The sequence below is a fragment of the Undibacterium sp. Di26W genome (assembly GCF_049340265.1).
In the GTDB taxonomy this organism is placed as follows: Bacteria; Pseudomonadota; Gammaproteobacteria; order Burkholderiales; family Burkholderiaceae_D; genus Undibacterium.
On the sequence record NZ_JBMPOR010000035.1, the window covers coordinates 1 to 45,919 of the forward strand.

General features: G+C 51.8%; 45 protein-coding genes and 1 pseudogene. 25 read left to right on the forward strand and 21 right to left on the reverse strand.

Features of this window, described 5'->3' with window-relative positions; all coding sequences use genetic code 11:
• Together ACO0LM_RS26915 and ACO0LM_RS26920 are read left to right on the forward strand one after the other, a co-directional pair.
• Positions 1 to 103: pseudogene (locus ACO0LM_RS26915) on the forward strand (biopolymer transporter ExbD); the annotation flags it as partial.
• A 239-nt stretch (positions 104 to 342) separates the two neighbouring features.
• Positions 343 to 771 carry an ExbD/TolR family protein gene (locus ACO0LM_RS26920; RefSeq protein ID WP_423041743.1) on the forward strand — a complete coding sequence of 143 codons (429 nt, stop codon included), beginning with the start codon at positions 343 to 345 and terminating at the stop codon, positions 769 to 771.
• 193 nt (positions 772 to 964) lie between these two features.
• Here the strand turns inward: ACO0LM_RS26920 and ACO0LM_RS26925 are convergent, their stop codons facing one another.
• The 3 genes from ACO0LM_RS26925 to ACO0LM_RS26935 all read right to left on the reverse strand — a co-directional run bounded on the left by ACO0LM_RS26925 (position 965) and on the right by ACO0LM_RS26935 (position 3,740).
• Positions 965 to 1,798, reverse strand: coding sequence for a branched-chain amino acid aminotransferase (locus ACO0LM_RS26925; RefSeq protein WP_423041745.1), 834 nt, complete (start codon positions 1,796 to 1,798; stop codon positions 965 to 967).
• A 62-nt stretch (positions 1,799 to 1,860) separates the two neighbouring features.
• Positions 1,861 to 2,760, reverse strand: a complete 900-nt coding sequence (locus tag ACO0LM_RS26930; RefSeq protein WP_423041747.1) for a DUF6348 family protein — start codon at positions 2,758 to 2,760, stop codon at positions 1,861 to 1,863.
• An 86-nt stretch (positions 2,761 to 2,846) separates the two neighbouring features.
• Positions 2,847 to 3,740: a LysR substrate-binding domain-containing protein gene (locus tag ACO0LM_RS26935; protein ID WP_423041749.1), complete on the reverse strand. Its 894-nt coding sequence runs from the start codon at positions 3,738 to 3,740 to the stop codon at positions 2,847 to 2,849.
• 132 nt (positions 3,741 to 3,872) lie between these two features.
• On the opposite strand from ACO0LM_RS26935, the gene ACO0LM_RS26940 reads away from it, so the two are divergent.
• Together ACO0LM_RS26940 and ACO0LM_RS26945 are read left to right on the forward strand one after the other, a co-directional pair.
• On the forward strand, positions 3,873 to 4,637 hold the full coding sequence (locus ACO0LM_RS26940) for a sulfite exporter TauE/SafE family protein (RefSeq protein ID WP_423041751.1): 765 nt from the start codon (positions 3,873 to 3,875) through the stop codon (positions 4,635 to 4,637).
• The gene (locus ACO0LM_RS26945; RefSeq protein WP_423041753.1) at positions 4,634 to 4,924 is read left to right on the forward strand and encodes a GNAT family N-acetyltransferase; all 291 of its coding nucleotides are present in this window, start codon (positions 4,634 to 4,636) and stop codon (positions 4,922 to 4,924) included. Before ACO0LM_RS26940 ends, ACO0LM_RS26945 begins: the two co-directional genes overlap by 4 nt.
• 260 nt (positions 4,925 to 5,184) lie before the next feature.
• Here ACO0LM_RS26945 and ACO0LM_RS26950 read toward each other — a convergent pair whose 3' ends face one another.
• The 5 genes from ACO0LM_RS26950 to ACO0LM_RS26970 form a co-directional block, all read right to left on the reverse strand.
• Entirely contained in the window at positions 5,185 to 6,252 is a 1,068-nt protein-coding gene (locus tag ACO0LM_RS26950; RefSeq protein ID WP_423041755.1) for an alpha/beta hydrolase family protein, read from the reverse strand.
• A gap of 120 nt (positions 6,253 to 6,372) precedes the next feature.
• Positions 6,373 to 7,497, reverse strand: a complete 1,125-nt coding sequence (locus ACO0LM_RS26955; protein WP_423041757.1) for a helix-turn-helix domain-containing protein — start codon at positions 7,495 to 7,497, stop codon at positions 6,373 to 6,375.
• 178 nt (positions 7,498 to 7,675) lie between these two features.
• Positions 7,676 to 9,553, reverse strand: a complete 1,878-nt coding sequence (locus ACO0LM_RS26960; protein WP_423041759.1) for a glucokinase — start codon at positions 9,551 to 9,553, stop codon at positions 7,676 to 7,678.
• 216 nt (positions 9,554 to 9,769) lie between these two features.
• Positions 9,770 to 9,952 (reverse strand): hypothetical protein, encoded by a 183-nt coding sequence (locus ACO0LM_RS26965; RefSeq protein ID WP_423041761.1) that lies wholly within the window; start codon positions 9,950 to 9,952, stop codon positions 9,770 to 9,772.
• Positions 9,953 to 10,048: 96 nt separating this feature from the next.
• Entirely contained in the window at positions 10,049 to 10,441 is a 393-nt protein-coding gene (locus ACO0LM_RS26970) for a hypothetical protein (RefSeq protein ID WP_423041763.1), read from the reverse strand.
• Between the two features lie 244 nt (positions 10,442 to 10,685).
• Here ACO0LM_RS26970 and ACO0LM_RS26975 point away from each other — a divergent pair, with 244 nt between their 5' ends.
• From ACO0LM_RS26975 to ACO0LM_RS27000, 6 genes are all read left to right on the forward strand, one after another.
• Positions 10,686 to 12,005: an amidohydrolase family protein gene (locus ACO0LM_RS26975; RefSeq protein WP_423041765.1), complete on the forward strand. Its 1,320-nt coding sequence runs from the start codon at positions 10,686 to 10,688 to the stop codon at positions 12,003 to 12,005.
• Positions 12,006 to 12,074: 69 nt separating this feature from the next.
• Complete coding sequence (locus ACO0LM_RS26980) at positions 12,075 to 12,449, forward strand: hypothetical protein (RefSeq protein ID WP_422987756.1); 375 nt, start codon at positions 12,075 to 12,077, stop codon at positions 12,447 to 12,449.
• A 156-nt stretch (positions 12,450 to 12,605) separates the two neighbouring features.
• Complete coding sequence (locus tag ACO0LM_RS26985; protein WP_423041767.1) at positions 12,606 to 13,517, forward strand: SDR family oxidoreductase; 912 nt, start codon at positions 12,606 to 12,608, stop codon at positions 13,515 to 13,517.
• Between the two features lie 203 nt (positions 13,518 to 13,720).
• A complete protein-coding gene (locus ACO0LM_RS26990; RefSeq protein ID WP_423041769.1) occupies positions 13,721 to 14,665 on the forward strand; it encodes a hydrogen peroxide-inducible genes activator in 945 nt (314 codons plus the stop codon).
• A gap of 27 nt (positions 14,666 to 14,692) precedes the next feature.
• Positions 14,693 to 15,241, forward strand: a complete 549-nt coding sequence (gene rimJ, locus ACO0LM_RS26995) for a ribosomal protein S5-alanine N-acetyltransferase (RefSeq protein WP_423041771.1) — start codon at positions 14,693 to 14,695, stop codon at positions 15,239 to 15,241.
• Positions 15,242 to 15,399: 158 nt separating this feature from the next.
• On the forward strand, positions 15,400 to 17,727 hold the full coding sequence (locus ACO0LM_RS27000; RefSeq protein WP_423041773.1) for a patatin-like phospholipase family protein: 2,328 nt from the start codon (positions 15,400 to 15,402) through the stop codon (positions 17,725 to 17,727).
• Here ACO0LM_RS27000 and ACO0LM_RS27005 read toward each other — a convergent pair.
• Positions 17,700 to 18,488 carry a helix-turn-helix domain-containing protein gene (locus ACO0LM_RS27005; protein WP_422987752.1) on the reverse strand — a complete coding sequence of 263 codons (789 nt, stop codon included), beginning with the start codon at positions 18,486 to 18,488 and terminating at the stop codon, positions 17,700 to 17,702. The two genes, ACO0LM_RS27000 and ACO0LM_RS27005, sit on opposite strands and share 28 nt — an antisense overlap.
• Positions 18,489 to 18,775: 287 nt before the next feature.
• Between ACO0LM_RS27005 and ACO0LM_RS27010 the strand changes: the two genes are divergently transcribed.
• Entirely contained in the window at positions 18,776 to 19,063 is a 288-nt protein-coding gene (locus ACO0LM_RS27010; RefSeq protein WP_423041775.1) for a hypothetical protein, read from the forward strand.
• Between the two features lie 49 nt (positions 19,064 to 19,112).
• Here the strand turns inward: ACO0LM_RS27010 and ACO0LM_RS27015 are convergent, their stop codons facing one another.
• From ACO0LM_RS27015 to ugpB, 4 genes are all read right to left on the reverse strand, one after another.
• On the reverse strand, positions 19,113 to 20,189 hold the full coding sequence (locus ACO0LM_RS27015) for a sn-glycerol-3-phosphate import ATP-binding protein UgpC (RefSeq protein WP_423041777.1): 1,077 nt from the start codon (positions 20,187 to 20,189) through the stop codon (positions 19,113 to 19,115).
• A 65-nt stretch (positions 20,190 to 20,254) separates the two neighbouring features.
• Positions 20,255 to 21,106, reverse strand: a complete 852-nt coding sequence (gene ugpE / locus ACO0LM_RS27020) for a sn-glycerol-3-phosphate ABC transporter permease UgpE (protein ID WP_423041779.1) — start codon at positions 21,104 to 21,106, stop codon at positions 20,255 to 20,257.
• Between the two features lie 2 nt (positions 21,107 to 21,108).
• Positions 21,109 to 21,990 (reverse strand): sn-glycerol-3-phosphate ABC transporter permease UgpA, encoded by an 882-nt coding sequence (gene ugpA / locus ACO0LM_RS27025; RefSeq protein ID WP_423041781.1) that lies wholly within the window; start codon positions 21,988 to 21,990, stop codon positions 21,109 to 21,111.
• 159 nt (positions 21,991 to 22,149) lie between these two features.
• Positions 22,150 to 23,463 (reverse strand): sn-glycerol-3-phosphate ABC transporter substrate-binding protein UgpB, encoded by a 1,314-nt coding sequence (gene ugpB / locus ACO0LM_RS27030; protein ID WP_422987747.1) that lies wholly within the window; start codon positions 23,461 to 23,463, stop codon positions 22,150 to 22,152.
• A gap of 124 nt (positions 23,464 to 23,587) precedes the next feature.
• Here ugpB and ubiA point away from each other — a divergent pair, with 124 nt between their 5' ends.
• The 14 genes from ubiA (at position 23,588) to ACO0LM_RS27100 (ending at position 37,663) form a co-directional block, all read left to right on the forward strand.
• A complete protein-coding gene (gene ubiA / locus ACO0LM_RS27035) occupies positions 23,588 to 24,454 on the forward strand; it encodes a 4-hydroxybenzoate octaprenyltransferase (RefSeq protein ID WP_423041783.1) in 867 nt (288 codons plus the stop codon).
• A 141-nt stretch (positions 24,455 to 24,595) separates the two neighbouring features.
• The gene (locus ACO0LM_RS27040; RefSeq protein WP_423041785.1) at positions 24,596 to 24,907 is read left to right on the forward strand and encodes a DUF883 family protein; all 312 of its coding nucleotides are present in this window, start codon (positions 24,596 to 24,598) and stop codon (positions 24,905 to 24,907) included.
• Positions 24,908 to 24,911: 4 nt separating this feature from the next.
• Positions 24,912 to 25,295: a phage holin family protein gene (locus ACO0LM_RS27045; protein ID WP_423041787.1), complete on the forward strand. Its 384-nt coding sequence runs from the start codon at positions 24,912 to 24,914 to the stop codon at positions 25,293 to 25,295.
• A gap of 10 nt (positions 25,296 to 25,305) precedes the next feature.
• The gene (locus ACO0LM_RS27050) at positions 25,306 to 25,635 is read left to right on the forward strand and encodes a YqjK family protein (RefSeq protein ID WP_423041789.1); all 330 of its coding nucleotides are present in this window, start codon (positions 25,306 to 25,308) and stop codon (positions 25,633 to 25,635) included.
• A 196-nt stretch (positions 25,636 to 25,831) separates the two neighbouring features.
• On the forward strand, positions 25,832 to 26,602 hold the full coding sequence (gene rfbF, locus ACO0LM_RS27055) for a glucose-1-phosphate cytidylyltransferase (protein ID WP_423041791.1): 771 nt from the start codon (positions 25,832 to 25,834) through the stop codon (positions 26,600 to 26,602).
• A 120-nt stretch (positions 26,603 to 26,722) separates the two neighbouring features.
• Positions 26,723 to 28,048, forward strand: a complete 1,326-nt coding sequence (gene rfbH / locus ACO0LM_RS27060; protein WP_423041793.1) for a lipopolysaccharide biosynthesis protein RfbH — start codon at positions 26,723 to 26,725, stop codon at positions 28,046 to 28,048.
• A 15-nt stretch (positions 28,049 to 28,063) separates the two neighbouring features.
• On the forward strand, positions 28,064 to 29,623 hold the full coding sequence (locus tag ACO0LM_RS27065) for a UxaA family hydrolase (protein ID WP_423041795.1): 1,560 nt from the start codon (positions 28,064 to 28,066) through the stop codon (positions 29,621 to 29,623).
• Between the two features lie 86 nt (positions 29,624 to 29,709).
• On the forward strand, positions 29,710 to 31,545 hold the full coding sequence (locus ACO0LM_RS27070; RefSeq protein WP_423041797.1) for a thiamine pyrophosphate-binding protein: 1,836 nt from the start codon (positions 29,710 to 29,712) through the stop codon (positions 31,543 to 31,545).
• 8 nt (positions 31,546 to 31,553) lie between these two features.
• On the forward strand, positions 31,554 to 32,663 hold the full coding sequence (locus tag ACO0LM_RS27075) for a hypothetical protein (RefSeq protein WP_423041799.1): 1,110 nt from the start codon (positions 31,554 to 31,556) through the stop codon (positions 32,661 to 32,663).
• Between the two features lie 2 nt (positions 32,664 to 32,665).
• Positions 32,666 to 33,478, forward strand: coding sequence for an inositol monophosphatase family protein (locus ACO0LM_RS27080; RefSeq protein ID WP_423041801.1), 813 nt, complete (start codon positions 32,666 to 32,668; stop codon positions 33,476 to 33,478).
• Positions 33,471 to 34,274, forward strand: coding sequence for a sugar phosphate nucleotidyltransferase (locus tag ACO0LM_RS27085; protein WP_423041803.1), 804 nt, complete (start codon positions 33,471 to 33,473; stop codon positions 34,272 to 34,274). The genes ACO0LM_RS27080 and ACO0LM_RS27085 overlap by 8 nt, the downstream gene beginning before the upstream one ends.
• Before the next feature lie 23 nt (positions 34,275 to 34,297).
• Positions 34,298 to 35,287: an NAD-dependent epimerase/dehydratase family protein gene (locus tag ACO0LM_RS27090; protein WP_423041805.1), complete on the forward strand. Its 990-nt coding sequence runs from the start codon at positions 34,298 to 34,300 to the stop codon at positions 35,285 to 35,287.
• A 212-nt stretch (positions 35,288 to 35,499) separates the two neighbouring features.
• Complete coding sequence (locus ACO0LM_RS27095) at positions 35,500 to 36,657, forward strand: hypothetical protein (protein WP_423041807.1); 1,158 nt, start codon at positions 35,500 to 35,502, stop codon at positions 36,655 to 36,657.
• On the forward strand, positions 36,650 to 37,663 hold the full coding sequence (locus ACO0LM_RS27100) for a glycosyltransferase family 2 protein (protein ID WP_423041809.1): 1,014 nt from the start codon (positions 36,650 to 36,652) through the stop codon (positions 37,661 to 37,663). Before ACO0LM_RS27095 ends, ACO0LM_RS27100 begins: the two co-directional genes overlap by 8 nt.
• Before the next feature lie 33 nt (positions 37,664 to 37,696).
• On the opposite strand, the gene ACO0LM_RS27105 is transcribed toward ACO0LM_RS27100, so the two are convergent.
• The 8 genes from ACO0LM_RS27105 to recA all read right to left on the reverse strand — a co-directional run bounded on the left by ACO0LM_RS27105 (position 37,697) and on the right by recA (position 44,921).
• Entirely contained in the window at positions 37,697 to 38,665 is a 969-nt protein-coding gene (locus tag ACO0LM_RS27105) for a glycosyltransferase family 2 protein (RefSeq protein ID WP_423041811.1), read from the reverse strand.
• Positions 38,666 to 38,729: 64 nt separating this feature from the next.
• The gene (locus tag ACO0LM_RS27110) at positions 38,730 to 39,344 is read right to left on the reverse strand and encodes an FHA domain-containing protein (protein ID WP_423041813.1); all 615 of its coding nucleotides are present in this window, start codon (positions 39,342 to 39,344) and stop codon (positions 38,730 to 38,732) included.
• 29 nt (positions 39,345 to 39,373) lie between these two features.
• Complete coding sequence (locus ACO0LM_RS27115) at positions 39,374 to 40,180, reverse strand: Stp1/IreP family PP2C-type Ser/Thr phosphatase (protein ID WP_423041815.1); 807 nt, start codon at positions 40,178 to 40,180, stop codon at positions 39,374 to 39,376.
• 199 nt (positions 40,181 to 40,379) lie between these two features.
• A complete protein-coding gene (gene sucD / locus ACO0LM_RS27120; protein ID WP_423041817.1) occupies positions 40,380 to 41,261 on the reverse strand; it encodes a succinate--CoA ligase subunit alpha in 882 nt (293 codons plus the stop codon).
• 18 nt (positions 41,262 to 41,279) lie between these two features.
• Positions 41,280 to 42,464, reverse strand: a complete 1,185-nt coding sequence (sucC, locus tag ACO0LM_RS27125; RefSeq protein WP_422987772.1) for an ADP-forming succinate--CoA ligase subunit beta — start codon at positions 42,462 to 42,464, stop codon at positions 41,280 to 41,282.
• Between the two features lie 31 nt (positions 42,465 to 42,495).
• On the reverse strand, positions 42,496 to 43,080 hold the full coding sequence (locus ACO0LM_RS27130; RefSeq protein WP_423041821.1) for a DUF2889 domain-containing protein: 585 nt from the start codon (positions 43,078 to 43,080) through the stop codon (positions 42,496 to 42,498).
• A gap of 242 nt (positions 43,081 to 43,322) precedes the next feature.
• Positions 43,323 to 43,781: a recombination regulator RecX gene (gene recX / locus ACO0LM_RS27135; RefSeq protein WP_423041819.1), complete on the reverse strand. Its 459-nt coding sequence runs from the start codon at positions 43,779 to 43,781 to the stop codon at positions 43,323 to 43,325.
• 99 nt (positions 43,782 to 43,880) lie between these two features.
• Positions 43,881 to 44,921: a recombinase RecA gene (gene recA, locus ACO0LM_RS27140; RefSeq protein ID WP_422987731.1), complete on the reverse strand. Its 1,041-nt coding sequence runs from the start codon at positions 44,919 to 44,921 to the stop codon at positions 43,881 to 43,883.
• Between the last annotated feature and the right edge of the window lie 998 nt (positions 44,922 to 45,919).

Below are 45,919 nucleotides of genomic sequence, written 5' to 3' on the forward strand. Positions count from 1 at the left end.
TCAAAACACCCGCTATGAATTTATTGGCAAGAGTATCTTGACAGCACAGCGGGCAGGTATCGCCAAGGTAGGCTTCGTGATCGAACCGCCTTCACGGGACTAAGCGCAATTTGATAAAGACCTGAGATATCTCAACACAGAGTCACAGAGAGAGGCAAAGAGAAATTCTGAAGAAGACTGGGAAGATAAAAGCGAATACTGTTAAGTAACTTGGCTCTTGTCTCTTGTTTTTCTTCTGCGACTCTGTGTCTCTGTGGTAAAGATGTTAGGTCTTGATTTTGATTTTTTATTCAGATTCCGAATCATTCGTGATGTGAATAAGTGATTCGTAAAGGAAGCATTATGGGTATGCAATTAGGTTCCGGCGGTGCTTCAGCTGATCCGGAAGTAATGATAGAAATGAACATGACGCCATTGATTGACGTCATGCTGGTATTGATCATTATGTTGATTATTACCATTCCTATTCAGAACCACGCGATCAATCTGAACATGCCAACAGGCCCATCACCACCACCACCTGTCGAACCAATAGTCGTTAATATTGATGTCGACTTTGACGGTACGGTGTTGTGGGATGGTGTGGCAGTCAATCCGGGTGAGCTGGATGCCAAACTGCAGGCAGCCGCATCTGCCGCAGTGCAGCCAGAAGTACATTTGCGTCCAGTAGCTGTGGTACCGTACAAATCGGTGGCCGCAGTGATGGCGGCAGCGCAGCGTAAGGGTGTGACCAAGATCGGTATGGTCGGGAATGAGCAGTTCCTGAAGTAAACAAGTTGGTGCATCAATGCAAAAATGCAGGGAAACCTGCCTTTTTGCATTGATGCATTTTTTTTATTCAAGTCACTACATCACTGCCGCTGGCTGCCTTCTTCATGCAACACCAAGGCCGGGGGCGGCATCATCAGCGCAGTGGTGCGTGCATTGAGCATCAAGCTAAGCAACAAGCATCAAGCCAGATTTACTACTTTTCCATGAAGGCAAAATACAGGTCGCGCGCACGGGTGGCTATATCACCTACTGGCAACTGGCGGCCTTCATAACGGGTACAGGGTGTGACTTTTGCAAAATTACCGGTATTGAAAATCTCTTTAGCTTGCAACAGTTCTTCTGGTTTTACTGTGCGTTCTGACACTTGCTTGCCATCCTCTTTCAACAGGCCGATGACACGGGCGCGGGTAATCCCGGACAAGAAACTGCCATTGGCTACGGGTGTGACGATTTCATTGTCTGCGGTCACAAAAAAGATATTCGCCGTCGCAAATTCCGCCACATTGCCATGCACATCACAAACCACGGCATTGTCATAAGCACGGTCTTTGGCTTCGCGCAAAGCCTTGGTGGAATTTGGATATAAGCAAGATGCCTTGGCATCTGTCGGTGCCATGGAAGGATCGGGGCGACGCAGGCTGGACAGGCAGGCAGAGAAGCCTGAAAAAGCCGGCATGGCCGCGTCAAACAGCGTCAGCGCAAAGCCCGAGGTCGTTGGCTCGGGGATCAGCAAACCATCAGTACCAAACACCAGCGGACGGATATACAGTTCTGCATCCGCCGGAAACAGGGCAATGCCCTCACGGCACAGGGCTTCCAGTTCATCCACATTGTAAGGGCATTGCAAACCCAGTCTTTGTGCCGATTGTATGACCCTTTGCAGATGCAGACGCAAATCCGGCGTCAGGCCACGGATGGAACGTGCACCATCAAATACCGAAGAACCCAGCCAGACAGCATGATCCATTGCGCCAAACAAAGGTGTATTACCTTCGCTCCATTGACCCTTGAAATAAGTGCGGTACATAGTATTCCTCAACGATAGAAATGGATGACATTTGATTCTACAGCATGCCTGCCTATGCGCACTTATGCCTGACTGGCGGAGGCATTGGTGCTATCAACAGCATCAATAGTGGCGCCGGCATTCACGCTGCGGCCACTGCTTCTGATCACGACATATTGCTTGCGAAACTCAAGACCGCGTTGCGGCCATTTTTCTGCATAGTGCTGCAGATGTTCTGTTGCTGCTAAAAAATCCTCGCCGTTCACCCGGCAGTCAGCGGCCAGCTTGCCTTCATTATCGCGTGAAGCAAACAGGCGTACGCCTAAAAATTGATCGCTCTGTAACAGATCATGAAAAGCCGGCATGCTTTCCGTGAACAGGCAACAAGGGCAAAACGGATGCTCTTCCTTGCGCTTGGGTGCAGGCAAGCTAGCAAGATGCGCCACCGGCCCCAGTATGACTTGCCGGTACACGGCCTTGCCTGCTGCCACATCTGTCTCACTGGCCACATTCATTTCAATGACGGTACAGTCTTTGGGAAATTCACGCGTGGCGTCCAGCAAAGCCAGCAAATCCATTCTGGCCCAGGTACGAAAACCTTCGCTCATGGCCAGCACTTCGCTCGCTCCCATTGCATGCTGATATTCACTGAGGCCTTGCGGAAAATAAACCGCATGGCTGACATGAATACGGGTACAGGTCCTGAACTTGTCTTCGGCCAATGCCACTGCTTCCACCCGTTCGGCAGCCAGCACCAGGCCATCAGCCAGGTCATCAGCCAGGCCATCTGCCAGACGAAGGTAATTGCCTTGCCAGGTGGCCTTGATATCTTCTGCAGCCAATATCTCAAACAGCATCTGCATCAGCAGCGGGTCTGCTTCAATCGATGGTGCAACAATGGTCTGTTGCGAAACAGCCTGGGCAGGATGCAACTTGCCTTTGACAGCATTGAAAGCTTTGGTGAATGAATGAGTAAGGGACATGGGCAGGAAGGAAAAACAAAGATGAGGACAATCAGCCTGCATTGTAACAAGAACATAACGCGCACGAGCAAATCATAATGGGGCTGTCATGCCTTGATCATGGAAATCAGTTCCCTTGCATGGGCTGGCAATTCATCATACTGGCGTACACAAATCAGCAGTTGCCGCACCGCCCATACATCGTTGAGTTGCAGTTGACTGATCTTCATTATTTTCTCGTACCGCGTCGCCGCCGTTTCCGGGATGATGGCAATACCGGCACCACTTTCCACCATGCGGCAGATACCGTCAAAACTGCGCAGACGCAGCCGGTAATGCAGGCGCTGCCCCAGCCTGGCAGCATGATCATTCAGATATTGTTGAAGTGCACTGTCACCAGCCAGGCCGACAAAATCATAGGCCAGGCTATCGGCAAATGAAACCCGGCCAGCAGCATCTGCCAGTTCTGCCAAAGGGTGTTCCTGCGCTGTGACCAGCACCAGTTGATCATGGCGAAAAGGAAAAGTCTGCAAGCCCGCACAACTGACGGTATTGGCCACGATGCCGATATCTGCCTGGCCTTCCATCAGGGCCTGCACGATGTCATTGCTCAATCGTTCTTCCACTTCTATATTCACATGCGGATGGGCATGCATATAGGCAGCCAAAGCCTGCGGCAAAAACTCGGTCAGGGCCGAGGTATTACACAGCAGGCGTATATGGCCTTTCAGCCCCTGTGCATAGTCACCCAGGTCACCGCGCATTCTTTCCATTTGCTGCATCAACAAACGCGCATGATGCAATAGCGTGCGACCGGCATCGGTCAATTCTATGCCGCGCCGGTTGCGTGTCAGCAGCGGTACACCCAATTGTTCTTCCATGCCGCGCAAACGGGCACTGGCCGATGCCAGTGCCAGATGGCTGCGACCAGCGCCAGACGTGATGCTGCCCGCTTCCACCACATGCAAAAACAACTGCAAATCAACCAGATCAAAGCGCATGGCCTAGCCCCTCCTATTCTCATTCACTTTAGTCTCAGTATTTAGCCTAAGTGTTTAGCCTAAGTATAATCCGAAGGCTCACTGAGTGTATTCCACATTTTCAGCGCTTGCTGGCAGTGGCAAACTGTGTGAATGGAAAACTTTTTTACTCTCTCCGGCGACTACCAGCAATTCCTGGTGGTCTGCCTGGTCTTTATACTGGCTGGCATGGTCAAGGGGATAGTGGGCCTGGGCTTGCCAACGGTTGCCATAGGTTTGCTGAGTTTGTCCATGCCCACCATGGAGGCCGCCGCTTTATTGATCATGCCTTCGCTTTTGACGAATTGCTGGCAACTTGCCGCCGGCCCTGATCTGCGCCAGCTATTGCATCGGCTACGCCCCATGCTGCTGGGTATCTGCGCAGGTACATTCTTGTCTGCGCTGCTGCTGACGCGTAGTAATCCTTACTGGTCGGGTATCGGCCTGGGTCTGGCATTGATTACCTATGCAGGCATGGGTCTGGCGTCTTTTCAATGGACAATGCCAGTCCGGCTGGAAACCAGAATGGCGTCTGTCGCTGGCACACTGACAGGCATGGTCACCGCTACCACCGGCGTATTTGTCATGCCATCCGTCCCTTTTCTGCAAACCCTGAACTTGGACAAAGACAGCCTGATACAAGCCATGGGTTTGACGTTTACCGTTTCCACGCTAGCCCTTGCCGTCAATCTGGCATGGGCCGGGCAATTGCACTGGAGCGTGGCGGGCACTTCTCTTTTTGCGTTGCTGCCTGCCATTGTCGGCATGCAGATGGGGCAAATGCTGCGTGACAAGATGCCCGCCGCAATCTTCAAGCGCTGTTTTTTTGCAGGCTTGCTGATGCTGGGACTACACTACCTATGGGGAGCAAAGGGATGATCAATACCAAACCCTGTGGCAATCTGGCCGATACCCTGAAGATCTGCAAGCAATGCAGTGGCAACGATCAGTGCAGTATTCAGTTCAATGCATTCTGGGACAGCCAGCATGTAGGTGCGCTCGATTGCAGCGTCAGTGGCAAGCACATCCACATCCATGTCCTGTATGTGAAACCGGCATTTCGCGAACTGGGGATTGCTAAAGCCTTGCTCAATTTCCTGCAAGCTGACCTGCCCGGGATGGAAGTGAGTTGCGCACAAGCGGTCAAACCTGCCAGCCATCACTGAGCAGCTATCTGGTAGCGCTTTATGTCAATACAAACAGACCCATACCAATGAGTCTGTTTGCGCCAGCGCCAATCTGGCTGACGCCGACCGGGTGTCTTTCAGTTTCAATTATTTGCTGACCAAATTACATTCTATTAGGACTTACGCAAAATTGTCCCAGCAAGGCGTAGTGACGAAGACAGTACGAATAGTACGACGAGGAGCTGCAACGCAGCTGGGGCGGTTTTGCGTAAGTCCTATCTATTCTCTATTGTGCAACTTTACTTTTGCAGTAACTGCTGTTCAAAAAAATGGGTGATTTTCTGGTCAACTTCAGCCATCTGGCTACGATCAAATCCTGGCGGATCATTCAGCATATCACCCAGCAATCCCGTCAATCCCGGAGGCAAGGGTGACAATAATGCACCATGGCCAGCGGCAGGCAACTCAGCCAGTCGCACGCAGCTTTTGCAAGCCTGCAGGACCAGGTCGCTGTGGAAGCGCGGTATCAGCCAACGGTCTTGTCCGGCTGTGATCAGGGCCACAGGCATGGCCGGATGCTCCAGTGAAGACATGTCGAAATCAGCCGCTGTAGGCACACCAGCAACCACTGCGGCCACCCGTGGGTCATGATGTTCACGCGGTGTTGCATCGCTGAAGCGGTGACGTATCACCAGCGTGGCAGCCCACTTCTTGATGCCATCCAGCATGCCACCTGTCAAACGGGTGATCAGGCCGACACAGGCTTGAAAATCTTCCTCCAGACTGGCTTCGCAATGCTGCCTGAAACCGTCTGGTGACCAGCGCCCGCCAGCCATACTGAGGGCGGTATGCCCACCTGCAGACATGCCGTAAATACCGACTTTATCCAGCGTCAGCAAGCTGGCAAAACGTGCATCGCGCCCTACTGCATCAATGGTGCGTGACATTTCTGCCGGTCTCAGGGTCCAGCTATCCGGCCCGGGATTGCTGTCATCCATAAAATTATCCGCATGATGCTGGGGCATGGCGACCACAAAACCGGCTTCAACCAAGGCGCGCGCCAGATTCACATGTACCCACGGGCCACCGCCCGAACCATGTGAAATGACAATCAGGCGACCGTTACCCCGTACTGGCTCGGCCCGTTCTGCCAGATTCAGCACAAAGCGACCACGTCTTAGCTGTTGTTCGACAGCCTGGGTGGGATAAAACAGGGTGATGGTGCCATCACTGGTCGTTGCCGGTATCTCCCCCAAACCGACACCAGCCTGCGCCCTGCCCGTACATAAAAACAAGACCGGGATCAATACAGAAAATAAGTAAGGCCGCCAGTTGCGTCCAATCGCAAAAATAAGTGTGGTGGGCATAGTCGGGCTCCAGTTCATGTGAAAGCCACAAGCGGCTGCTCGTGGTGAAGCTGACTATGGGTTTGAAACGCGATGATGTCTTGCCATAGACTGCAAATTACAGAATACGGCTAGCCGATTTCAGGAATCGGCTATATTTTCTTTGCGAAACTCGGTGGGCGTAAGCCCTGTCGCTGCCTTGAATGCCCGGTTAAATGGCCCTATGGACTGAAAACCCGCTTCCAGCGCAATGCTTAACACCGGTAAATCCTGCAGCGCCGGATCTTTCAGGGCGGTGCATGCCTCAGTTAAGCGAAATTCATTGATGTAGGCATTGAAGTTGCGATAACCCAAACGCTGGTTTATCAGACGGCGCACGCGGTATTCAGGTAATTGCAGACGCGCCGCCAGGCTGGCCAGGTTGATATCTTCGCTGCGATACAGTCGCTCTTCCTGCATCAGGCTTTGTAGCGCTGCGACTAAACGATCTTCAACTGGATCATGCTCAACGGGTTTTGGTGCGGGGGATAGCGGCGCATCAACTGGCAGCGTATCGACCTGCCCTGAAGCGGGCAAAGCCTGGTGAGACGGTGCGGGGAATAAATCCAGATGCCCCAATTTCAACATTTTGACCGTCACCGTGGCGATTATCAGCAATAAAATCAGTACATCAGCGGTGGCTGTCGGTCCCAATAAACGCCCATGGGGTGAACCCAGCCGCGCCGCCAACAGGGCGACTGTGTAGGCGATACCGGTAATCACAATGAAGGCACGCAGGCGGCGACGTTGTTCGACCAGATCAGTACGCCATTGGCGGGCGGCAGCCAGGGCCGACAGCGCGGCAAACAGCAGGGGGATACCACGCTGGGCTCCCATGAATAGCGGTGTCAGTATGGATGCACTGCCCGCGACCACGACACAATTCAAGCCACTGAGTGCGGCCACGGCCAGCCAAAGCGTCGCATGCAAGGGACGCAGTACAAAGTCATCGTCAAACAGGGCTTGTACAAATACCCAGAACAACACGGCATTCGCTACTGAAACTGCCACCAGAGGTGCCTGCCATAAGCGCGGCACCATCGCTTCAAACAAAGGGGTAGCCGCCACTACCTGTACCGCCAGCCCAAGGCAAAGGGCAATACCGGTGCGCACCACGGTCAGGCGTGGACGATCGCGCCAGAGGATGGCAGACAATAGCAGCAACAGGGCAATCAGGGTGCCACGCAGTCCAGCATCCAGCAGCACCAGGGGTTCAGTCAGCAGCATAGTAGAAAGTCACTTAGGGCTTACGCAAAATTGTCCCAACAAGGCGCAGCGGCGAAGACAGTACGAAGAGTACGGCAAGTAGCTGCAACGCCGTTGGGGCGGTTTTGAGTAAGTCCTATCGCTATTAAAGGTGATCACGATAGCAGCAAGCCGTTAATTTGCGCAAGCGCCTGAACTGTCAGCTATCCAGATGGGAAATCAGCAAATTGCTGAAACGCGATAATTCCTTGCGCTTGACGGCATCTCCCCCGGCATCGGGCACCGGTGCATCGATAGACAAACCGACGGCCAGAATATCGATCAGCAGCAATTGCAGTATGCGTGAAATCATGGACAGGAAAGTGGCATTGTCTTCCATATGATTGACGGCCAGGCAAACTGTCGCTTTTTTTGCCAGCGGCGACTGATTCGGTGTAATGGCGATGACATCGGCGCCGGCATGCAGGGCCGCATCCACCGCCTTCAGCAGTTCTGGTAACTTGCCGGAATTGGATACGACAATTACCACATCACCAGGGTTCAGCAATTCTGCCGCCATGGAAAACAAATGGGCGTCACCGTACGAAGCGGTAGGGATACGGAAGCGGAAAAATTTATGCTGGCCATCCAGGGCCACCGCACGTGAATTACCCATGGCATAAAATTCGACCTTGCTGGCCTTGCGCAGCAGTGCAATCGCCTGATCCAGCGAGTGTACATCCAGCTGATCGCGGAAATTCAAAATCGCCGACACGGTATTGTCAATCACCTTGGCACTCAGGTCATGCGTGCTATCGCTCATGCGTACCTGGCTGTGCCTTACCGGTATGGTGCCAGTCAGGCTGCTGGCGAATTTCAGTTTGAAATCGGCCAGCCCCAGAAAACCCAGGGAACGGCAAAAACGAATCACGGTAGGCTGGCTGACATCAGCCAGGCGGGCAATTTCGGCAATCGCTTCATTCAGCACGGTGCGTGGATTTTCCAGCACCAGGCTGGCAACCCTTCTTTCGGCTGGTGTCAGTTCAGACTGCAATTGCTGTATGCGATCCATCAGTGAACTATCGCCACTGCGGCCACGCAAGTGCTCCGACAAAATCGCCGATACGCCGTAGAAAGCCGGGTTCTGTGTCGTGATCACAAAGGTGGGGATTTGTGCCAGGTAGCTGGAAAAACGCCCCTTTGCTTCAAAACGGCTGCGAAAAGGAGAAGTCACAAAACGCTCTCCCATCAGCGGCACAATGCCACCACCGATATAAATCCCGCCAAAAGCACCCAGGGTCACCGCCAGATTAGCGCTGAAACTGCCCAGCATGCCGCAAAAACATTCCAGTGTTTCCAGGCACAATGCATCACCATCCGTCAGTGCACCACGCATGATGTCTTGCGCTGGCAAGGCCTTAACGGTTTTTTTATTGCGATCGGCAAGGGCGCGATAAATCAGTTCCAGACCGGGGCCGGAAATCAGGCGTTCGGCAGAGACATGCGACCATTCTTTCCAGGCGAATTGCAGGATGGCATATTCACGCTCATCCGTCGGTGCAAAATTGACGTGACCGCCTTCACTGCCCAGTGTCACAAAACCGTCGGAAGTAGGAATCAGGCCAGACACGCCCAGACCGGTGCCCGGCCCCAGCACGCCAATCACAGATTTGGCGACGGGGGCGCCACCACCAACCTGCATCAAATCCTTGGCCTGCAAACCCGGCAAAGACATTGCCAGCGCAGTAAAATCATTCACGATGAGCAGGGTGTACAAACCAAATTCGCGACGCACATCTTCAATCGAAAAAACCCAGTCACGGTTGGTCATCCTGACCTGGTCACCATCGATGGGGTTGGCCAGCGCAAAGGCCGCATGGTGCACCTTACTGGCCGGCACCGATGACAGGTAAGCACGCAACAGGGTAATGATGTCCGGGTATTCGTCACACTTCAAGACCTTGACGGATTCAAACACTCCCGGTGAAGACTCAAGCGTAAAACGTGCATGGGTAGCACCAATATCAGCCAATAAGCGCGGGCCACCGGAAAACCCGGTGACGCTGCCATGTTCTACAAGTGCGTGCTTTGTCTTCATGCTGCCTTAATGTATATCACGTTGTACCATGCCGGGAACAAATCCCATCGTCTGCTTATTCTCTGCTGTGCCTGTCTGCACCAATCACGCAATTTATCACAATCGCCAGCCGGATCAGGGCAAATCAGTCGACCAATACCGCATTCCCGACAGCATGGAGACGACGCCCTCTCGGACATAACATCAGCAACATCATTCAATGCCACCATTGCACGCTCAGGTGACGGACAGTATTTTTGCCAGTACGCATCCATGCTCAGTATCGGTACTGGCTTGCTGCGAAGATGATGGCATCGACAGGGATTTTTCGGTGCGGAATGTATCCAGTATGTTGCGCGCCCCGGCTGCGGTATGGTGGCCAAAGCGGCTGGCAAGTTTTTCTGCTGCTGATGGTTTCATAGGCCAGCAGATCGCTTTTCTTGTTGTCGAGATCCAGTTGCTGTGTCGCCCGATCAGGGCGCAAGAACAAAAGAGCTTGAATAGCGTCCGGCAGCTTTATTCCGCACCAAGCTGCTGACGCCGCCAGATGGCAGCATATACGCGCAAAAACGCAAATGGCAATAAAAACCAGAAGCAGGCATTCGCAATCACACTTGCCTGTGTGAAACTGAAGTGGTAATGATTGTCATTGCCATCCACATATACCGCTACGAAAGGCAAGCCGGCAAACCAGCCCGGGCCCAGGCTATTCGGATAGGGAAACAACATCCAGAACGTAGCCAGGCTGGAGAGTAATCCCAGCAAGACCCCCGCGCCCACCGTGGAAAAAACCAGCTTCTTCCAGTTCTTTGGCGTCACGCCAGATTTGGCAAAGCGCCAGATACCGACAAGCCCCCAGACACTGGCCAGCATCAACAAAGTGGCAGCAATAACAATAAAGATCAACATGACATGCCTGGAAAGATGAACAGTAATACTGTCAACATACCTGAAGGCCGGGCTGACTGCAATGGCTCCGCTTATCAAAACCCGGTTCAAAGTCTGGTCTGATCTTCTTTGCATTTCCGTCTAAATAAGCCTGTGGCAAACATTCAATTTACGCGCTGGGCAGCCATAGCTATCAGATTCTCCATGGGTGCTATGTTATATTCGACAGGGATACTCACCAAAAAACACGCCAAGGGTAAGAAGAATGAAACAAAACCGCATGCAACACGTATTCACCAGCCTGTTTTGCAGCGGCCTGCTGCTGGTTTCTGCCACGGCACTTGCCGAAGAAAAAGCAGCGGTTAAAAATCTGATCGCCATCAAGGCGGGTCGGCTGATTGATGTTGAAAACGCCAAGGTCTTGCGCGACCAGTTGATCGTGATTGAAGGCGAGCGCATTGCCAGCATCACCCCGATAGCAACCACAGCCATACCGGCCAATGCCACAGTGATTGATTTATCGAATGCTACGGTCTTGCCCGGCCTGATTGATGCGCATACCCATCTGACCAGCAATCCACATCAACATGGGTATAGTTCGCTGGGCACTTCCAACGTGCGGGCCGCATTGTATGGTGTCAGGGCTGCGCGTGATACCCTGAATGCAGGTTTTACAACGGTACGCGATGTCGGTTCTGAAGGTTTTGCTGATGTTGCCTTGCGCGATGCCATCAATGATGGTGATTTTCCCGGTCCGCGGGTGTTGGCATCCGGTTACGCCCTGGGTATCAAGGGTGGGCATTGCGACAATAATTTGCTGCCACCAGAATACAATGACGTCGGCAAAGGCGTCGCTGACGGCCCGTGGGCAGCCCGCAGCAAGGTCAGGGAAATGGCCAAATATGGGGCTGACCAGATCAAGATTTGTGCCACCGGCGGGGTCTTGTCCAAGGGTGACGCTGCCGGTGCCCAGCAATACACGCTGGAAGAAATGCAGGCCATCGTGCAGGAAGCCCACAAGCTGGGACGCAAGGTGGCCGCTCATGCGCATGGTGCCAGCGGCATCAATGATGCCATTCGCGCTGGGGTAGATTCGGTCGAACACAGCAGCCTGATCGATGCCGAAGGCATCAAGCTGGCGAAACAGCATGGTACCTGGCTGGTGATGGATATATATAATGACGACTATATTCTGGGCGAAGGTGAGAAGGCCGGCTTCTTGCCGGAATCGCTGGAAAAAGAAAAGGAAATCGGCCAAAAGCAGCGTGACAACTTCCGCGCTGCCCTGCAAGGCGGTGCGCGCATGGCCTTTGGGTCTGATGCCGGGGTCTACCCGCACGGTGACAATGCGAAACAGTTTTATTACATGGTCAAGTACGGTATGACACCGATGCAGGCAATACAGGCGGCCACTATTAATGCCGCTGACCTGCTGGGGCAAAAAGAAAAAATTGGCAGTATCAAAGCCGGTAAATTTGCGGATCTGATCGCGGTAGAAGCAGACCCGCTGGCTGATGTCACCGTCCTGACCAAAGTATCTTTCGTCATGAAAAACGGCAGCATCTATAAAACAACCGCACAATAAGAATTCAAACAATTCAAACAATTCAAACATCTGAGGGTATCGCGCCCTCAACCACCTCGGAAAGCAGCAATGAGTCACAAATTAAGCATAGATGAATACGACGCTCTGGAGCAATTAAGCAAGTTACCGCGCCAGAGCAAACCCGGTGCCTGCATCAGCCGCAATGCCAAGCGCCTGTGCGGTATCAAGCTCATGGCTTACCGCAAGGACGGCACACTGGAGCTGACTGAAACCGGTCGGCAAACCCTGTTTATCAAGCAATGCATAGATGGCCTGCGTGCCATCGCCAATGACCCCGACACGACGCTGCCAGGCCCGGTTGCCACCTTCCTTGGCAAGAAGGCGCATGTGGAAGTTGATGCAAGCAGCGGCAAACTACTGATCACACAGCGCGGCCGTGAATGCCTGGCGGATATTGATGCGCAGATGCAAGCCAGCAAATAAACGCATTGCTATCCATCCGCATCGATAAAGATCAATAAAGATCAATAAGCTGCGCCTTCAAATAAACATGAAGGCGGGATAAAATCATACAAAAGCTCTTTTGACTACTCTGCCTGCTTGCTTACAAGCAGGCACTTTTATAAGTAAGGACAAATAATGACTATCGACTTCAAAGGCCGCGTTGCCATCGTGACTGGTGCAGGTGGCGGCCTTGGACGTGAACATGCGCTGGCACTGGCGGCACGCGGTGCCAAAGTGGTCGTCAATGACCTGGGTGGTGCCCGTGACGGGTCTGGCGGTTCGTCTGGCGCTGCGCAGGCGGTAGTAGAAGAAATCCGTGCAGCGGGTGGTGAGGCCATCGCCAATGGCGCATCGGTAACCGACTTTGATGCCGTACAAGCCATGGTGGCAGATACCATGACGCAATGGGGCCGTGTCGATATCCTGGTCAATAATGCCGGCATCCTGCGCGACAAGAGTTTCGCCAAAATGGATATAGCCGATTTCAAACTGGTGCTGGACGTGCATCTGATGGGTGCCGTGCATTGCTGCAAGGCGGTCTGGCCCATCATGACAGAGCAAAAATACGGCCGCATCGTGATGACGACCTCGTCTTCCGGCCTGTACGGGAATTTCGGCCAGTCGAATTACGGTGCTGCCAAACTGGCGCTGGTCGGCCTGATGCAAACTCTGGCGCTGGAAGGGGCCAAGTACGACATCCGCGTCAACAGCCTGGCACCGACTGCAGCTACCCGCATGACAGAAAGCCTGTTTCCGGAAGAAATCCTGAAAGCCCTGCAACCGTCCGATGTGGTACCGGCGATGCTGGTGCTGGCGTCCGAACAGGCCCCCACTCGCGCCATTCTGTGTGCCGGTGCTGGCAGTTTTGAAGCCGCGCATATCACCATGACCCAGGGCGTATGGGTGGGCCGGGGCGACGATGCCGCCGAACAACTGGCAGCACGCCTGAACGAAGTCAGGCAACGCGACGCTGAAACCGTGCCAGAAAGCGGCGCGGCACAGGGGCACCTGGAACTGAGCAAGGCCATGAGCCAGCTCAAAGCCTGAGCCGAAACCGGGTATCAGCCGTCATGGCGCACCCGGTTACAATTTAGGGACAGGCCAGAGTATCCGCGAATTCAGCAATCCTGTGCCTGTCGGGCATGGCTGTTCAAAGATACTCCCCCATTTTCTTATGAAAATAGAAAAAAATATAGCTCCTGAGCCAAGCACTTGCTGACGCTGCCCGCAGTCTGTGCCAAACTAACGGCATGACACTCACAGAATTAAAATACATCGTTGCGGTAGCCCGGCAAAAGCATTTTGGCCATGCGGCTGAAGCCTGCTTTGTTGCACAACCAACGCTGTCCGTCGCCATCAAGAAACTCGAAGATGAGTTGGGCGTCACCATTTTTGAACGCGGGGGCACTGAAGTCTCTACCACGCCCCTGGGCGCACAGATTGTTGCCCAGGCCGAACGCGTACTGGAGCAAACTGCTGCCATCAAGGAAATTGCCAAGCAAAACAAAGACCCGCTGGCTGGTCCTTTCCGTCTTGGCGTCATCTATACCATCGGCCCCTACCTGCTGCCCACGCTGGTCAAAACCATGATACAGCAGGTGCCGCAGATGCCATTGGTGCTGCAGGAAAACTTTACCGTCAAGCTGATGGAATTACTGCGCCAGGGGGAACTGGATGCCGCCATCGTCGCCTTGCCCATACCCGACCATGGTATGACGGTGCAAGCCCTGTATGATGAACCGTTCGTAGTCGCCATGCCAAAAGACCACGCCTGGGCAGAACGTAGTGAAGTATCCGCAGAAGAACTCAAGTCGGAAACCATGCTCTTGCTGGGTAATGGCCACTGCTTCCGCGACCAGGTGCTGGAAGTCTGTCCTGAAATGTCACGTTTTTCGACGACCGGGGATGGCATCGCCAGAACCTTTGAAGGATCTTCGCTGGAAACCATACGTCATATGGTGGCTTCCGGCATCGGTATTACGGTATTACCGATGGCATCGGTGCCTGACATAGGCACGCGCGATGGCATGCTGCGCTACCTGCCGTTTACGGCCCCGGCACCTGACCGTCGCGTGGTGATTGCCTGGCGCAAGAGTTTTACCCGCCAGGCTGCGATTGAAGCCATACGCCAGGCTGTACTGGCTTGCGACTTACCCGGCGTCACCATGCTGGATGAAGCCCCCAGCACGCAATAATCCTGTTACCCCTTGTTGTTGATGTTGATGATGGATGCTATCGCTACCGAGCGCCTGCAATTGCGCGTGCTTTTGCCACAACAGGCCGCATTGCTGCAGCAGTATCTGCTGAATAACCGTGAGCACCTTGCCCCCTGGGAGCCGGCTCGCGACGCCGCCTATTTTTCGCTGGAAAAGTGCGAAGAACGCCTGTTATCCAACGCACGTTTAATGGAAGCCGGCCTGGCCATGCATTTTGCCGTATGTCTGGACCAGGAAATGATAGGTATCTGCAATTTCAGCAATATTGTGCGCGGTTCCTTCCAGGCCTGTCACCTTGGCTATGCCATCGCCGAAAAACAGCAAGGACAAGGATATATGTTTGAAGCCGTGCAAGCGGGACTACAGCATATGTTCGGTGCACATAATCTGCACCGTGTCATGGCCAACTATGTGCCGGAAAACCAGCGCAGCGCAACCCTGCTCACTCGCCTGGGTTTTGAAAAAGAAGGCTATGCCAGGTCCTACCTGAAAATCAACGGCGTCTGGCGTGACCACGAATTGACCGCCCTGATCAACCCCGCAGAACAAACCTGAGCTTCCCGCGCAGGCATCCATTCCGGCTGCGCATTGGCATTTTGTTCATCATTTTCATGCGATACGTATATACTGCGGTCTTTTGCGAAACCAGATGAACATTGTGTGGTCTACCCAGACGTCACGTCGTCATCGTCTTTCTACAGAAAGCAGTATTCATGTCATCAATACGCTCACTGCTACCTTCACTGCTACCATCCTTCTTACGCTTGTCGCTGACCCACATCACCGTGCTGCTCGCCCTGACTAGCGGTCTTTTTCCTCTTTACAGTCAAGCCCAGGCAATTGCTGAACCACCGACAACGGTCAGTACCAGCCCGGTTATCAGTCCGCTTACCAGTCCGATTATCAGCCCGCGCCCCAAGGTGGCACTGGTATTGTCTGGTGGTGGTGCACGCGGCTTTGCCCATATCGGGGTCTTGCGCGCGCTGCGCAAACTGCGGGTGCCGGTGGATATGGTAGTGGGTACCAGCATCGGTGCCGTAGTCGGTGGTGCTTATGCCGCCGGCCGGTCTGCCGATGAACTTGAACAGATCGTGCGGGACACCAACTGGGACAGTGTGCTGGCCGACCGCCCAGCCCGCTACGACCTCGATTACCGACGCAAGGAAGAAGACATACTCCTGCCTTCCCGCATAGAATTTGCCGTGACCAAATCCGGCATCTTCCTGCCACCGGCAGCCGCCGGTAATGCCGCGCTGGAAAACGCCCTTACCCGCCTGATGCCGGAAGGCATGCGCGACCAGCCGGTTGATCAACTGACGCTGCCTTTCCGCTCTGTCGCTTCTGACTTGCTGACCGGGGACATGGTAGAACTGAATGACACTCCCTTGCTGATCACCATGCGTGCTTCGCTGGCCTTACCAGGTGTATTTGCACCGGTACGTATCAAACAGAAACTGGTGGTGGATGGGGGGCTGGTCAGCAATCTGCCGGTAGAACTGGCGCGTTCCATGGGTGCCGATATTGTCATTGCGGTCAACGTTGGTACGCCACTGGCAAAAGAAAATGAATTGAACAGCGCCATCGAGGTCACCAAACAAATGCTGCAAATCCTGACTGAACAGAATGTACAACGTTCAATCAAGGAATTGCGGAATAGCGATATTTTGATTGCGCCAGAATTATCCGGCATCAGTTTTCTCGATTTTGGTGAATATGTAAAATCCATCAAGGCCGGTGAAATCGCCACCCACAAAATGGCAGATAAACTGGCGGCCCTGCGCGTCACGGATGAACAGTACGCCAGCTTTGAGTATCAACGCTCCACCGGCACGCTGACCGCCAAACCCAGCACTGACAAACTGCCACTGGCCAAGGTGGAAGTGGAAGGCCCGCGCTACATCAATCCCAAGGCGCTGATCGCGCAAACCGGCCTGCAGGAAGGTCAGGTGCTGACGCCAGAACAGATACGGCAGGCATCGGCGCGATTATATGGACGCGGCGATATCGATAATGTGGAAACCGTCATCACCGATACAGAGGGCAAGCGCAATGTGTTGATACGGCCTACGGAATCCAACTCCAGCCGCAACCGTCTGCGCGTCGGCCTGGAGCTGACCAGCGATTTTGCCGATGAAAACCGCTTTGCGCTCAGCCTCATGCATATCGCTTCATCACTCAATAGCTACGGTGCCGAACTGCGCAGCGTCGCGCGCATAGGCAGCGAACGTCAGTTAGGCATGCAATTCTGGCAGCCCATTGCGTCTGGCTCCCCCTGGTTCCTGGCTCCTTCCATCGAATACAATGGCAAAAGCCTGGACTTGTATAACGATGGTCGCAAGGTCGCGCGCGTCGGTGTGCGTGCCACCCAGGCGACCCTGACCTTTGGCCGTCTGCTGGACAACTGGGGCAAGATAGAGGCAGGTATCACGCGTGGTTTTGGTAAAGTCGATTTGCTGCTGCCAGCCAATGCCAACCAGGACAGTGCGCGCTATTTTGATACGACGCAATTTGCCCGCTTCCAGCTCGACACACTGGATTCACTGGCTTACCCAAGTCGTGGAAATCGTATCGCCGCGACCTGGGAACGGGCACCATCCAAAGGACCGGCCGAACCTTCCCAGGCCCAGTCAGAAATCGATGTGCTGACCGCCTTCCGCTTTGGCGAATGGGCCGGCCACGTGTATGGAGAATGGGGTAAGTCGCAACGCGGTAGTGCACCGAATCCGCTCGGTGGATTCTTGCGCCTGTCCGGCACGGCAAATAATTCCCTGACCGGCAATGCCACCGCATTTAGCCGGATACTGCTGGCGCGCAAGATAGGCTCACTCCCCAGCACGGTGGGCGGTGCCATACGGCTGGGCTTTTCTGCAGAATTGGGCAATGCCTATGGCGACACGCAGCCGCTACGCTTCAATACCCTGAAGCAGGCTGCCAGCGCCCACATATCGATTGATACCCGTTTTGGCCCGCTGTTTTTTGCTGCTGGGGCAACCCGGGGCAACGGCTCTTCGCTTTATCTTTTCCTTGGGCCGATCTGGTGAGTCAGTCCTTTGACAGCGGGCGCTGCTTCCGGGCGGCGCAGCGCAGTGAAGGCTGAAAACTCCCAGGAGCGGAAACCCACCAGCAAGGTGAAGCCATCACGCTCTTCCGGCTTCAGGCGACGGTCATCCTGGTGCAGCCTGGCCAGTTCAGCCGCCAGTTGCTGGATTTTTTGCACCAGTTCCTGCGCGCTGTGTGACGAGACCCTGGCCGGTACAAACAGCAGGGTTTCGCCAGGCCCATCAAAACTGCCGGCGAAATAATCGCTGACCACCACATCACGAAAATACTGCTGTATCGGACCATCGGGACGCCAGTGAAATGCGGGTGACACATTCAGGCGGTAGCGGTTGTGCGGACGCAGTTCTATCAACTCCAGCTTGTCGAGCGCGATCATTTGCAATACGCATTCAGATTCGGACATGTGATAGGTCTCGATAATCTGTTCCAGCGTCCAGTGTCCCAGGCAGCAAATTGCCACCAGCAAGAGTTTGGGATCAGCCATCAGCGATTGTTCCTGCTCCAGGCTGAGTGTGTCGGATTGCGGAGTGACATCTGCGGCCTGGCGCAATATATCTTCCATGGCGATGCCGGCAGCCTTGCAAATTTCTGCCAGGCGCGAAAGGCTCATGTCCTTTTGTCCGAACATGCGTTTCATGCTGGATTCGCTCATGCCTATGCGTTCTGCCAGCATTTTGTATGTCACGCCTGCTGCCCGCAACTCTGAACGCAAGACTTTCAAGACCAATTCGGGTGAACTCATGAAGGCTTCCTGACAAAAAGTTAAATTTTGCAAATGGTACCGTATTTCAATACCAAAAATAGTAAAAAACAATGCTTTTGGTAATTTTCTGGTACGTATTTTTAATTATTGCGACACTTCGACTGGCAGTGACAGTGTGAAGTTCAACCCGTCGTGAAACTGTTCAGGGATTCCCAAAAAGATTCCGCCGCCATATCGCTGTCGCGCAAACATCGTGTAGTGCAGCGCAGTTCGATAATGCAGTCCCGTTTTCAGCGCAATGTCAACTCTTATGCAGAGGAACAAATATGGACAGGGAAGTAGTAAGCGAAATAAAACCGACAGTCAAAACCATCAATATGGAAACAGCAGGCAGATACTTCATCAGCGTCTGCCTGACCGTGACGATATTTGGGCTCGGCTATTTTTGTGGCACCCGGGCAGAAAAAGAAACCCGCTTCGATACCCGCTTTAATAACCGCTTTAATATAGGCGCCCCAGCCCCCAGTACGACAGCCAACACCAGCCGCGCCAGCGTACCTGCACAGTCACTGCGCCAGCAAGTCATGCCACGCAAGGCAGGACTGCTGGTATGACGAAACCGTTCAGCTTGTTTGAGGAAAACCGGCCACGACCGGGTTGGTACTAACACCGTTTATTAGTCACCGGATCAAACCAGTGTACGGCATCTGCCGCAAAACCTACCGAGGTATGCTGGCCCGCTTCTACAGCCGTACCGGCAGGCGTTCTTATCACCACAGACTGTTCACCACAGAGTCCATGTACCAGCAAATCCGCGCCCAGCGATTCCACCAGTTGCACTTCCAGCGGCAGGCCGGGCATGCCTATGAACAAATGTTCTGGTCGCACACCCAGTATCAATTCACGGTGCGCGACGCGCTCTGCTTCGCTTTGCACCAGCGGCAATGACACCAGCGCCGGCCCTATCTGCATCTGACGCCCGCTTTCACTGAGCTTGCCACGCAACAGATTCATGGGTGGAGAGCCGATAAAGCTGGCGACAAAGGTGGTGGCTGGCGTGCCATATACTTCTGCCGGGGTCCCGATCTGTTCCGCCACGCCGCCATTCATGACTATCATGCGCTGGCCCAGGGTCATAGCTTCTACCTGATCATGGGTGACATACAGGCTGGTGGTTCCCAAAGTCTTGTGCAGACGCTGAATTTCCAGGCGCATCTGCACCCGCAGTTTGGCATCCAGATTCGACAAGGGCTCATCAAACAGAAACACTGCCGGTTCCCTGACAATGGCACGGCCCATCGCCACCCTTTGTCGCTGCCCGCCCGACAGCTGGCGCGGCGTTCTTTGCAACAGCTCGCCCAGTTCCAGTATCTGCGCTGCCTTCTGCACCCTGGTTTCGATATCGGCTTTGGAAAAGCCACGTATCTTGAGCCCATAGGCCATATTCTGATAGACGCTCATATGCGGGTATAGCGCATAGTTCTGAAACACCATGGCAATATCACGGTCCTTGGGTTCCAGTTCATTGACGATGCGCTCACCAATGATGATATCGCCGGACGTGATTTCTTCCAGCCCGGCCACCATGCGCAATAAGGTAGATTTGCCACAACCCGAGGGGCCTACCATGACGATGAATTCGCCATGCCGTATGTCTATGGAGATGCCATGAATGACATCAACGGCCTTGTCTCCCTTGCCATAGGTTTTTTTGACGTTTTTTAATTGGACCTGTGCCATATATTTATTCTGTAAGCATTACAAATTGAAGTCCGGTCATGTGTTCGCCATTTTTTGTCAGGCTTTTATTTCTCGGCATCGACCAATCCTTTGACAAACCATTTTTGCATGACGACCACTACCAGGCCTGGCGGCAGCATGGCCAGCAACAGGGTCGCCATGACCATATTCCATTCGACCGCCGCATCACCACCGGCAATCATGCGTCTGATACCAACGCCTATGGGGTACATGTTTTGTTCTGTCGACACCAGCAAGGGCCACAGGTACTGATTCCAGCCATAAATGAACATGATGACGAACAGGGCAATCACATTGGTGCGTGACAAGGGCCACAGGATATCGATAAGAAAACGTATCGGGCCGGCACCGTCTATGCGCGCCGCTTCTGCCAGTTCATCCGACACAGTCAGAAAAAACTGACGGAACAGGAAAGTCGCCGTCGCTGACGCAATCAACGGTACTGTCAGCCCGGCATAACTATTGAGCATGGACAGATCAGACACGACCTTATAGGTAGGACTGATACGCACTTCCACCGGCAGCATCAGGGTAATGAAGATCATCCAGAAAAACAGGCTGCGTCCCGGAAAGCGGAAGTACACCAGTGCAAATGCGGACAGCATGGAAATGGAAATCTTACCTACCGCTATCATCAATGCCGACACCAGACTGACCCATAGCATGCGCCCTATCGGATTGCTGGCGACATTGCCGGACGTGCCGCTATCAAGTACCGCGCTGAGGTTATGCCATAACTGGTCACCAGGAATCAGTGAGATCGGTGCCAATGCCGACTGTTCTGCCGTTTGCGTGCTGGCGACAAAAGCAACATAGATGGGGAACACCACCAGGCTGACACCCAGTATCAGGATAAGGTGGCTGAACATTCCCAGGAAAGGACGGCGTTCTATCATGTTCAATACTGCACTTTCTTTTCTACATACTTGAACTGCACTACGGTAAGGACGATGACGATGCTCATCAGTATCACCGACTGCGCCGCTGCACTGCCCAGGTCACCGCCCTTGAAACCGTCATTGAATACCTTGAACACCAGGATTTCGGTATCCTTGCCTGGCCCGCCTTGCGTGGTTGCTTCCACAATCGCAAAGGTATCAAAAAAGGCGTAGACAATATTCACCACCAGCAGGAAAAAAGATGTCGGTGTCAGTAAAGGAAAAACGATGGTGAAGAAGCGACGCCATGGCCCGGCACCATCAATCGCCGCTGCCTCTATCAAGGATTTGGGAATGGATTGCAGACCCGCCAAAAAAAACAGGAAGTTGTAGCTGATCTGCTTCCACACTGCCGCCAGCACGATCAATATCATGGCATGCTGTCCGTTCAAAAGACTATTCCATTCGATGCCGATTTCTCGCAAGGCATGCGCCACGATACCCAGTGTGGGATTCAGCAGGAACATCCACAAAACGCCGACCACCACGGGTGATACGGCATACGGCCAGATCAGCAAGGTCTTGTAAAAAGAACTGCCCCTGACCACGCGATCGGCAAACACCGCCAGCAACAAAGAAATACCCAGCCCCAGCACCGCCACCAGGAAAGAAAACAGCGCCGTCGTCTTGAAGGCCGCCAGGTAGGTAGGATCAGCAAACAAGTCTTTGAAATTATCCAGCCAGACAAATTGCGAAGATATGCCAAATGCATCCTGCAACAGTACCGACTGATATAAGGCCTGGGCAGCAGGCCAGAAAAAAAACAGGATGGTCACCACGATCTGCGGCAGCAACAACAGATAGGGTAGCCAGACCGATCGAAAGCGTGCGCGTTTTTCCAAAGAATCCTCGAATGTTTAGTCAATAAAACCTAAAAGCTCACCACGGAGGCACAGAGACACAGAGAAAGTAAAAAGATGAATATGCATTTCCTTGCCTCTTGAGGATTTTCTCTGCATTTCCTCTGTGTCTCCGTGCCTCTGTGTTGAGAGGTCTTGATTTTACTTATTCGCTTTTTCGAAACGTTCCAGCAATTCATTGCCACGGGCGACTGCACTATCCAGTGCTGCCTTGGCTGGTTTCTTACCGCCCCATACTGCTTCCAGCTCCTCATCCATGATGGTGCGGATCTGTACGAAGCTGCCCAGGCGTATGCCACGCGATTTGTCGGTGGTCTTGACGATCATCTGTTGCACGGCAACGCCGGGGCCCGGTGTCTTTTCATAAAAGCCCGAGCTCTTGGTCAGTTCATATGCAGCATTGGTAGTGGGCAGGTAGCCGGTTTCCTGATGCCATTTGGCCTGTACCTCTGCCTGTGAAAGAAATTTATAGAACTTGGCAACCCCTTTGTATTCTTCTGTCTTTTTGCCATTCATGGCCCACAACGATGCGCCGCCTATGATGGTATTTTGTGGCGCACCTTTGACGTCGGAATAATAAGGCAAAGGCGACACGGCAAATTTAAACTTGGCGTTCTTGGCCACATTGCCATAGGCTGAACTGGATGAGGTCAGCATGCCGCATTCGCCGGAATAAAACTTGGCTTCTGGTTCATTCTTGCGGCCGGCATAGGTGAAATAGCCCTGCTTGGCCCAGTTTTCCAGATTTTCTATATGTTTGACGTGTAGTGGGCTATTGAACTTCAGGCGCGCATCCAGGCCACCGAAGCCATTGCCTTTGGATGCAAATTCAACATTATGCCAGGCAGAAAAACTTTCCAGGTGCACCCAGGTTTGCCAGCCAGTTGTATAAGCGCATTTTTCTCCATTGGCTTTCAGGCGGGCGGCGGCGGCCACCACTTCCTGCCAGGTAGCGGGTGCCTTGTTGGGGTCCATGCCGGCTTTGGCAAACATGTCCTTGTTATAGTAAAACACGGTGGTCGAACTATTAAACGGGAAAGACAGCATTTCACCTTTCGGCGAGGTGTAGTAACCAGCAACCGCGGCCACATAGCCAGACGTATCAAATTTCTCGCCTGCGACCCTCATGACTTCCGACACAGGCTTGATCGCGCCTTTGGCATACATCATGGTGGCAGTACCTACTTCAAATACCTGCAGGATATGCGGTGCATTGCCAGCCCTGAATGCCGCTATGCCGGCAGCCAGCGCTTCGTCATAACTACCCTTGTAGACGGCCGTCACCCGGTATTCTGTCTGGCTTTTATTGAATTGCTCGGCCAGGCCGGTAACGCGCTCGCCCAGTGCACCTGTCATGGAATGCCACCAGCTGATGTCGGTCACGGCATGGGCAGACCCGGCAAGGCCCATGCATACAGCAGCACTTACCATACGCAATTTGGTATTGAATTTCATAAGCTGTCCCCGAAAGTTTTATTAGCGTATTATTTCTTGCAATAACACTACGATAGCATTGCATACAATCCAGTGTATAGATAGCACTTATAATTCTGCCCGTGTGCAACAACAAAGCTGAGTCATGAATCACTTGTATTCTCGTCTGCATCTGTATTTCAAGCTGGTCAGGATGGATAAGCCCATAGGCATACTGTTATTGCTGTGGCCGACCCTGGCAGCACTGTGGCTGGCCTCGCAAGGAAAGCCAAGCTGGCAACTGGTGCTGGTTTTCAGTGTGGGCACGGTGCTGATGCGCTCTGCCGGTTGCGCCATCAATGACTATGCGGACCGTGATTTTGACCGGCACGTCAAGCGCACTGCCGAAAGACCGCTGACTAGCGGCAAGATCAGTGGCAAGGAAGCGGTAGGCGTGGCGGTGGTATTGGCCCTGATCTCTTTTGCCCTGATCCTGCCGCTGAACACCCTGACCAAGCAATTGTCGGTTGCTGCGGTGCTGGTGGCTGGCAGTTACCCCTATTTCAAGCGGTTTTTCGCCATTCCACAGGCTTACCTGGGCATTGCCTTTGGATTTGGTATCCCGATGGCTTATGCTGCAGTGCAAGATACGGTCCCCGTGAGTGCCTGGATATTGTTACTGGCCAATGTCTTCTGGGCCGTGGCCTATGATACTGAATATGCCATGGTGGACCGTGACGACGACCTGAAAATCGGTATCAAGACCTCAGCCATCACTTTTGGCCGCTATGATGTACTGGCAATCATGCTGTGCTATGCCATCAGCTTTGCCCTGATACTGGCAGTAGGCTGGCAAGCCGGCCTGCGCACCTGGTTTGTGGCGGGCATGGGGGTGGCTGTGCTATTCGCGGTTTACCATTACAGCCTGATACGCGAGCGTGAACGCATGGCCTGTTTTGCCGCCTTTCTGAATAACAATTGGTTGGGTGCAGCAATCTTCGCTGGCATTGCGCTGGACTATGCAGTAAAGTAAAACCATAGATTGCTACTTATTCAATTTTCTTGCGGGTCCTTGCGTTTCGACAAACCCGCCCCCATCTTTTTGCATAGACTGAAGTTAATTCACTTATTTAATTCACTTGTTAATTCACTTCCCAACCAGAAAGGAAACATCATGAGTACAGTAGATGAGCATAAAGAACAATTGATGAATGACCTGCATCTTGTTATCCGTGATGCAGAAGATTTGCTGAAAAACACCGAGCAACAAAGCGGTGAAGGCTTCAGAGCAGCCAAAGCCAAGTTTGAAAAAACCCTGAAAAATGCCAAGGCAGAAGTCGAACGGATTGAAGACCTGGTCGTCACCCGCACCAAAGAAGCCGCCCGTGCCACCGATGTCTATGTCAAGGAAAACCCATGGCAATCTGCCGGCATTGCTGCTGGGGTTGGCTTGCTGGTAGGTCTGCTCATCGGCCGTAGCAAATAAATTCATGGCCATTACCGATTCGCTGGCACAACTGGCATCGACACTGATCAGCAGTGTCCATACACGCCTGGAATTAGCCTCGGTAGAGCTGGAAGAAGAGCTGAATCGCTTTTCTTCCAGTTTGTTGTGGTCGCTGGCAGCCATGTTTTTTGCCGGTCTGGCGATACTGGTCGCCATACTGACGCTGATTGCGCTGTTCTGGGATAGCTATCGCTATACCGTCCTGTTATCGCTGCTGGGCCTGTTTTCGCTGTTGGCCATCGGTATTTTTTTGCGCGTACGCAGTGCCATGCGCAACAAACCGGCATTTCTGTCCTACACACTGGCGGAACTGAAAAAAGACAGCGCCAGCTTACACAGTGCTGACCGCACCGTCGTAAAAGAATAGGCATTCAGTCATGGCGAAACGGCAAGAAAAACTCGCTCAGAAACGTCAGGCTCTATTGCTGAAAATACAGGCACAACGCAGCCTGATGACCATCTATGGCACAGAAATCCGGCAATCGTTAAACCTGGTGGATATGGCCAGTGATCTGTTTGGCAAAATGGGCGATTCTGCCCGCCGTCGACCGATTGTCAGCATCATCATTACCGCCGTGGTCATGGTGCTTAAACCAAAGCGCGCATTCGCGGTTGCCAAATCCGCTTTAATGGGCTGGCAAATCTGGCAAAGCCTGTCCAGCCTGGTGAAACACTTGCGTCAGAGCAGGGACAAGCCTCTACATTGAAGGCTTATCCCCCAAAGTGACAATCAAATAATAATCCGGCAATATTCACCAGCGCAAAAGCCCTCCCGCCCTCATCAATAGCGACACTGTCCAACACAAGTTATCCGATAGACGAATAAGCCGGCTGCATAGCCTGTTAAAATGCATTCTTGACGGTAACTAAAACGTTTTTTGCAGCCAGGGAAGCGAAAATAAAATGAAAGCAGTAATCCTTGCTGGCGGACTTGGTACGCGGCTCAGCGAAGAAACCACGGTCAAGCCGAAACCTATGGTCGAAATTGGGGGTAAACCCATACTTTGGCATATCATGAAAACCTATTCCCAACACGGAATCAATGACTTCGTGATTTGCTGCGGCTACAAGGGTTACCTGATCAAAGAATATTTTGCCAACTATTTCCTGCATAGCTCGCATGTCACTTTTGACTTGCCGCGCAATGACATGCAATTGCATCAGAACAGTTCCGAACCCTGGCGTATCACGCTGGTAGATACCGGAGAAAATTCAATGACAGGCGGTCGTTTGAAGCGAGTTAAAGACTTTCTGGACGATGAAGATTTTTGTTTTACCTATGGGGATGGCGTTGCAGATGTTGATATTGCTACCTTGCTTGAGTTTCATCGCAAGGAAGGACGGCTGGCAACGGTCACCGCGTCCAAGCCACCCATACGGTTTGGCGTACTGGATATCGTCGGCAACCAGGTCAGCCAGTTCCGCGAGAAATCTGCAGGTGACGGCGCCTGGATCAATGCTGGCTTTTTTGTGCTGTCACCCAAGGTATTGGATTTGATTGATGGTGACGCCACGGTCTGGGAAAGTGAGCCACTGGAAAAACTGGCCGCCAACGGACAATTATCGGCCTATCAACATCACGGTTTCTGGCACCCTATGGATACCCTGAGAGACAAGAATCACCTGGAAAATTTGTGGGAAACCGGAAAAGCCCCATGGAAAACCTGGGGCTGATCTTGCAACATAGCCGCCATTACGCGGCTGATGGGTACCAGACTGGCGCTAACTGAGCACCTGCTGACCATATCCTATGATTGAGTTATTCCCCAGTAGTCGAAATACCCGGATGTCAACATGACGCAAAGCGAAAAAAAACAGATACTGCGAACACAAATTGCTGCATTGGTTGAGCAATATGCCGACCTGGCATTGAAACCGGACGCTTTTTTCCCGGGCGTGACTGCGATCCCCCCTTCGGGCAAATTGCTGGATGCCTCTGAAATAAAAAACATGGTGGATGCCGCACTGGATGGCTGGCTGACCACCGGCCGTTTCAATACCCAATTTCAGGAAGAACTGGCGGCCTTCATTGGTGTCCAACACTTAATTACCGTCAATTCAGGCTCATCGGCCAATCTGGTTGCATTCAATACCCTGACCTCACCCAAATTGGGAGACCGGGCGATACAACGTGGCGACGAGGTCATCGCCGTCGCTGCGGGCTTTCCCACCACGGTGAATCCCATTTTGCAGTTTGGTGCCGTGCCGGTTTTTGTCGATGTCGACAAACTCACACACAACATTGATGCCGACAAGATAGAAGCAGCCATCACGCCAAAAACAAAAGCCGTCATGCTGGCACATTCGCTGGGCAATCCTTTCAATCTGGATGCGGTCACGGCTTTATGCAAAAGGTATCAATTGTGGCTGGTTGAAGATTGCTGTGATGCCCTGGGCAGCACCTATCGCGGCCAGATGGTCGGTACTTTTGGCGACATCGCAACCCTGAGTTTTTATCCCGCCCATCATATTACGATGGGTGAAGGTGGCGCGGTATTTACCAATAATGCAGAGTTGATCGGCATTGCAGAAAGCTTCCGCGACTGGGGGCGTGACTGTTATTGCCCGCCTGGCAAGGACAATACCTGTGGCCAGCGTTTTTGCTGGAAGCTGGGTGATTTGCCGGAAGGTTATGATCACAAATATACCTATAGCCATCTCGGCTACAACCTGAAGATCACCGACATGCAGGCGGCCTGCGGGCTGGCTCAGGTTGGTAAAGCGGCACGGTTTATCGAGACACGCAAAGCGCATTACCAGTTTCTCAGACAGCGTTTGCAAGCCTGTGAAGAATTTGTCAACCTGCCGGCACCTACAGAGCATGCTGATCCATCCTGGTTTGGTTTCCCGATTACGTTGAAAGAAAACTGTCCGGTCACCCGCCTCGATTTGCTGACGTATCTGGAGCAAAACAAAGTCGGTACACGCCTGCTATTTGCCGGCAATCTGACTCGCCAGCCGTATATGCGCGATGCCGCTTATCGCATCAGTGGCGATCTCAGCAACACCGACTATCTAATGAATAATACTTTCTGGATAGGCGTGCAACCATCATTAAACTATGAGATGCTGGAATTTACAGCAAAAAAAATAGAAACCTATTTAGGTCTGAATTTCTGACACCAAAGCCTGCCCATGCCTACCGCGATATCACAACAAGGCCTGATCCTGCTGCATCCTGAAGATGATGTTGCCATCTGTCGCACACAGATGATGGGTGGCAGCACTGCAGACGGGCTGAACGATCGGCTGAACGATCGGCTGAATGTCAGGCTGATTATCAGGGGCCTGATTCCCGCCGGGCACAAGGTCGCACGCCATGCCATAGCGACCGGACAGCCAGTGCGACGCTATAACCAAATTATCGGTTTTGCTTCCAAAGCCATCCTGCCTGGCGAGCACGTACATACCCACAATCTGGTGATGGGCGACTTTGACAAGGATTATGCCGTCGGTGCCGATGTCAAACCGCAGTCCTTCAAACAGCATACCGGTTTCATGGGTATCAAACGTCGCAACGGCCAAGTCGCTACCCGCAACTACATAGGTATCCTGTCCAGCGTTAACTGTTCCGCCACTGTCGCACGTGCGATAGCCGATCATTTCAGGTCATCCCAAGTGCTGGCAGATTTTCCGAATGTCGATGGCGTGGTCGCTCTGACGCATGGTGCGGGTTGTGGCATGGATGATCATGGTGCCGGCATGCAGGTTTTGCAACGCACGCTGGCAGGCTATGCATTGCACCCTAATTTCTCCGCCATCTTGTTGATTGGTCTGGGCTGTGAAGCCAATCAGATATCTTCACTGCTACTGAATGGCGGTCTGCAGGAAGGTGAACAGTTCAAGACCTTCAATATTCAGGATGTTGGCGGTACCGGCAAAGCTGTGGAACGCGGCATAGAACTGATCAAGACTTTCCTGCCCGCTGCCAATGCAGTCCAGCGTGAACTATGCGATGTCAGCCATATTGTGGTTGGCCTGCAGTGCGGTGGTTCTGACGGTTACTCCGGCATCAGTGCCAACCCGGCGCTGGGCCATGCGGTGGATTTGCTGGTCGCTTATGGGGGCACAGCCATACTCAGTGAAACACCGGAAATTTATGGCGCAGAACATTTATTGACACGTCGCGCCAGCGCGCCAGCCGTTGCAAACAAACTGCTGGAACGCATACGCTGGTGGGAGCAGTATGTGCAAATCAACCAGGGCGAGATGAATAATAATCCGGCTCCCGGCAACAAGGCTGGCGGTCTTACCACCATATTGGAAAAATCACTGGGAGCAGTCGCCAAAGGGGGCACCAGCAATCTGAATGCAGTTTATGAATACGCCGAAGCAGTGACCGAGCGCGGCCTGGTTTTCATGGATACACCAGGTTACGATCCGGTCAGCGCCACTGGCCAGGTGGCGGGCGGTGCCAATCTCATTTGCTTCACCACCGGCCGCGGTTCAGCCTATGGCTGCGCCCCTAGCCCGTCCCTGAAACTGGCCACCAACAGTGATTTATGGCGCCGGCAAGAAGCCGACATCGATATCAATTGCGGTGAGATCATAGACGGTGTAGCGACAATAGAAGAAATGGGTGAACGCATATTCCAGGTCATACTGGCAACCGCTTCAGGCAACAAATCGAAAAGCGAATTGCATGGTTATGGACAAAATGAATTTGTGCCATGGCAATTGGGCGCAGTCATGTAATCAATTCCAGGAACCATGTGTTTGCTTACAAGCAGGAAAAGCAGGAACAGACGACATCAACCCATCATCAAAAGCTGCAGCAACCAATGAATACTGATAAATCAAAACTCGTCAAAGTCTCGGACTATATCTGCTCACGCATCAGGGAACTGACAGGGTCCAGCCATGTATTTTTGTTGTCGGGTGGTGGCATGATGCATTTGCTGGACAGTGTGGGCAGCAGTGAGCTGACTTCCTTTCCCATGCATCATGAACAGGCGGCGGCTATCGCTGCCTATGCCTATGGTCGTACAATCAACAGCACTGGCGTCTGTTTTGTGACATCCGGCCCGGGGGCCACGAATGCCCTGACTGGCGTGGCTGGCGCATTCACCGACAGTGTGCCAATGCTGCTCATTTCTGGCCAGGTTTCTACCCTGTTTTCGCAAAGACAACATGGCTTGCGCCAGCGTGGCTTCCAGGAATTCAATATCATCGACGTGGTCACGCCGACGACGAAATATGCCAGGTTTGTCGACAATGCGCAGGATGTCCGTTACGAACTGGAAAAAGCCTGTTTCCTGGCACGTGCCGGACGCCCGGGCCCGGTGTGGCTGGATTTACCGCTGGATGTACAGGCAGCCAGCATAGACCCGGACAGCTTGCGTGGCTTCGACCCTGTTGCAGAAGGTCTGGCAGACCTGAACCCTGCCCCTGATCGGCAACTGGTGCAATCGATATTGACACATCTGCGCAATGCCAAACGCCCCCTGATCGTACTCGGTCATGGCGTCTGGCTGGCAGGTGCAAAAGACGAAGCCAGGCAATTGCTGGAACTGCTGAACATCCCCGTGCAGACCACCTGGAATGCGATAGATCTGGTACCGGAAGCCAATCCAAATTACTTTGGCCGCGCCAATGCCTATGGCCCCAGATACGCGAATTTCATTATCCAGAATGCGGACTACCTGCTCAGCATTGGCGCCCGTCTAGGTGTCCAGCATACCGGCTACAATGTCGAAGCCTTTGCACGCGAAGCCTTTGTCGACATGATTGATCTTGATCCGGCTGAAGCCAGCAAGCCATTCCTGAAAGTGGACCGCTTTTCGCGTTGCGACGCCAAAGCACTGATCACGGCCCTGATCAGCGAGTTACAAAAACAGCCGCAGAGCATGACACCACCCGTCGAATGGCATGCCTATTGCAATCGCATCAAAGCCAGTTACCCTATCGCCCCCAGCCTGCAAGAGGCGGGCCCGGAACAACTGGTCGATCCTTATTACTTCGTCGAAGCATTGTCCGACTTGTTGCCGGACGATGCGCTGGTGCCACTGGGATCGTCCGGAACTTCATTTACGGTTTCTGGGCAGGCTTTCCTGCCGAAAGCAAGGCAGCGGGTATTCCATGCCAAGGGCATGGCAGCCATGGGCTTTGGCATGCCATCAGCCATTGGGGCCAGCGTGGCGCTGAACCACAAAATGGCAGTTACCCTGGTGGGTGACGGCGGTTTCCAATTGAATGTGCAAGAACTGCAAACCATGGTGCATCACGCCTTACCGATCAAGATATTCGTCGTCAATAACGGTGGTTATCACGCCATACGCGTGACCCAGGAAAATTATTTTAATCAGCGTTATGTCGGTTCTACAGCGGAAAGCGGCGTGTCCCTACCATCGCTGAAAAAGATAGCCGATGCGTATGGCTTGCACTACCGCGTCATTCAAAACAATGCAGTCGTCAGGGATGAAATTCATGCCACTCTGTCTAACCAGCAACCTGAAATCATCGAGATCATGGTTGATCCGCACAGACATCTGATGCCCAAACTGGGGTCGTATATCAAACCGGATGGCACCATGGCTTCACGTCCGCTGGAAGATTTGCTGCCGTTGCTGGAAAGAGATGAATTCCGCGCGAACATGTACACCAAGCCTCTGGAATAAAGACCGCTATGAAAACCAAAATCTTATTCATGGGAGCAGGTGCAATAGGCCGGGGTTACCTGCCCTGGACACTGGACGCCAGCAAGCATGAATTTGTATTCATCGACAGCAATCCCGGTATTGTTGACCATCTCAATACCCACGGCGGCTATACCACTTATCGGGTGAATGCTGACGAATATCAGCACATGCAGGTAGAGGTCAGCGCTGCCTATACGCCAGCCAATTTCAAACTGGAAGATCACCAGGATGCCGTAGCCTGTTTTTTTTCAGTCGGCCCGCGCAATGTCAGCAAGGCAGCACAGATAATGGCAGGCTCGACTATCCCGTTGATCATGTGCGAAAACGAACCGGAGACTGTCGCTGTCGCCAAACGTGTAGTCGGACATGATGCTGTCTATTTCGCCGTCCCCGATGTCATTACCTCCAATACCGCACCAGCGCATTTACTGGAGCAGGACCCGCTCGCCATTACCACTGAGAATGGTGTGCTGTATGTCGAAGCCTGCCCGGCAGTCATTCATGGTGACATGGCCTTGCTGTCACGCGAAGAACTGCTGCGCATACAGTGGACCCCCAAGCTATACCTGCACAACACACCGCATTGCATCGCTGCCTATCTGGGTGCGCTGATGGGTGCAACCTACGTGCATGAAGCCATGATGCATCCGCGTGCGGCGCAACTGGTAGAAGGTGCCATGACAGAGATGCTGCAGGCACTGAAACTGCTATGGGATATTCCGCACGATTTTCTGGAATGGTATGCAGAAAAAGAACTGGCGCGTTTCCGTTGCCAGCTCTTGTTTGATCCGGTTGCCAGGGTGGCCCGTGAGCCACTGAGAAAACTTGAACTGCACGGCCGCCTGATCGGTGCAGCCCAGATGTGCCTGACTCTGGGTGTACTGCCGCAATATCTGCTGAAAGGCATAGTCGGTGCGGTCCTGTTTGAAGATGTCAACGACCCGGATCATCATATAGGTCTGATGCATGAAGCCATGGATACCGCCAGCTTCAACCGCTATGTACTTGGCCTGCGTCCGGGGGAGCCGCTGGATTTGATGTTGCGTGAAAAAATCGTAGCGATTACCACCGAACTGCGTGAAATCGCAAAGGATTGAATGTGGCTATCCGTACTGACAACGATGTAAATGACAACGAACTCATCAAGATCGCGCTGGATGCCGTACTGGCCGCCACCAAGATCGCTGATGGCTTCAACGGTGCTGCGACAGTCAGCCACAAAGGCAGCCTGCGCGATATCGTCACCCAGGCTGATATCGATATCAGCGAACTGCTAATCAAGCGCCTGAGCCTGAGCGGCCTGCCTGTCATTTCAGAAGAAAATTCAGATCAAAAAATACCTGTTGGCACAAGTTGCTGGGTAGTTGACCCTATAGACGGAACCGTTAATTTTTCGCATGGCCTGCCGCAATATGCCGTATCGGTCGGCCTGCTCGAAGATAACGTCTTCAGGCTTGGCGTCGTCTGTGCACCAGCCCTGAACGAATTGTATTTCACCCTCAACCCGGAACGGGCATTGATGAACGGCCGCCCTTTCACGCATGAACACCTGGGTATACAGGATGCGTTAACGGCGGCCAGTTTCAGCGCCAGGGTTCCCGAATCGCAATATACCCTGTTCAGGCAAATAAACGAAAGTACGCGCGGCTGTCTGCGTACTGGCAGCGCGGCCCTGAACATCTGTTGGGCCGCCACGGGCAAATTGCAGGCAGCTTACGGCTTTGCAGCAAAAATCTGGGACGTGGCAGGTGCACTGGCAATTGCCCGTGCAGCGGGATGTGAAATCCAGCTGCGGTATGCAGATGATCATCTGACCCTGGACTATTGCGTTGGGTCGCATGATGTCGTAAAGCACATCAGCCAGCTTGCGCAACAGAATGGGCTGGCAAATTTTGGAACTGACGATGAATAAATCTATCAATGAATTTGCAGATGTCCCTGTCGTCATCCTGTGCGGTGGCATAGGTGTGACGCTGAATGTAACGCACGGCCAACGCCTGAATAAAGGACTTGTACAGATTCAGGGAAAACCTCTATTCTGGTGGGTCATGTTGCAGTATGTCGTGCACGGTGCCCGTGATTTCATTCTGGCAGCGGGTGTGCAGCACGAGCAATTTGACCAGTTTCTCAAAAATTCCGAAGCGACGCAACTGGCTGGTGACATCTCCTGCTACGAGTTAAAGATTGGGCAGAACATCTGTCGTGTCCGCATCGTTGTTACTGAGCCAGATGCCACAACCGCTGCACGTCTACTGGCATGTCAGCCTTTCTTGCAGCAAAAACAGCACTTTGCCTTAACCTATTCAGACACATTGAGTGATGTTGATCTGACGGAAGAAATACGCCTGCACAAGCGACAAAACCTGGTTGCCACTATGGTGGCAACCAAACTGCCAGTACGTTTCCGGATACTTGGCATACGTACTGGGGAAACCCTGGTGCGCGCTTTTGCATCACGCCCGGTGATAGAGGCTGCGAATATTAACGGCGGATACTATGTCTTTTCGCATCGTGTCTGGGAGGCCGCATTCGGCCTGAGTAATCAGCTTGCGCTGGAAAATCAGCCTTTAGAATTACTGGCTGCTGCCGGTCAGTTGAATTCATTTGCTCATAATGGCGGCTGGCAAACTTGTGACGCAGAACGCGATATAGCCCAACTATCGAGGTTAGCCAGTTATCTGGAGTCTGCCGCCCAGGCAGATAACTGAACTTTACCAGCAAAGAGACGACCGTGCGAATAGCCATATTAGGTGCGACCAGTCAGATCGCCAGAGACTTGCTATTGTCGTTCTCTGCGCAAGACGATCATGATATCCTTTTGTATGCACGTCGGCCGGAAGCACTTACATCATGGCTACACGAACATGAGATACAGGACCGCTATCCAGTCGCTGGTTTTTCTGCCTTTGTTGTCGAAGAACAGTTTGATGCCATCATCAATTTTGTCGGTGTTGGCAATCCCGTACAAACAGCAGCACTGGGCATAGCGATCATAAAGCTGACTAGCGAGTTCGATGAGCTTGCTTTACGTTACTTGTCTCATCATCCTCGCTGCCGTTATCTGTTCCTCAGCAGTGGTGCTGTATATGGTACTGGCTTTGACAAGCCGGTTGACGAACAAACACGAGCCGAAGTTCCAATCAATCAGATGCAATCACATGACTGGTATGCACTGGCAAAATTGCAGGCCGAATGCAGGCATCGCGCTCTGTCAGACCAAGCCATTATCGATATCCGTGTTTTCAATTATTTCAGCGCCAGTCAGGATATGACTACCCGTTTCCTGATGGGGGATATTGTTTGCGCCATCCAGGACAATGCCGTCTTGCATACTTCGTCAGATTATATGGTGCGGGACTACCTGCATCCAAGTGACTTTCACCGAATGATTACTGCCTTGCTATTGGCACCGCCCACCAATACAGCAGTGGATTGCTACAGCAAGGCATTGATAGACAAACCCACCTTGCTGATAACCATGCAAGAAAAATTTGGACTGCGCTTTGACATGGTCCCAGTGACTACGGGTTTCAATGCAACTGGGAAAAAACCACATTATTACTCGCTGAACCGGCGAGCCGGTCGTTTAGGTTATGAACCTGAATTAACATCACTGGAAGGTCTATGCAGAGAAATGAACATCATTATGAGTAAGCCAAAACAATCCGTCTTTTCCTCAACAGATACAAAAAATACTGACGGCGCAAGAGCCCGCAAATAACAGATGCAATGAAAAAAATACTTGGCCACATCGGCATGGACAGTGCTGTCATCTATACCCTGTTTGGCAGAGGTTGGAGCATGCTGGCCGCATTGGTGACACTGTGGTTTATTACACGTCATTTGTCGGCCAGCGAACAAGGCTTTTACTATACCTTTGCCAGTGTCATTGGTCTGCAGATCGTGTTTGAACTAGGGATGAGCAATGTCGTCATGCAATTCGCCAGCCATGAGATGGCACAGCTTACCTGGCTCCCGGAGCGTATCCTGCAAGGAAATGAAAAAGCCCTGAGTCGACTGTACTCGCTGCTCAAGCTGATTGCACGGTGGTATGGAGCAATTGCACTACTCATTATTATCTTCATCTTACCTGCTGGTTATTATTTCTTTAATAGTAATGCAGCAGCCTCAAGCATTTCTTGGCAACTGGCCTGGATATGGTTAATAGTAGCTGCTGCTTTTAACATCCTACTGACACCGGTGTTTGCGTTATTGGAGGGTTGTGGCCACGTGGCACAGGTCGCCCGTTTGCGCATGCTTCAGAACATGGGGGGAAGTCTGGTCTGCTGGGGAATGTTAGCATCGGGAAGTGGATTATTAGCCATGCCCGCCATGAGCACTGTTATGCTCTTGATAGGGCTGTGCTGGTTATTTATCGTGTATGGTAAATTCTTCAGGGCACTGGCAACCACCTATTTGACTACCAGTAAAATTGACTGGAAAACTGAAATCTGGCCTTTGCAATGGCGTATTGCCATCAGTTGGTTAAGTGGTTATTTCATTTTTCAATTCTTTGTTCCTGTCCTGTTTGCTTATAGAGGCGCAATTGAAGCCGGGCAAATGGGTATGAGTCTCAGCATAGTCGGCGCTATTTCCACCGTCGCCATTGCGTGGGTCAACACCAGGGCTCCACAATTTGGCAGGCTGGCCGCAGTGCGACATTTTCGTGAACTGGATAGCATTTTTTTCCGTATCTTGAAGCAATCAACGGTAGTAATCATCCTGGGCACAATCAGTCTGTTGTCAATCAAATTATTTCTGGTTCGCACAGATCATCCACTGGATGCCAGGATATTGCCACTGGTACCATTTATACTGCTATTGCTGACTACTGTCGTAAATCATATTGTGTTCGGACTCGCAATTTATTTACGCTCACATAAAGAAGAACCATTCACATTATTGTCATTCGTCATGGCCATGTTGATCGCAGCAGCAAGCCTGTTACTGACCAAACATTTTGGTGCAACTGGCATGATGACAGCTTATTTTGTACTCACTGTGGGTATAGGATTTATCTGGGCTTGCTGGATTTTCAAAACCAAGCGGCTGGAATGGCAGACAACAAAGAAAGGAGAACAGATTGTCTAAACTGACGCTATCCATTTATATTCCCACTTATAACAGAGCAGATTTATTGCAGCACTTACTTAAGTCTATTGTCGCGGGAATGACGGTATGGCCGGATGATCTTGAGCTAATCGTTTCAGACAATGCATCAACAGATAACACCCAGGAAGTCGTTGCCAGTTTTATCCAGCAAGGCTTTCCTTTCATCAGTCTGCGTAACGCTGAAAATATCGGGGCTGACAGGAATTTCTGTCAGGGTTTTAGCAGGGCAAACGGAAAATATTTCTGGATAATCGGTGATGATGAAATCATGTACCAGGGAACAATCAGCTATGTCCTGGAACGATGTAGGTCTTTGGATATTGGTGTTTTATATCTGGCCAATGATGGGTTTGGTCACAATGAACAAGAGCATGTCCTAGAGCGCAGGGCCCCCAAAGATATCCGCGCAAAATTGCTGAACTCAAATGATTTTTTCAAATCAACCAACGTCTTTCTGACATTTATTTCTGCGAACGTCGTCAATCGCGAAGCAGTGCTTGCCTGCACGCCAGACTTTGATCCCAGCACTGAACTTAATACCTATCTGGTTCAGCTTACCTGGACCTTCACGGCACTCAAGGCATGCGAGCAGCATTTGTATGTGAATAGCAGAATCTTTGCAGCGCTGAGAGAAAACAGCAGCGGCTATCGCCTGGTCGAAGTATTTGGTGTAAATCTGGTGCAGATGACCAAGAAACATCTGAGCACCAGCATACCAAACGCAGAACGTATCATGGCCAATGCTGTGATTACCCGTTTTTTTCCGCGTCAGTTGATGAGCCAGTTCAGTAATGCTTCCAGTAAAAATAAATTTCTTGATGAAGATATCGTCGATGTCAGCACGAAATGCTTCAGCACCTATCCGCTATTTCATATTTTCCTGAAGCCCATCCTGACCGGTTCCAAGCCGACAAGACAGATTGTTTTCTTTTGCGTCAGGGTATTCAACAGCATCAACCGCTGGACAAAGTACCGTTTTCTTTAAACAAACCGGGGACGTGAAGATTGGCGGATCACGTTACTTCATCAGTACGTCCAAAGCGACACTGCCCCAGTTCCTGGCATAGCGGGCATATGCTCCAGAATATAACTCTGCGGCTATCGGTGGCAGACGTCGCCATCTCGGCTTGGGAAAATTCAACCGCCTTTGCAAATGGGCACATTTATCGACGCTGCCAGACAGGTGCTCTGGATGGACCTTCTCGCTACTGAGCAGACGTTGCTGCAACATGGACCACAGTGCCAGTTCGTCACGCAGATAAGCCTCACGGTCCGTCTGCAGGGCATTGCGTACCTGTGACAGCAAGGATTTTTTTCGTCCACCGATCTGATTATTGTCATGTTGCCGGTATTTCAGCAGGCACTCATCTACCGGCACGATATTGCCGCAGGCTGCTGCCAGCAGGGCGATCCAGGCATCATGATGCCAGGTTGGCGGTACCGGTAAAATCATTTCCCGCAATGATGCACGAAATGCCATGCTAGCCCCCATCACCAGAAAGCGCTTGAGCAACATACCAAACCCTGCGCTTCCCTGCATATACCGTCTGGCATTAGCATCAAATCTAAGCCCTTGCCACATGCTGTATCCCAGTGGCTGCAATGATGAATCCGTGACTTCGGCATCACTGAAGACGGCGGCAACGCTTCCATCCGCAAATACCTGGCTGATTTTTTCCAGTTTATCGCGACGCCAGACATCATCCTGATCTGATAAGGCGATGACGTCGCCGCTGCACAAGCCGGTTGCCTTGGCAAAATTAAGCCTTGAACCTAATCTATCCTGGTTGATAAAAAGACGCACGGGGAATGCTGCTTCGCTGGCAAAAGCACGAACCAACTCCGCCGTTGCGTCCGTGGATTGATCATCACAGACGATCAGTTCATAAGGCATGTGGGATTGAGTGCTAAAACTTTGCAATTGCTCCTGCAAATAAGTGGCCCCATTGTAGGTACACAGAGCAATCGAGATGCGGGTAGATGTCATAGGAAGACGCGTTACTCTTGCATGGTAGCGACAAGCCGCCATGCAAGAGTGGATGAACAGGATTTCAACCCATGAACTGCAGCTTTGCGCTACTCAGTTCTATGACATCTTTGTTTTTGAGTTGAACCGGCTTTGAATCGATAACGACATCATTCAGTTTCGGTTTGGTAGCACCTTCAATATGTGCAATAAAATAGTTTTTTTCCTGGCGCGTAATAGCTACCACCTGTACCGACGGGCTACCTATGGTCGTGACAGGCTTGGCTAACACCAACTCCTTACCCGCATTAGCACCTGTCAATACCTTGACTTTGGCAGGCAAATTCGAGGCTGCTGGTGCAGCGCCCGCCGCTGACGGACTGACCGATAGTGTGCCCTTACCCTGAGTATCTTTTTCAACCTGAAAACGCAATTTATATTTGCCGATATCAATTACGTCATCATGCTGCAGCAAATGTTTTTTGACAGGCTGGCCATTTACCATGGTGCCATTGGTACTGCCCAGGTCAAGCACAAATGAGCCATTCGAAGAAGTATCAACGGCGGCATGCTGGCCACTGACAGTCAGATGATCAATGACCACGTCATTGCTTGGCCGACGACCTATGGTCAGCCGTGATTTGCTGATTGTCAGTTCTTGTTGGACCAGACCATTAAAGGTGACGATAATTTTCGCCATAATCTCTCATCAATTCGTAAACCCCTGAACTACCGGGTAAAGGTTCTTTGCAACCAGGATTTGTTTTCTTCGCCAACCAGTTTGAACAGGATAACCGAAATATTGTCGAGGCCGCCATGATCATTCGCATGATCGATGAGTGCGCCGCAACATAATCGCATATCCGAACCGTAGCGATGAAGGATGGTGAGGATTTCATCATGACTGAGCATATCGGTCAATCCATCCGAGCAAATCAGGTACAGATCGTCATCCAGGGTATGGTGTATATGCAACTCTACCAGTAACTCTTCCTGGGTACCGACGGCACGGGTGATCAGGTTCTTGATGGATGAGAAACGCGCATCAGCCTCTGAAATCAAGCCTGCATTGATCTGTTCCTGCAGCACGGAATGATCTTCTGTGAGTCTGGTCAATTCTGCATCACGATAGCGGTATGCTCTGGAATCGCCGACATGGCCTAGCAAAAGCTTATCCTGTAGACAACAGGCGACCACGACCGTCGTGCCCATGCCTGCGCATTCGGGATTGGTTTGCGCGACATGCAAGACATTCCGATTGGCAGACTCGATGGCCTCCGTCATCCAGCGGGCCATGGCGACCGGTCTGGGGCCCATGGAAGGAAACCACAAGCCATCCATTTTGGTACACAGGTATTCTGCAATGATTTGCGAAGTCATGGCGCTGGCCACTTCACCGGCGTTATAACCACCCATACCATCAGCCAGGACGGCGCAGCCATAATCGGCACACACGACGATAGCATCTTCGTTATGCGCTCTGACTCGCCCGTTATCAGACAAGGCGGCAAATTCTAAAACACGCTGGTATGGCATCAATAAACGGCTGACAAAAATTTTTGCAAATTAATCAACAAACATCAAACCGCAAAACCGGATTGATTTTTCCTCTACAAGTTAAGCTTAACATTAAGGAAATCTATTTGCACTGGATATCCTCAGTAAATGCAAGCATAAACAAAAAGAGTCGCAAAATCTGCGACTCTTTTTAAACAACTATTTATACCCAAAAACCTTACAGCATGGCTTTCAGCAAACGGGCCATTTCAGATGGGTTTTTGGTTGCTTTGATGCCACATTCTTCCATGATATCCAGCTTGGCTTGTGCCGTATCAGCACCACCTGAGATCAGCGCACCTGCATGACCCATACGCTTGCCCGGAGGCGCAGTCACACCAGCGATAAAGCCGACAACTGGTTTCTTCATGTTGTCGCGTACCCAGTAAGAAGCATTGGCTTCATCAGGGCCACCGATTTCACCGATCATGATGACGGCATCTGTATCAGGATCATCATTGAACATCTTCATGATGTCGATGTGTTTCAGACCATTGATAGGGTCACCACCGATACCAACGGCAGAAGACTGACCCAGACCCAGTGCGGTCAATTGACCCACTGCTTCATACGTCAGTGTACCGGAGCGGGAAACCACGCCGATACGACCTTTACGGTGGATATGACCTGGCATGATGCCGATCTTGATTTCGTCTGGTGTGATCAGACCCGGGCAGTTAGGGCCGAGCAATTTTGTTTTGCTGCCGGACTTTGCCATGCGGTCTTTCAACATCATCATGTCACGGACAGGGATGCCTTCCGTAATGCAAATTGCCAGGTCCAGGTCAGCTTCTACAGCTTCCCAGATGGCAGCGGCTGCGCCTGCTGGTGGAACATAAATAACGGAGACTGTGGCACCAGTAGCAGCTTTAGCTTCGAATACGTTAGCAAAAATCGGGATGCCTTCGAAATCTTCGCCAGCTTTTTTCGGGTTCACGCCAGCGACGAAACAGTTTTTACCGTTTGCGTAATCGCGGCACATGCGAGTATGGAACTGGCCAGTTTTGCCAGTGATACCTTGGGTGATGACTTTGGTGTCTTTATTGATCAGGATGGACATATCTGTTCCTTGCGATTATTAAGCTTTAGCTGCAGCAGCTGCAACAACCTTCTGCGCTGCTTCTTCCATCGTGTCAGCCGCGATGATAGGCAGGCCAGAGTCAGCCAGCATCTTCTTGCCGATGTCTTCGTTGGTACCCTTCATGCGCACAACCAGTGGTACTTGCAGAGAAACTGCTTTGGATGCAGTAATCACGCCTTCGGCGATCACGTCACAACGCATGATGCCGCCAAAAATGTTGACCAGGATGGCTTTCAGGCCTGGGTTTTTCAACATGATCTTGAAGGCTTCTGTCACTTTTTCTGCTGTCGCACCACCACCTACGTCGAGGAAGTTGGCTGGTTCGCCGCCAAACAGTTTGATGGTATCCATGGTGGCCATCGCCAGACCGGCACCGTTCACCAGGCAGCCGATATTGCCGTCGAGGGAAATATAAGCCAGGTCAAATTTGGACGCTTCGATTTCAGCTGGATCTTCTTCATCCAGATCGCGGTAAGCAACGATTTCTGGTTGACGGAACAAGGCATTCGCGTCGAAGTTGAATTTCGCATCGAGTGCGATAACCTTGCCGGAGCCAGTCAGGATCAAAGGATTGATCTCAGCCAGGGAGCAGTCAGTTGCCATGAAGGCTTTGTACAAACCTTGCAACTGTACGCGCGCATCAGCGATAGAACCTTCAGGCACGCCGATTTTGCGGGAAATGTCGTCCGCTTCAGCATCTTGCAGGCCATTGGTCGGGTCGATCGCCAGGTTGTGGATCAGTTCAGGATGTTTTTCTGCCACTTCTTCAATATCCATACCGCCTTCGCTGGAGGCCATCAGGACCACGCGCTGGCTAATACGGTCAGTCACCATACTGACGTACAGTTCTTTTTTGATATCTGCGCCTTCTTCGATCAGCAGGCGACGTACCTTCTGGCCTTCAGGGCTGGTTTGATGAGTAACCAGTTGCATGCCCAGGATGGCATTAGCGTATTCACGCACTTGTTCCAGGGATTTGGCGACTTTCACGCCACCACCCTTACCACGGCCACCGGCATGGATCTGGGCTTTAACGACCCAGACTGGTCCGCCCAGCGTTTCGGCTGCTTTGACAGCTTCGTCAACAGACAGGCATGGAATACCGCGTGGTACTGTCACTCCGAATTTGCGGAGGATTTCTTTACCCTGATACTCATGAATTTTCATACGACTTCCCTTCAGACACTGAGGTATAAATAATTAAACAAACAAACTAGCTGGGTGATTTCACGCTGGGCAAGGTCTTTGACCAGCGCGGGTAATACTTGACAACCGCAGGCCCATCAGTACGCAGGGCATGGCAGCGATCGAGTTGAAAAGGTTGTTCTGACTGCTGCTCATCATCGGTTGCGCCATCGCGGGTATCAACGACATCACCAGCGAAAGCCTGGACTGCTGCAGTGGGTAAAATTTGCGCCATTTCGGTTAAATGGGTACAGCCATGAATGCCGGACAGGCGTTCTTTCACGCCCTGGCGGAACTGCCGAAGCAGGTTCAGGCCGATCAACTTCTTGTAATCTGGAGCAATCGCTTCACAATAACCGGGGTAAGGAACCGCGTCAGAGGCAGCCTCGACATCCACAACATTAAGTTGCAAATCGATGGTCAGGCGCAAGCTGAGGTCGTGAAGGGCCGCGCCATTCGGGCGCGTGCCGGAAGCGAGAGTAATATCGCGTGGCTTATAATCAGTAATACGGGCGTCAATATCCCACAACCCATCATCGCGCGCGAACGCTTCGATCTGGATAGTACGCGTATGTTTCAAGGCGCGTCTGTTGGTGGACGAAGATAAGGGCATCATGCCTGCTGGCGGCTCATTCTGAATAAATAGCCACAATTGCGTGTCGTTACCGCAGTTTCTACGATAACAGCCGCTCCTGCGGCCCTGCAAAAAAACCAGCAGAGTGTAGCACAGACCTGCGCCGAACTCATCATACGACTACAATTTAAGCAGATTTCTGCCTAAGCTTATGCAAAAATATAAGTAGAAAATCAATATTTTTGTTGGTGGTATTACTACACATCAAGATAGCTTTGCTGTTATTGCAACTCTTCGTCACGCGGTGCGCGCATCGCAGCCTGGGTGGCGCGGCCGGAAAAGCCTCTTTGCTGCAAAAATGCCGCTTGCTTCATCTTTTCCTGATGATCTTGCGGCGGATGCGGGAATTTTCTGTGCAAGACCTGAATCGCTCTTTCCAGTTCGGATACTTTCAAGTCTTCTTTCACATGCTCAATATCCTGCGCATCCAGACCATGGCTTTGCAATTCCGCCAGGATACGGTTATTGCCAAACCTGGCCTGACGCCGGTTCACCAGCGATTCAGAAAAACGCTCGCCAGACAGATACTTGGCTGCTTCCAGGAAATTCAGCACGCCTTCAATATCATCACCCTCTTCCGCATAACGCGCCAGCTTGCGCTCCAGTTCCATACGGCTATGTTCACGCATGGATAAATAACGTAGCGCCCTGGCTTTCAGGCTGAGTGGAGGTCTTTTCATACTTTACAAACAAAAATGCCAGTCAGACAGCGCAAATATCTCGCGCCACCAACTGGCATGATTCAAGGACCTGGGCCCTGGACCCATGGCCGGCCAGGCTTATTCAGCCGTTGCTGCCGCCATCAACAAAGGTACGCCCAAATGCAAGCGCACTTTGTTTTCAATTTCAAATGCCAACTCAGGACGTTCTCTCAGATAAGTACGTGCATTATCCTTACCCTGACCAATACGCTCACCATTATAGCTATACCAGGCACCGGCTTTTTCTATGATCTTGGCATCGGCCGCCAAATCCAAAATCTCACCTTCGCGTGAAGTACCTTCGCCATACATGATGTCAAAGTGCGCCTCTTTAAATGGCGGTGCCACCTTGTTCTTGACAACCTTCACCTTGGTTTCATTACCCACCACCTCATCGCCAGACTTGATGGAACCAGTACGACGAATATCCAGACGCACAGAAGCATAAAACTTCAGTGCATTACCACCTGTCGTGGTTTCCGGGCTACCAAACATGACGCCAATCTTCATACGGATCTGGTTAATAAAGATCACCAGCGTGTTGGTACGCTTGATACTGCCTGTCAGCTTGCGCAAAGCCTGAGACATCAGACGTGCCTGCAAGCCAGGTAAGGAATCACCCATATCGCCTTCAATTTCGGCACGTGGCGTCAATGCCGCCACCGAATCGATGACCACCAGGTCAACACTACCGGAACGCACCAGCGCATCGGTAATTTCCAGCGCCTGTTCACCCGTATCCGGCTGAGAAATCAGCAAATCAGACAGATTCACACCCAGTTTCTGGGCATAACCGACGTCCAGTGCATGTTCTGCATCGATAAACGCGCAAGTACCACCCAGTTTTTGCATTTCAGCAATAACCTGCAGTGTCAGCGTGGTTTTACCAGAAGATTCAGGACCGTAAATCTCAACGACACGGCCACGTGGCAAACCGCCGACGCCCAGTGCAATGTCCAGACCCAGCGAACCTGTGGAAACTACCTGTACTTCTTCCACCACCTCGCCATCGGCCATACGCATGACCGACCCTTTACCAAACTGCTTTTCTATCTGTGCCAGTGCGGCAGCAAGTGCCTTTGCTTTTTCTGAGGCATTTTCTGGTTTCTTATCGTCCATACATTCTTTCATTCAATAAGCGGCGGGTGGAAAAATGAACTGCAGGTTTAATTTCCTGCGTTTTGCAGTACTGTATAAAAAAACAGTGATTTATGCAAGCGACTTTTTCAAAATATCTTTTATGTAAGCTTTATACAGATAAAGCAAGTTGATTGTCGATGTCGAAATCCACTTAACTTGTCGATTTTCATTTAACTCTGAATTTTTCTCGCTTAACTTTGAATTTAATATTATGTATGGGGCGTTAAGAAATATCCTTTAACAAAGCATCTTGCTAGTTACTGGTTTTACATCTAAATATTCAAGTGGACAATAACTAATTCTGAAGTAGTTTTATCTTAAAAAAGGGAGGTACAAATCGCCCCTCCCTTCTTCAAATTACTTGTTATTTTCCTCCTTTCGTTTTTTTACAAAACCCTTTTGCAACACTTGCAACCAACTGCACAAAAACAGAATAGCCGCAATATCATTCTCATCGATCGTCAACGACGACTGGCCGAAAGCGATCTTCAACCACTTCCCGACCAAACGACAAACTATCGCGATCCCGACTGCAGTTATTTGAGGAGCTTTGAAAGTCATTTTTTGAACCTTTTCAATGATTTACGGCGGCCAGGGAAGCACGTTTTAACTGAGCGCGTGCGTGCTTATCGACCTGGCCGCCAAAGTCGAGAGCAAAAAATTTTTGGAATTAAAGAATGCGGTTTGAGAAAACGCGAGACAGCTAAGAACGCTCTTTTTCAAGAGCGAACGCGTGTCTTCTAAATAAGATAGCTGGGGATACCTACAGCTTTGATGATGAGGTTTTCTGAATACAAACCAATTGTCAGCGCCGTTCTGGCGCTTGGCTGAAAAGCCTTGTCAATGCTAGGGAACATCTGATTAAGGTCTAATTTTCTTAAATTTCAAAACCAAGTGCTGGTCATTCATAAAACGTGCACGCAAGAACATGTCTTTCAGTGGAAATTGGGACAGATTTATCCGAATCTCCCTTGTTC

Excerpts from the sequence above, each read along its gene's own strand:
- ACO0LM_RS27110 (WP_423041813.1), bottom strand. The coding sequence starts at position 39,344 with ATGGCGAAAATTATCGTCACCTTTAATGGTCTGGTCCAACAAGAACTG.
- ACO0LM_RS27075 (WP_423041799.1), top strand. The coding sequence starts at position 31,554 with ATGAAAACCAAAATCTTATTCATGGGAGCAGGTGCAATAGGCCGGGGT.
- ACO0LM_RS27045 (WP_423041787.1), top strand. The coding sequence starts at position 24,912 with ATGGCCATTACCGATTCGCTGGCACAACTGGCATCGACACTGATCAGC.
- ACO0LM_RS26975 (WP_423041765.1), top strand. The coding sequence starts at position 10,686 with ATGAAACAAAACCGCATGCAACACGTATTCACCAGCCTGTTTTGCAGC.
- ACO0LM_RS27050 (WP_423041789.1), top strand. The coding sequence starts at position 25,306 with ATGGCGAAACGGCAAGAAAAACTCGCTCAGAAACGTCAGGCTCTATTG.
- ACO0LM_RS27005 (WP_422987752.1), bottom strand. The coding sequence starts at position 18,488 with ATGAGTTCACCCGAATTGGTCTTGAAAGTCTTGCGTTCAGAGTTGCGG.
- ACO0LM_RS27085 (WP_423041803.1), top strand. The coding sequence starts at position 33,471 with ATGAATAAATCTATCAATGAATTTGCAGATGTCCCTGTCGTCATCCTG.
- ACO0LM_RS26985 (WP_423041767.1), top strand. The coding sequence starts at position 12,606 with ATGACTATCGACTTCAAAGGCCGCGTTGCCATCGTGACTGGTGCAGGT.
- recA (WP_422987731.1), bottom strand. The coding sequence starts at position 44,921 with ATGGACGATAAGAAACCAGAAAATGCCTCAGAAAAAGCAAAGGCACTT.
- ACO0LM_RS26980 (WP_422987756.1), top strand. The coding sequence starts at position 12,075 with ATGAGTCACAAATTAAGCATAGATGAATACGACGCTCTGGAGCAATTA.
- ACO0LM_RS26935 (WP_423041749.1), bottom strand. The coding sequence starts at position 3,740 with ATGCGCTTTGATCTGGTTGATTTGCAGTTGTTTTTGCATGTGGTGGAA.
- ACO0LM_RS26970 (WP_423041763.1), bottom strand. The coding sequence starts at position 10,441 with ATGTTGATCTTTATTGTTATTGCTGCCACTTTGTTGATGCTGGCCAGT.
- ACO0LM_RS27115 (WP_423041815.1), bottom strand. The coding sequence starts at position 40,180 with ATGCCATACCAGCGTGTTTTAGAATTTGCCGCCTTGTCTGATAACGGG.
- ACO0LM_RS27105 (WP_423041811.1), bottom strand. The coding sequence starts at position 38,665 with ATGACATCTACCCGCATCTCGATTGCTCTGTGTACCTACAATGGGGCC.
- ACO0LM_RS27040 (WP_423041785.1), top strand. The coding sequence starts at position 24,596 with ATGAGTACAGTAGATGAGCATAAAGAACAATTGATGAATGACCTGCAT.
- ACO0LM_RS27065 (WP_423041795.1), top strand. The coding sequence starts at position 28,064 with ATGCCTACCGCGATATCACAACAAGGCCTGATCCTGCTGCATCCTGAA.
- ubiA (WP_423041783.1), top strand. The coding sequence starts at position 23,588 with ATGAATCACTTGTATTCTCGTCTGCATCTGTATTTCAAGCTGGTCAGG.
- ACO0LM_RS26930 (WP_423041747.1), bottom strand. The coding sequence starts at position 2,760 with ATGTCCCTTACTCATTCATTCACCAAAGCTTTCAATGCTGTCAAAGGC.
- ugpB (WP_422987747.1), bottom strand. The coding sequence starts at position 23,463 with ATGAAATTCAATACCAAATTGCGTATGGTAAGTGCTGCTGTATGCATG.
- ACO0LM_RS27000 (WP_423041773.1), top strand. The coding sequence starts at position 15,400 with ATGTCATCAATACGCTCACTGCTACCTTCACTGCTACCATCCTTCTTA.
- ACO0LM_RS26955 (WP_423041757.1), bottom strand. The coding sequence starts at position 7,497 with ATGCTGCTGACTGAACCCCTGGTGCTGCTGGATGCTGGACTGCGTGGC.
- rfbH (WP_423041793.1), top strand. The coding sequence starts at position 26,723 with ATGACGCAAAGCGAAAAAAAACAGATACTGCGAACACAAATTGCTGCA.
- ACO0LM_RS27095 (WP_423041807.1), top strand. The coding sequence starts at position 35,500 with ATGCAATTCGCCAGCCATGAGATGGCACAGCTTACCTGGCTCCCGGAG.
- ACO0LM_RS26940 (WP_423041751.1), top strand. The coding sequence starts at position 3,873 with ATGGAAAACTTTTTTACTCTCTCCGGCGACTACCAGCAATTCCTGGTG.
- ACO0LM_RS27010 (WP_423041775.1), top strand. The coding sequence starts at position 18,776 with ATGGACAGGGAAGTAGTAAGCGAAATAAAACCGACAGTCAAAACCATC.
- rimJ (WP_423041771.1), top strand. The coding sequence starts at position 14,693 with ATGATGGATGCTATCGCTACCGAGCGCCTGCAATTGCGCGTGCTTTTG.
- ACO0LM_RS27130 (WP_423041821.1), bottom strand. The coding sequence starts at position 43,080 with ATGCCCTTATCTTCGTCCACCAACAGACGCGCCTTGAAACATACGCGT.
- ACO0LM_RS26990 (WP_423041769.1), top strand. The coding sequence starts at position 13,721 with ATGACACTCACAGAATTAAAATACATCGTTGCGGTAGCCCGGCAAAAG.
- ugpE (WP_423041779.1), bottom strand. The coding sequence starts at position 21,106 with ATGATAGAACGCCGTCCTTTCCTGGGAATGTTCAGCCACCTTATCCTG.
- recX (WP_423041819.1), bottom strand. The coding sequence starts at position 43,781 with ATGAAAAGACCTCCACTCAGCCTGAAAGCCAGGGCGCTACGTTATTTA.
- ACO0LM_RS26960 (WP_423041759.1), bottom strand. The coding sequence starts at position 9,553 with ATGAAGACAAAGCACGCACTTGTAGAACATGGCAGCGTCACCGGGTTT.
- ACO0LM_RS26925 (WP_423041745.1), bottom strand. The coding sequence starts at position 1,798 with ATGTACCGCACTTATTTCAAGGGTCAATGGAGCGAAGGTAATACACCT.
- ACO0LM_RS27015 (WP_423041777.1), bottom strand. The coding sequence starts at position 20,189 with ATGGCACAGGTCCAATTAAAAAACGTCAAAAAAACCTATGGCAAGGGA.
- ACO0LM_RS27070 (WP_423041797.1), top strand. The coding sequence starts at position 29,710 with ATGAATACTGATAAATCAAAACTCGTCAAAGTCTCGGACTATATCTGC.
- ACO0LM_RS26945 (WP_423041753.1), top strand. The coding sequence starts at position 4,634 with ATGATCAATACCAAACCCTGTGGCAATCTGGCCGATACCCTGAAGATC.
- rfbF (WP_423041791.1), top strand. The coding sequence starts at position 25,832 with ATGAAAGCAGTAATCCTTGCTGGCGGACTTGGTACGCGGCTCAGCGAA.
- ACO0LM_RS26920 (WP_423041743.1), top strand. The coding sequence starts at position 343 with ATGGGTATGCAATTAGGTTCCGGCGGTGCTTCAGCTGATCCGGAAGTA.
- ACO0LM_RS26965 (WP_423041761.1), bottom strand. The coding sequence starts at position 9,952 with ATGAAACCATCAGCAGCAGAAAAACTTGCCAGCCGCTTTGGCCACCAT.
- ACO0LM_RS26950 (WP_423041755.1), bottom strand. The coding sequence starts at position 6,252 with ATGCCCACCACACTTATTTTTGCGATTGGACGCAACTGGCGGCCTTAC.
- sucD (WP_423041817.1), bottom strand. The coding sequence starts at position 41,261 with ATGTCCATCCTGATCAATAAAGACACCAAAGTCATCACCCAAGGTATC.